We start from the raw sequence: 57,000 nt of genomic DNA on the forward strand, positions 1-57,000 counted from the left end.
CAGCCTTCCCATCTATTCCCAATCCCCCCGCCCTTGCCTTGCAAGGGTGCCTCGCTTTCATGCCAGAAAGCGAGAGAGGCAATAATCGAAGCCCCGTTCCATGATGGAAACGGGGCTGTCGATTGATGACAGGACTGCAGATCAGCGGCTGCGGCAGGCGCGGTCCACCAGGTACATCAGGTTCTGGTAGGGAATGCCGGAGTTGGCCGACAGGCCGATCTCGCAGGTAACACTATTGGAGAAGCCGCTGCCGCAGTCCTTCACCTGGGCTTTCAAGCCGGTCAGGGCACTGGTATTCAGCTCGGGATGGCTGAAGCCCTTGTCACCGGCAAAGCCGCAACAGGTAATGCCTTGCGGCTCGATTACCGTGCTGGCGCAGCGTTTGGCCAGGGCATTGAGCATGGCGGCCTGGCCGGTCTTGCGCATCGAGCACACCACGTGCAAGGCCACCGACTCTGGCTGCGGGGTGAAGGCCAGATGCTCGGCGGCCACCTCCTGCACGAAGCGGGTGACGTCATACACTTGCAGACGCTTGTCCTGCAGCCCTTCCAGCATGCTGGCGGTACACACGCCATTGTCGACAATCACCGGCCAGCGGCCATTGTCACTGGCCTGCAGCAAGGCAGCTTCCAGTTCGGCCAGCTTGCTGGCAGCAGCATCGGCCGCGCCCTTGGACTTGAACGGCGTGCCGCAGCACAGGCCATCCATCTGCTGCGGGTAGAGAATCTGGTAACCCGCCTTGCCCAGCACAGACGCCACCACCTCGTTCAGCGGGCGCTGGTCGGGCAGCGCGGCTGCCGGGGCAAAGGTGCGGGTGAGGCAGGATGGCAGGTACACCGCCTTGCGCTCGCCCTGTTTGCCACTATCCAGCCGCAGCTTGCTGGCTGCGCGCGGGAAGTATGGTGTCCAGTAGGGAATACGCCGCCCCACCACCCGGCGCAGGCTGCGCATCAACACGCCGGTAGCGGCATTGCCGGCCACGCTTTGCACGGTTTGCAGTGCGCGCAGACCAAGCCGCGCCCCGGCGGTGGCGCTGCCGTAGTGGCTGGCCAGGGTGTTGGCCAGGGCCCAGCCGGTATCGCTCAGACTCTGCTGGCGCAACTGGCTGGTAAGCGCACCGGTGTTGATGCCGACCGGGCAGGCAGATTCGCACAGCCCGCAGGTGGTACAGGTTTCATCACCGGCAAACTGGTAGCGCTCGCGCAAATCCTCCAGCCGCGCTGCATCCTGGCCGCTCTGGCTGAGGGCTGCCATTTCCCGATTGGCCACGATGCGCTGGCGCGGGCTCAGGGTAATGGCGCGGCTGGGGCACATCACCTCGCAGAAACCACACTCGATGCACTTGTCGATCAGGCTGTTGGCAGTGGGAATCGGTTTGAGATTGCGGATATGCAGCAGCTTGTCGTGGGTGATGATCACATCCGGATTGAGAATGCCGGCCGGATCAAACAGCGCCTTGATCTCCTGCATGATGCGATAAGCCGCCGGGCCCCACTCCATTTCCACAAAGGGCGCCATATTGCGGCCGGTGCCGTGCTCGGCCTTGACCGCGCCTTCGTAATCCACCGCCACCAGCTTGCACACCGCCTCGATGAAGGCTTCGTAGCGCTTGATTTCGGCCTCGCCAGAAAAATTGGGGGTAAACACGAAGTGCAGATTGCCCTCCAGCGCGTGGCCGAAGATGATGGCTTCGTCGTAATGGTATTGGCGGAACAGGGCCTGCAGCTTGAGCGTGCCCTCGGCCAGATGTTCGATGGGGAAGACCACGTCTTCGATGATGACGGTGGTTTCCGCCGCCCGCATCGCGCCCACACTGGGGAACATGCCCTTGCGGATATTCCACAAGCGGGTGTACTGCTCGGCCACATCGGTGAAATGAATGCCGGACAGATTGGGAATGGCCGCGATATAGCCGCAGATGGCATTGATCTGCCCGGTCAGCGCCAGCGCATCGCGGGCACGGGTTTCGATCAGGATGGCGGCCGCTTCGTCGCCCAGGGTTTTCAGCTCAGCCGGCACCCCCGCCTTGTTTTCCACCGAGCGCAGGCTGGCGCGGTCCAGCAGTTCGGCCGAGGACACCACGTCCTTGTGCTGCGCCAGCAGCTGGATGGCATCGCAGGCGTCCTTGATGGTGGGAAACAGCACCAATGCCGATGCCTTGTGCGGCAGCTCTTCCACCGTGTGGTAAGTCACTTCCGATACAAAAGCCAGCGTACCCTCGCTGCCCACGATCAGGTGCAACAGCATGTCCAGCGGGTCGGCAAAATCCACCAGCGCATTCAGGCTGTAGCCGGTGGTGTTCTTCATCTTGTATTTGCGGCGGATGCGCGCTTCCAGCTCGCCATCGGAGCGAATACGCGCCGCCAGCGCGGCGATGCCGTCCAGCAGACCGGCATGCGACTGACGGAAGGCGGCCACACTGGCCGCATCGCCGGTATCCAGCACCGCGCCATCAGCCAGCACCAGCCGCAGGCTCTTGATGGTCTGGTAGGTATTCTGCGCGGTTCCGCAGCACATGCCGCTGGAGTTGTTGCTGACAATGCCGCCTATCATGGCGGAGTTGATGGTGGCCGGATCGGGACCGATCTTGCGTCCGAACGGCAGCAGGGCCGCATTGGCGGCGGCACCGATCACCCCCGGCTGCAAGCGGATGGCACGGCCATCATCCAGCACTTGCAGGGCTTTCCAGCCGTGGCTGGCCACCACCAGGATGGAATCGCTCACCGCCTGGCCGGACAGCGAAGTCCCGGCGGCACGGAAAGTCACCGGCAGGCTGTGTGCGGCGGCCTGGGCCAGTACGGCTTGCACCTCGGCTTCGTCATGGGTCTGGATGACGATCTTCGGCACCAGCCGGTAACAGGAAGCATCCGTCCCGTAAGCCAGGGTGGATAGCGGATCAGTGAACACCCGCTTGGGGTCGATCACTTCGACAATGGCCTGATGAAACAGCCGGTAAGCACCTTGCAGCATGAAGTCTCTCCACGGCGCAGGCAGCGGTTCTGTGTCGGCTTGCCACGCCAGTTGCACCATCCCTGCCTGCGCTGAACTCCAGCACCGCGCGGATGGTCCCAAGAATGTTGAAGCGGCATAGTGCCACATCTGGCTTTTTCGCCCATCAAGGGATTACCCTGTCAAGCAGACAATTCATGCCTGGCAAGCGTCGCCAGCCAAACCCGACTGCGCCATTACAACTGCTGGCCCTGCCCTGGCCCAGCGACACAACGCTATTTTGTTAGCGGCTCCAAATTACAGAGAGGGAGACACAGACATGCTGATGCAGATCGATCAGGCCACCCTGCTGGTGGTGGATATCCAGGACAAGCTGCTACCGGCAGTAGACCAGGCCGACGCCATGCTGGCTGCCAGCCTGTGGCTGGTGGGGGTGGCCCACGATACCGGCCTGCCGGTGGTGTTTTCCGAACAATACCCGCGTGGTCTGGGCCATACCGAGGCCAGCCTGCTGGCCAGCGCACCACAGGCCACGGTGGTGGAGAAGCTGCACTTCTCCTGCGTGGCAGCAGAATGTCTCCCCGACAGCCTGCTGGCACGCAAGCAGGTGATTGTCTGCGGCATGGAAACCCATGTCTGTGTATTGCAGACCGTGCTGCAACTGCTGGCCTTGGGCAAGCAGGTGTTCGTGGTGGCCGATGCCGTGGCCAGCCGCCGCAACAGCGACAAGAAATTGGGGCTGCAGCGCATGCAGGCTGCGGGAGCGGTATTGGTCAGCCGGGAAATGGTGCTATTCGAAATGCTGGGAGTGGCCGGCAGCGAGCTGTTCAAGGCCATGAGCAGAAAATATCTGATGGGTGTGCAGCCGGCCTGATGGCCGCAGCCTGAGGTTGGTCGTCTGGCCGAAGGGTGGTCCCTTCGGCCAGACCGGCCGGTGGCGGCTATGCCGCTCTGTTTTCTCCTTTGCAGACTGGCGCAGGACGGTGATGTTCAGCCGAAGCCACCATCACCCGTCGCCAGCTACTGCCATTCCTATAGCAAACAGCGTGCCACACATACTAAGCAGCTGATATCAAATAAATTATTTGATATCAGCTGCGTACAGACTCCGCCAGCGATGAGCGACAGCCTGGCGCATGCACCAATACAGTGCCTTGCTGCACCAGCAGCAGCCCACCCATGGGCAATGCACGGCAACAGGCCGTGGCATCACTCCTGTGCTAGCATCTGCGGCTATCTTCCACCTTTTGCCAGCACTACGCAGGAACACCAAGCCATGACCACACCCACCTTCAAGGACATTCTGGACACCCTCCCCGCCACCACCGGCATTGCCGCCATCGTGCTATTGGACGCGGCGGGCGAGCCGGTCACCCGCCTGGAAAACCAGCCTGGCACCGCCGGCTCGGTACGGGTCTATCACGCACTGATCAAGCAGCATGGTCATCTCGACCGCGCAGCGGCACAGCAAGGCCTGGCGCTTTATGCCGAACATACCGCCGATGCCCGCCTGCATCCGGGCAAACACCCCAATATCGACCGTCTGCTGGCCATTGCCGAAGCAGATGCACCGGGCTTGCGTGCCCGCATCGTGTTGCAGGACGACTAAGCCCCCCGGGCGACAGCCGGCCCGGCACTTGGCCGGCTATCGCCATCAGACTTACCAGCTTTCCGGCAACACGCCAAACAGCGACACCACCGCATACACGCCGCTAAGGAAAAAGGTGGCCATGATCAGCCACTGCACACTGCGGTGGGCATACCAGCCGCAGACAAACTCGCTGCCGGCATCACCGCGGCGACGTGCCGCATTCAGCAACAAGACCGGAATGATGCCCATCAGCACCCCACCGAAAGTACCGGCGAAATACAGCGCATTGACGAAGCTGGCAATGCCCGAGTAGGCCAGCAGAAAAGGCGGCAGCGCCACCACCACCAGCACCAGCAACCGTTTTGACTTCTGGGTTTCGCTACCCAGGCGGAAGTGGTCGAAGATATTGGTGAACAGGCAGCCCCCCAGCCCCCAGTAGGAAGTCAGCATGGCCAGCAAGGCAAAGATATTGGCGGTGTAATAAGCCCACTGCCCCAGCGCCCGGCCCCAGCTCAGCGTGGCCACCTGGGTGAGATTGTCGGTGCCCACCAGCGCGATCACCGACGCGGGAATCAGCGCGACGAAGACAAAGGTCAGCGCCATGCCACACATGATCAACCGTGGCAGCTTGCGCGGGGCAGACAGATTGCCACGCACCAGTTCGGGCACCAGGAACTGCGCACCAAATACGAATACCGCCAGATTGAACACCGGCACCACATACTGCCAGCGACTGAGCCACAGATTGCTCAGGCGCGCATCCTGACTGACGATGGAAGCCATGATCAGCGCCAGGATGATGACAATCATGCTCATGCTGATGACCTTGTTGCCCGCCCCCAGCACCTTCAGGCCCAGATACAGCACCGCCACCGACGGCACGATGAACAGGATGCTGCCCAGCTCCTTGCTCATGCCATACCCGCCCAGCAAATCCAGCAAGATGCTGCCACTACCTGCCATATAGGCGGTCAGCGCGCCAAAACTATTCGCCGCCACCGCCAGAAACAGCAGCCAGCCCCCCAGGCCGCCCAGATAGCGGCTCGCCAGGCCACTAAGCTGGCGGTTGCCACGGGTACGCAGCGCCACCTCGGTCAGGTAGAGCATGGTGATGGTGCACAGCACACAGGTAATGGCCAGACACAGCAAGAGCGGGACATAGCCGGTCTTGCGCGCGGCAAAGGCCATGCCCAGCACGCCGGCTCCGATATTGGTACCAAAAATGATGCCTATGGTTTCCAGCCCGCTAATGGGCTGGACCAGCAGGCCGGAGTCTTCATGAGGCGGCGCCGCTGGCGCAAGTTCGCTTGAATGCATGGGAGTACCCCGGTAATTGATCAACAAGGCAGCAATGAGCAGTCAGCACACAGACTGGAATGGCAACAGGGCTCACTGCGGATGCGAGTACAGCTTGAAAGCGATGCGCCAGCGCCCCTGGCGCTTGAACAGCGAGACGTAATCGGTAAATACCCGACCGGCCAGCGGCGTTTGCAATTCGGCCATGGCGGCGTTGCCACAGAGGCGGATTTCACCAATCTGCAGCCCGTAGGGCGCACCCTGCGCATGTGGCGAGGGCCGGCTTTGCAGCAGGCTGCGGTATTGCGCCTGATCCAGCCGTGACTCGGCCCCTGCCACATCGCCCAGCAGCAGGGCATCGGGACGGAAAGCCTCTTCCAGTTTCTCCGGGCGGCCGTAATACAGGGCCTCGTAATAGGCGGTCAGCGCCTGACGGATCTGTCCCAGATCGGATGAGCAGGACATACGGTTCTCCAGATGAGGTCTAGCGGGAATGGGAGGTGGCCGCCTTGGTGGGCGACAGGCCGGAAGGGGCCAGCTTGCACAGCTGCTGCATCAGCCAGGACGGCTGGCGGTTTTCATCGGCAGCCAGATCGACCTGCCCGACCGCATGACGGACCAGCCGGCCACCCAGATAGCGGAAGGGTTCAGGCGGGAAATCACGTTGCAGGCCATGCACCAGGCCACAGCGCGACCATTCGTTGTCCAGCTGCAAGGCCAGCGCGGCCAGAATCTTTCCCCCCAGCATGGAGGGGCCGACGCCGTTGCCGGAGTAGCCGATGGCATAGAACACATTGGCCTGAGCGGGCAAGGCACCAAAATGTGGCAGGCCATTACGGGTACGATCAATGGGCCCGGTCCAGTTGCCGACGATGTCCGCGGACTGCACCCCTGGATAAGCGCGGCGCAAATGGCCAGCCACGGTGGCGGCAATGGCGGATGCGCCATCCAGCTTGCCGGCCAGCTTCGCGCCGTACACCAGTTGCTCGCTGCCGCCCCCCTTGCCGAACACGATGCGGCCATCCGGCGTGGTGCGGTAGTAGTGCACCAGCATGCGGCTATCGGAAATGGTCATGCCGTTGCTCCAGCCGCTGGACTGCAGCAGCTCGGGCAGCGGGCGGGTAATGACGACATCGCTGGACACCACGACAAAGGCCTTGCGAATGTCGGCAAACTGCGCGGCCCAGGCATTCATGGCCAGAATCACCCTGTCGGCACGCACGCTGCCATGAGTGCATTGCACCCGTGCCGGAGTACCACTTTCCAGCCTTTCCATCGGCGAAGACTCGTACACCTTGACCCCGAGTTGGCGTGCATGGCGCAACAGACCACGCGCCAGCATGGCCGGCTGGATGGACGCCGATACCGGCTCAAACACCCCGTCCAGATGCAGGCTGGAACCACTCAGCTGCGCGGCCTGCCCAGCGGCCAGCTGCTGGTAGGGATGCTGACCCAGCTGTTCCAGCTGGCTGACGGTACTGTCCCAGGTGCCGAGCTGGGCGGTGGTGGTGGCCGCCCACAGCCAGCCGTCCAGCCGCAACTGGGCATCGATGTCGTGTTGCTGGCAGAAGGCCTGCAAATCGACGATGGCTTGCGATGACTGCTGGCACAGGCGCAGCGCTTCGGCCTCGCCACACATCTTGGCCAGCGACTGGTACTTGGCCCACAGGCTGAGCACAAAGCCGCCATTGCGGCCGCTGGCCCCGCTGCCGCACAGTCTGGCCTCGACCATGACCACCTCGGCGTCCGGCTTGGCCTGCTTGATTTCGATGGCAGTCCACAAGCCGGTAAAACCACCGCCCACAATGCAGACATCGGCGCGGATATCCTGCCGCAGCACTTCCGGGGAAGCAGGCCCCTCCGCCGCCAGTGCCTCGGAAAGCCAGCTACTGAAAGCACTACAGCGGGATGCAGCAGAGGACATGCGGTAATACTCCTTGTGTCAGGACAGGCCACTGCAGTTGAAATGAGGCCGCCCATGACAGGGCCTGCCTTCAGTGCAGGGCAAAGCTGTTGGAAAGATCAGCAGGGAGCTTATTTGAATTAGCCGGACAGATTGATGGGAAAGGACTGAAACAGCAGCATGAAAGGAGTTGAGCCTTGCCGGTAAAGTCTGCGGCAGGAGAATGCAGGGAAATGCGGCGCAGTACCGGGAGAGCAAGACATGAAAAAAGCCCGCCGAAGCGGGCTTTTTCCTGAAGCTGGATTCCGGATCAGGGAATCAGGCTTGACCGACCACAACAACCTTGATCGGGGATACTACGTCGTGGTGCAGAGCGATTTCGATGTCGTACTCACCGATGGCCTTGAACGGGCCGTTCGGCAGGCGAACTTCGAAACGCTTGATTTCCACGCCGAATGCGGTCACGGCTTCAGCCACGTCCACATTGGTCACAGAACCGAACAGACGGCCATCAACACCGGCTTTTTGCGCGATGGTGATAACAGCGTCAACCAGCTTTTCAGCACGGACCTTGGCATCGGCCAGGATCTCGGCTTGCTTGGCTTCCAGTTCGGCGCGACGAGCTTCGAACTCTTTCAGGTTGTTTTCGGTGGCGCGCTTGGCTTTGCCTTGCGGGATCAGGAAGTTACGGGCGTAACCGTTCTTGACCTTTACCACGTCACCCAGTTGACCCAGGTTGGCAACTTTTTCGAGCAGAATGATTTGCATCTTAAGTCCTTTCCCGGCTTAGTGTTGGTCGGTGTAAGGCAGGAATGCCAGGAAGCGAGCACGCTTGATAGCAGTGGTCAGCTGACGCTGGTAGCGAGCCTTGGTACCGGTAATGCGAGCCGGGATGATTTTGCCGTTTTCGGCGATGAAGTCTTTCAGCAGATCAACGGATTTGTAGTCGATATCCTTGATGCCTTCTGCCGTGAAGCGGCAGAACTTCTTGCGCTTGAAGAGTTGACGAGCCATTTTGACTAACCTTTTACAAATTCAACATATTCGATATTGAGTACCAACCGCGGATTCTTCAGACTGCGCTGGGACAGGAATCCGGTGAATGTCACCGCGTTTCCTGCCAGTTTCCCGGCATGTTTCCGGGCGTCTTCTCCAATCAGCACGGCCTGGATTTCACAGGCCACATCGCGTTCGAACCCGCCGGCAGTCTGTCTAGACTGGTGCCTGATCCACATTTCCACCACCGGAATACCGGCAGGGGTGTAACGCAGGGCTTCTTCGCGTTCGACCGTCGCGGTCAATACCAGACGGTTCTGCAAGTCCTTGTCTCCTGCCAATTAGGCAGCAGCTTCGGCCTCGGCTGCCGGCTGCTGGGAATCCAGCAGGTTCTTGGCCTTTTCGTCCTTCATCATCGGGGACGCTTCGGTAACGGCGCGATCCAGCTTGATGGTGAGGTGACGCAGAACAGCGTCGTTGAACTTGAAGGCGTGCTCGATCTCGGCCAGGGTTTCGGACTGGCACTCAACGTTCATCAGAACGTAGTGGGCTTTGTGCAGCTTCTGGATCGGGTAAGCCAGTTGACGACGGCCCCAATCTTCCAGACGGTGAATCTTGCCTTCAGCGGCCAGAACCATGCCCTTGTAGCGCTCGATCATGGCCGGAACCTGTTCGCTCTGGTCCGGATGGACGATGAACACGATTTCGTAATGACGCATGTTAACTCCTTATGGCTATTTAGCTTTTTGCCATGCGGTTGCAAAAAGCAAGGTAGTGAAACCGCAGCATTCTACGCACTTAATCCTGCTGCGGCAAACAAAATCGGCCAGTGGCTGCGGCACAATACGGCAAGCGTGGCAAAAGCAGCAAGGCTGCTGGTGGCTTACAGCCGTTTTTCGCGCCGGATATCGCTGACCAGGCCGTTGTGCAGAATCACCAGCGTGGTGTAGGGCAGATCGGCATCGCCCAGCCAGAACAACTGCCGGTCGCCATTGGCGGCGGGGTCGGCACGCACATAATCCGGCTTGCCGGCCGCTTGCAGCAGCTCGGCTTCACTCATGTCGCGGTGCAAATGCATGAACTGCTCGAAAGGCAGCGGGTCGGCTAGCGACCACGACGACAGCAGCAGGCCGGCCAGCACGGACAATACGGTTTTCATCTCGGTGATTTCCTGAAAAGGGCGGGAAACGGAATGCGGCAACGCCGAATGAAAGACTAAAGCAAGTGTTGCGCCTGCGCGCGGCCGCTATTGTTAATACCCGTTAACAGACCTCGCCCTGCCTTGCGCCGCCTTACCGTACGACGAGTACTGTCAGCGGCAGCGCTCCTTGGCCCAGGTCCTCTGCGAGGTTTTGTCAGCGGCGCGGTAATGGTTAGCGGACTTTCTTCACCACCTCGATCAGCTCGGTCACCATGCCGGTGGCGTCGCCCTCCTGCAAGGCCTTGCTGACACAGCCTTTCATGTGGTTTTCCAGCAACTGCATGGATACCGCATCCAGCGCCGACTTCACCGCCGCCACCTGGGTCAGCACATCGACGCAGTAGCGATCGGCTTCCACCATGCCGCTGATGCCGCGCACCTGGCCCTCGATGCGCGCCAGCCGCTTGAGCAGCGCCGATTTGTTCGGCTGTACCACGCTCTTGCCGGCAACATCGGGCGGCGTGTGACAGCAGGCATCGGTTTTGGGGGCAAGACTCATGCGAACTCCGGCAGCGGTTGGACAACAGGAGTGTCAGTGTAGCATCGCCCGCTGCCCTGCGCCGCGTGGCGGCTTTAGCTGCGGACGTCCAGCGTGGCCATCATGCCGGCGTCTTCATGCTCCAGAATGTGGCAGTGGAACATGCGCAAGCCTGGCCGCTGCTGGACAAAGCGCAGCCGCACCGTTTCGCCTGCCGGAATGTTGACGACATCGCGCCAGGCCAGGAAGGCTTCGTCCTGCCACACCCCGTCATCGGTACGGGCCAGCACCTGGAACTGGGTGCCGTGAATATGGAAGGGATGATCCATATGCGCCTGGCTGACGATATCCCACTCTTCGACCTGGCCCACCTTGCCGCTGAAATCCACCCGATTCATGTCGAACTTCTTGCCATTGATCAGGAACATGGCGCTTGGGTCGGCCATGTTTTCGCTGAAGTTGACCACCCGCTTGACGGCAGGCGCGCCCAGCGCCGCAATCGGGCGCAGCGTTGCTGGCAGCTCGGCCGTTGCCTTGCTACCGCTGCGCTTGATTGTGGCCAGGGTGAGGATGTCGCCCTGCTCCTTGCCCATGGCCTTGCCACGCTGGTAGGGCAAGGCCTGCAAGGCAGATGCTTTACCAGCGGCAAAGCGCCCGGTGATGACGATTTCGGCCCGCTCACCCGGTGACAGCAGCAGGGTGTCGATGCGCCGTGGCACCGCGATCAGCCCGCCATCCGTCCCCACCAGATCGACCTCGTGCGCCGGCAAGGCCAGCTTGAGGATGCGCGCGCTGCTGGCGTTCCAGATACGCCAGCGCTGCCGTTCGCCCTCGGCCAAGGCAATCACCGGCTGCCAGCCGCCATTGACCAGCACGAACTGGCCTTCACGCCCATCGTGTTGGTCAGCCGCGCTATTGGCGGCAATCTGCCCCTGCGCGTCCAGCTTGAGGTCGGACAGCACCAGCCATTGCTCGGGCAAATGCGCCAGCGGATCGTGGCGGCTTTTCACCACGAACACCCCGGCCAGGCCCATATAGGCTTGCTGAGCGGTATGACCATGCGGGTGCGGGTGATACCAGTAGCTGGCCGCGCTGCCCGCAGCTAGCTCGAAATGATAAGTACGCTGCTGGCCGGGCAGGACCGGATCATGCGGATTGCCATCCTGCTCTGCCGGCACCGGCATGCCATGCCAGTGGATGGTGCTGGGCTGGCTTAACTGGTTGGTAAACTGCAGGCGGACTTCATCGCCCTCCCAGGCAACGATGGCCGGGCCGGGAATCTGGCCGTTATAGGCCCAGAAGGTGGTAGCCGGCTTGCCCGGCAGCAGGGGAAGCTGGACCGGTGCGGCGGCCAGCTGGCCCACCAGATGACCGGCCCCGCCGTGATTTTGCAGCCGGGACAGCGATGACAATGGCAGGCCACGCGCCAGGCCCAGGCTGTCGGCAGCAGGCAGTGCCGCATCGCTGGCAGTGCCATGCCCCATGGCGGCGTGATCCATGCCCGGCATGCTGCCCATGCCATCAGCCCAGGCCTGGCGTAGCAGCACAGGGGTCAGGGCCAGCGCGCTGCTCAATTGCAGAAAATGTCTTCTGTCCATGTATTGGCTCCGTCAGCAGGGGGCGGTGAACACGCTGCGGCCTGACAAGACAGCCGCCTTTTCACATACCCCCCAAGGGTATAAAAACCGTAGAGCAGAGTATAGCGAGCAAGGTTCCGCAATGAATCAGCAAGCTGGCAAAAAGCTGTCCTGCATCAAAAAACCCCATGCCGGGGCATGGGGTTGTTGGTGTGGCGCGGCGACGCTGCTTCAGCTGGCCTTTTCAGCGGCCAGCACTCGCTGACGGCGGCTTTCAGCCAGCACCATGCCGGAGGACACCGACACATTGAGGCTTTCCACCGTGCCAAACATGGGGATGGACACCAGCACATCGCAGTGTTCGCGCGTCAGGCGGCGCATGCCCTCGCCTTCCGAGCCCATTACCCAGGCCAGCGGGCCGGCGGCGTCGACATGGAACAGATCGGTATCGGCTTCCATGGTGGTACCGGCGATCCATACCCCGGCGTCTTTCAGGTCACGCAGGGTGCGCGCCAGATTGGTAACGGTGATATAGGGAATCACCTCCGCTGCGCCGCAGGCTACCTTGGATACGGTGGCATTCAGCCCGGCCGAGCGGTCTTTGGGGGCGATGACGGCATGCGCGCCCATGGCATCGGCCACGCGCAGGCAGGCACCCAGATTATGCGGATCGGTGACACCGTCCAGAATCAGCAGCAGCGGCGGCTCGGCCAGGTTTTCCAGCACGTCGTCCAGGTCTACGTGATTACGGCTGGCATCGATCATCGCCACCACGCCCTGATGGCGGGCATTGCCGCTCATGCTGTCCAGCCTTGCCTTGTCGACGATGTGCAGCTTGATGTTTTCTTCGCCAGCTTTTTCCAGCACCGCTTTGGCCCGTTCGTCGTGGCGGCCGCCGGCCAGCCAGATTTCGAGCAGGCTCTTCGGGTTCTGCCACAAGCGGGCGTTAATGGCATGAAAGCCGTGAATGAGTCGCTTGTTGCTCATGCGCTTGAAGCCTTGTAAACGGGGAATGGCCGCTATTGTAGCCGCAAAGCCGGCCAGGCGGCGGCCAAACTGCGCGCGTCCCCGCTACAGATCGCCCTGCCAGTCGGCCATGGTCGCCAGCCGCGCCGACTGGCTGAGCTGTGCCGCCAGCGCCGGAAATTCGGTCGCTGGCACCGGCTTGCCAAAGTGATAGCCCTGCAACAGCGTGCAGCCTTTGAGTTCGAGAAAGTCCGCCTGGGCGGCGTTTTCCACCCCTTCGGCCACCACGCTGAACTTGAGCTTCCTGGACATGGCCAGAATGGCTTCGGCAATGGCCACGCTGTCTTCATCGCCGGGCAGGCCGTCGACAAAGGAACGGTCGATTTTCAGTGTATCCAGCGGGAAGCGCTTCAGATGCGACAGCGAGGAATAGCCCGTGCCGAAGTCATCGATGGACAGCCAGACGCCCAGTGCCTTGAGTTCGCCCAGCTGGTGCACGGTTTCCACCGGGTTCTGCATGATCATGCTCTCGGTAATTTCCAGTTCCAGCCGGCTGGCTTCCAGTCCGGCGGTCTGCAAGGCGCGAGCCACATTGTCTACCAGCGTGCTCTGCTCGAACTGGCGCGCCGACAGATTGACCGCCACTCGCGGCACATACAGGCCGGCCTGATCCCAGGCTTTCAGTTGACGGCAGGCTTCCTGCAATACCCAGTCGCCAATCGGCTTGATCAGCCCGGTTTCCTCGGCCAGCGGAATAAAGCGCAAGGGCGGGATCAAGCCCAGTTGCGGGTGACGCCAGCGTATCAGCACTTCCACCCCGGACATGTCGCGGCTGGCGGCATTGAGCTGTGGCTGGTAGTGCAATTCGAATTCGCCCCGCTCCAGCGCCTGGCGCATGCCGTTTTCCAGCAGCAGCCGCTCGAAAGTCTGGGTATTCATCTCGGCATCAAAAAACTGATAAGTGTTCTTGCCGGCATCCTTGGCGCGGTACATGGCGACATCGGCATTTTTCAGCAGGCTGCGCGCATCGGTGCCGTCATTGGGAAACACGCTGATACCGATGCTGCCGGTGACACACACCTCATGCTCTTCCAGCCGCAGGCCACGGCCAAGCACCGCGAGGATTTCCTCAGCCAGACCAGCCAATTCCGACTGATCGGCAAAACGGGTCAGCAGCAGGGTGAATTCGTCGCCGCCCTGGCGGGCCAGGAGGCCGCGCTCGCCCACCGAGTTAGACAGACGGATGGCAATTTCACGCAGCAGTTCATCACCGGACTGGTGACCGAATGAGTCGTTGATCAGCTTGAAACGGTCCAGATCGATAAACATCACCGCCAGCGGGCCGGGTTCGCCACTCATCTCGACAATGGCCTGTTCCAGCCGGCTGATCAGGCTGCTGCGGTTGGGCAGGCGGGTGAGCGGATCGTGATTGGCCAAAAACTGCAGGCGCTCTTCGGCCTGCTTGCGCACGGTAATGTCGGAAAACACCGCGACGTAATTGCTGTGAAAACCAGCATCATCGCGTACCAGCGAGATGGACAGCTCGGCCGGATACCAGTCGCCATTCTTGCGCCGGTCGCGCATTTCACCCTGCCATTGGCCGTGCAGGGCCAGCGCCTGCTGCATGTGCTGGCTGGCCACATCGTCGCTATCGGCAAAAATACGCGACAACTTGCCCAGCGCCTCGCCTTCCTCGTAGCCGGTAATGCGGGTAAAGGCATGGTTGACCGCGATGATGCGCGCATCGGCGTCCAGGATGAGGATGCCCTCGGCCGAATTCTCGAATACCTTGGCCGCCAGCTTGAGGTTGGTATCTGCCGCAATACGGTCCGAAATATCCACCACCACGCCAATCAGCGCCGGCTTGCCCTCGTACTCCACCAGCCGGCTGTGTACTTCCAGGTTAACCAGATGGCCATCGCGGCTGATGGCGCGGGTGGTGTAGTGCATGATCGGGATATTGTCGCGCAGCCGGCGCTTGATCTGCAGCCGGATGCGAGCGGCTTCGCTGGCGGGCAGCAGCCGCTCCAGCGCCATGTTCTGTATCTCCTGCGGCGGGTAGCCGACGATATCAGCCAGCTTGGGATTCACATACACCAGCTTCTCGTCCTGCATGATGTAAATGCCCACCAGGGTCTGCTCCACCAGCGCCCAGTATTTGTCTTCGGCCTCTTTCTTGGCCTGCTGCTCTTCGCGGCTGCGGGTGATGTCGGTGTCCACGCTGCCTACCCCGGCCGGCCGGCCCTGGCTGTCGAACAGCGGAAATTTGCTGACTAGCATGGTGAAGCTGCTGCCGCCCACGCTGAAGCTTTCCTCGAACTGGCGCGCCTCCAGGCAATTGAGCACCACCGCATCCTGTTGCTTGATACGGCTGGCGTCATCGGCAGTGAAATAGTCTTCCAGCGAGCGGCCTACCATGGCGTGCTCGCTGACGCCCAGCATGCGGCTGTACGCACGATTGGCCAGCAGGAAGCGGCCATCCAGCCCCTTGAGCGACATCATGTTGGGGCTGTTGTTGACCAGCGACTCCACCCGCGAACGGAATTCGTTCAGCTCGTCTTCCTTGCGCCGCTGCACATCACTGAGCGTGGCCACCAGCAAGGCCGCCACAATGAAGGTGAGGCAGAGCACGGTGTCGTTCATCAGCTCGGCCACGCCGGCATGCAGATACAGGCCGGGCAGAAAACACGGCAGCGACAGCAGCAGGCAGAGCAGCGAGCCAGACAGGCAAGCCCCCAGCAAGCGGCCACGGAAAGCGGCCCAGATCAGCAGCGGGAAGAATAATACCGGGCGGGGAAAAGGCAGGCTTTGCGCATTGCTGACCATGGAGGCCCACACCACCAGCATCACCAGCAGAATCACCAGCAATTCCAGCAGGCGACGCCGGTCGGGCCAGCCGGGCATGCGCAGCAGTGGCAGCCAGCAGGTCATGGCCAGCATGGCGCAACCGGCAGCCAGCGCCGTCCATTGCAATACCTGCGGCAAATTGCCGTACCACAGCGAAAAGATGCCCAGCAAGGCCACTGGCGGGGCGAGCAGATAGGCGGAAACTTCCAGCAGTCGCCACAGCAACTGGGCAATGGCCGAGCCATCCTCCGCGCCGGTGTCCCCCTGCAGCAAGCGTGCACCTGGCAGCATCAGCAGCAGCGACGCAGACAGCGCCAGCGCCCATGGCCATGCCAGCCACTGCATGCTGATCAGCCATGCCGCCACCGGCCAGCGCCAGGCCACACCGGCACCACGCCATAGCAGCCAGCCGGCGAACAGGCCGTGTGGCAGGAAACCATATAAAGGAATTTCACCCAGCACCTGTCTGGGCCATAACAACAAGCTGGCGGCAAACAGCGCAAAGGCCGCCCAGCTTGCAAACATCCCCTTTGTATTCACTCTCCCAGTCCTTTGCAGCCATGCATTGACCCTGCCCGCTCATGCTCGGGGGCAGTGATTATTTGAAGTGTGGTTCAGATGCCTGGCGGATTGCGGGCCTTGTGGCCTCTTGTAAATGGATGGCAAACACACCTTTGGTATGAAATGCCCGCTGGTATAATACCCGCAGATCCACGAATGTGAAGAAGAATGTTGGACACTCTGCCCCGCATTGCCCCGGCCGGTCAAAAGACCCGCTGCCCCGCCCTGCCGGATGGTCTGGACGCGGCCGTACTGGCTGGTCTGGCCCAGGCTGGCCACACCCTGCTCATCCTCACTGCCGATGCCCAGGCCGCCCAGCGGCTGAAGGCCGAGCTGCCGTGGTTTGCGCCCGACATCAAGGCCGCCTTGCTGCCGGACTGGGAAACCCTGCCCTACGACCATTTTTCGCCACACGGCGAACTGGTGAGCGAGCGGCTGGCCACGCTGTGGCAAATCCATCGCGGCGAATGCCAGGTGGTGATTGCCCCGGTCAGCACCGCCATGACGCGGCTGGCCCCGGTCAGCTATCTGCTGGGTCGCACCTTCTTGTTGCAAAGCAAACAGCAACTGGATGTGGAGCAATTGCGCGCCGACATGGTGATGGCAGGCTACAACCACGTCACCCAGGTGATGGCCCCGGGTGAGTTTTCCATTCGTGGCGGGCTGGTGGACCTGTTCCCCATGGGCAGCACCCTGCCCTACCGCATCGACCTGTTCGACAAGGAAATCGACAGCCTGCGCACCTTCGATCCGGACAGCCAGCGCACGCTGTACCCGGTGCCGGGAATCCGCATGCTGCCGGCACGGGAATACCCGGCCGACGAAAGCGGCGTCACCGCCTTCCGCCAGCACTACCGCGAGCGGGTCGAGGGCGATCCGTCCAAAAGCCGCATTTATAAAGAGGTATCGGCCAATCTGTTCCCGGCCGGCATCGAGTACTACCTGCCGCTGTTCTTCGACGAAACCGCCACCCTGTTCGACTACGTGGGTGAATCCGCGCTGGTGGTGTTGCACCGCGACGTGGCCGGGGCTGCCGACACCTTCTGGAAAGATGTGCAGAACCGCTACCACATGGCGCAGGGCGATCCGGAACGTCCGGTACTGCCGCCGGCCGATGTGTTTTTGCGCCAGGACGAGTTCCTCGGCCGCATCAAGCCCTATTCGCGCATTGAAATTCCCGCCAGTGGCGAGCCGGATGACCTCAGCCTGGCCCTGCCCGACCTGGCGGTGGAACGCCGCGCCGACAACCCGCTGCACAAGCTGGCGCACTATCTGCAAAGCAGCGGCCAGCGCGTGCTGCTGACAGCAGAAAGCCTGGGCCGGCGCGAAACCATGGTGCAGTTCCTGCAGGAACACGGCATCAAGCCGCAACTGATCGACCACTGGCAGGAATTTGCCAGCGGCAGCATGCCGCTGGCGCTGGTGGTGGCCCCGCTATATTCCGGCTTTGCCCAGCAGCAACCGCCGTTGTCCATCATTACCGAGAGCGAGCTGTACCAGCACATCGCACGCAGCCATACCCGCCGCCGCCATGTGAAGATGAGTTCGGACTCCATGCTGCGCGACCTGGCCGAGGTGAAATCCGGCGACCCGGTGGTGCACGAGCAGCACGGTATTGGCCGCTATATCGGCCTGGTATCGATGGACCTGGGCGAAGGCGAAACCGAGCTGATGCAGCTGGAATACGCCGACAATGCCACCCTGTATGTGCCGGTAAGCCAGCTGCACCTGATTTCGCGCTATGCCGGCGGCCCGTCCGAGCAGGCCCCACTGCACAAGCTGGGCAACCCGGCCTGGGAAAAGGCCAAGAAGCGCGCCGCGGAAAAAGCCCGCGACACCGCCGCCGAACTGCTCAATCTCTATGCCCAGCGTGCCGCACGCGAAGGACACAGCTTTACCCTGTCCCACCATGATTACGACGCCTTTGCCGCCGGCTTCGGTTTCGAGGAAACCATCGACCAGGCCAATGCCATCGAAGCCGTCATCCACGATATGTGCAGCGGCAAGCCGATGGACCGCCTGGTGTGCGGCGATGTGGGCTTTGGCAAGACCGAAGTCGCACTGCGCGCGGCTTTTGTGGCGGTGATGGGTGGCAAGCAGGTGGCGCTGCTGGTGCCCACCACCCTGCTGGCCGAGCAGCATTTCCAGAATTTCTCCGACCGCTTCAACGACTGGCCGATCAAGATTGCCGAGCTGTCGCGCTTTCGCAGCGCCAAGGAAAGCAAGGCGGCGCTGGCCGGGCTGGCCGAGGGCACGGTGGACATCGTCATCGGCACCCACAAGCTGGTGCAGCCGGACGTACAGTTCAAGAACCTGGGGCTGGTGATCATCGACGAAGAACACCGCTTTGGCGTGCGCCAGAAGGAACAGCTCAAGCGCCTGCGCGCCAATGTCGACGTGCTCACCCTCACCGCCACGCCGATTCCACGCACGCTGTCGATGGCGCTGGAAGGGCTGCGTGACTTCTCGGTCATCGCCACCGCGCCCAACCGCCGGCTGGCAGTGAAAACCTTCATCAGCCCGGCCAGCAATGGGGTGATCCGCGAAGCGGTGCTGCGCGAACTCAAGCGCGGCGGCCAGGTATTCTTCCTGCACAATGAAGTCGACACCATCGAGAACATGCGGGAAAAACTGGCCGAACTGGTGCCGGAAGCGCGCATCGGCGTGGCCCATGGCCAGTTGCGCGAACGCGAGCTGGAACAGGTGATGCGCGACTTCCTGCAGCAGCGCTTCAATGTACTGCTGTGCTCCACCATCATCGAAACCGGCATCGATATTCCCAATGCCAACACCATCCTGATCAACCGCGCCGACAAGTTCGGCCTGGCCCAGCTGCACCAGCTGCGTGGCCGGGTGGGCCGCAGCCATCACCAGGCTTATGCCTATCTGCTGACGCCGGATGGCATGACCAAGGATGCCGGCAAGCGGCTGGAAGCCATCCAGCTATCCGGCGAGCTGGGCGCCGGTTTCTATCTGGCCATGCACGATATGGAAATCCGTGGTGCCGGCGAAGTGCTGGGCGAGGGCCAGTCGGGCGAGATGCAGGAAGTGGGCTTCTCCTTGTTTACCGAGATGCTGAAACAGGCGGTGCGCGACCTGAAAAAAGGCCGCGAACCCGACCTGGACGCGCCGCTGGGCGTCACCACCGAAATCAATATGCACAGCCCGGCGCTGCTGCCGGATGCCTATTGCCCGGACGTGCATGAACGGCTGGTGCTGTACAAGCGCCTGGCCACCTGCGACAGCGAACAGGAGATCGACGCCATCCACGAGGAGCTGATCGACCGCTTCGGCCTGCCGCCGCAAACGGTGAAAACGCTGATCGAAAGCCACCGCCTGCGCCTGCTGGCCAAGCCGCTGGGCGTGGCCAAGCTGGACGCCAGCGAAGTGGCCATCCAGCTACAGTTCATCAAGAATCCGCCGATCGACCCGATGAAGATCATCCAGCTGATCCAGAGCAAGAAGAACTACAAGCTGGCCGGCCAGGACAAGCTGCGGGTGGAAACCCACATCGAAGAAGTCGGCCTGCGCCTGGTACGGGTGAAAGAGCTGCTGAAAGAATTGAGCTGAGTCTGCACTCCTGACTTAGCCACAACGCCTGCCGCCCTGTGCCGCAGGCGTTTTTTCTGGCAGCCGGTTTGTCATTTGCCATTTGCCCAAGCGCAAAACGCAGCAGAAACACGCTGGCCGCCACCGCGCTGGCGGGACTACACTGCAAGGGCAAGACCGCAGAATTCCCCTCCAGAAAGCAAAAAGGAAACGCGATGTCCCAGCCCCGCTACCCAGCACCGCTACATGGTGGCAGTGACGATGACGACGATGATGCAGTCAAACTGCCCGCCTTCCGCCGCTACGAATCACAAGGTGTGATCCGGCAGATTTCCTACTATCTGTCCGGCGAAATCGTCGACCCCATCCAGTACACCGACCTGCTGTACACCCTGCGCACCGCCAGTGCCACCGACCTGATCTTCCTGCACCTCAACACCCCGGGTGGCAATTTCGATACCGGCTTGCAGATCATCAACAACATCGCCGCCAGCGAGGCGCACGTCATCACCATTCTGGAAGCCCGTGCCTACTCGATGGGCGCGCTGATCTTCCTGGCTGGGGACGAGCTGATCGTGCACGACACCTGCCAGCTGATGTTCCACAACTACTCCTCCGCCTCCATTGGCAAAGGGAACGAGCAGGCAGCGCAGGTGATGGCCAGCCGCAAGTGGTTCGACAAGGTGATGCGCAATGTCTGCCGCCCCTTCCTCAGCGATCAGGAGCTGGAGCGCATCAGCAAGGGCGAGGATATCTGGCTGGATACCGACGACATCCGCCGCCGCCTGCTGCATATCCAGAAGGGCGAACCGGCGGTGAAACCCAAAGCAGCCAGCGCCAAGGTCAAACCGGTGGCCATCAGTGCCGACGACAGTGCGGCCACCAGCAAAGCGGCCGGCAAACCACGCAAGAGCAGCAAGCCGGCCTGAACACACCACGCGGCCCGGCCCAAGCCGGCTTACAGCCGGAACTTGGCCACGCTTTGCTGCAGGGTTTGCGAAGTCGCCGCCATGCGGCTGGCCGCACCGGCCACCGAGCCGATGGCGGCGGCATTCTCTTCCGACATCTGGGCAATGGCCTCCACGCTGCGCGACAGGCTGCTGGCTGCCGTGCGCTGCTCGCCCAGCGCATCGGATATTTCATTCATCGCCACGGTCACCTCGGCCGAGCGGTCGCAGATGGCATGCATGGATTGCCGTGCCAGGCTGGCGGTATCCGCCACCCTGGCCACATCCTGACTGGCTTGCTGCATGCGCTCGGCCGCCATCGCCGTTTCGTGGTCGATGCTGCCGGTAATGCTGGCGATCTCCTGCACCGAGCGTGAAGTGCGCTCTGCCAGCTTGCGCACCTCGTCGGCCACCACGGCAAAACCACGCCCCTGCTCGCCGGCACGCGCCGCTTCGATGGCCGCATTCAGTGCCAGCAGATTGGTCTGATCCGCCACATCCTTGATCACGGTGGCGATATTACCGATGCCCTTTACCTGCTCGGACAGATTGATGATGTCACCGGCAGCCTCGCGGATATCACCAGCAGCGGTCTGGATGTCTTCGGTGGCCGCAGCGACATGGGTACCGCCGGTATCGGAAGCGGCACCGGCATCACTGGCCTTGTCTGCCGCACTACGCGCATTGCCGGAAACATGCTCGATGCTCACCGTCAGCTGCTCCACCGCCGCAGCCGCCGATGAAGTCGATGCCGACTGGGTGTGCACGCTGGAGGAAACCTGGCTGCTGGCGGTGGACACCTGCTGTGCGGTCTGCGCCACCTCCTGCGCCCCCTGCACCACCTGGCGGATGATGCCGGCCAGCTCCTGGCGCATTTGCAATAGCGAGTGCATCAGCTTGCCCAGTTCATCCTGCGGGCCGGCCTTCCTGTCGTCAGGTTGCAGATTCCCGGCGGCCACCTGCTCCGCCAATTGCTGAGCCATGCCGATACGCCGGGCAATATTAGCCGACATGATGATGGCCAGCCCGATGCCCAGCAGCATGGCAACACTGGCCACGATCATGACGATGGTGCCGGTGTCATGAGCCTGTTCCCGTATATTGCCGACCGCCGTATTCATTTTCTGGTCCTGATGATGCGACAGCTCATTTACCGCATCCTGAAAACCTTTCAAGGAAGGACTGAATTCGGTTTTGACAAAATCCAGTGACTTGCTGCTGTTGTTCTCTTTCAACAAGGCAAATAGCGTGTCGTATTTGCTGCGGATGGCGGCACGGGCATTCTGGATATTATCAAACAAACGTTTGCCTTCAGGCGATTTAACCAGCAGCGATAATCTTTCCATATCGTCGCTATTTGCCTTGGCATTGAGCTTGATACTGTCAACCAGCTTATCAAGCTGGCTGGAATTAGTTTCCAGTGCTGCCTGATAACACAGATCTTCAGCAAGAATGGCCCGCTTGACCAGATTATTCGCCAGCTGCGCCTTGGGATAGATGTCGTTTTCAATCTGATTGGCCTGCTCGGCCAGCGCAGACACGCCAAGCCCGGCATTGATACCAATTATCAACATCAAGGCCAAAATCAAGCCAAATCCGGCAAAAAACTTGCTGCGGATACTCATATTGCTGATAAGCATTACTTGTGCTCTCTCTGTATTTGTTAGGTCACCACAAACTAGCTAAATAATTGATGTTATTGTATTTGTCGCGCGCCTCTGCCTACAGCCCCAACGCGATTGCCAATCATTATGTAGGAGTAATACTACAGGCTTGTGTTGATTCGAGCATAAGCCAAATCAAACTTGCATTAAGAACCCGATGACCAGCGATGCAATATCAGCATCATGGGCTGGCCTGTTTACTCTTTCGATATGAAGCAATGGCCAATAAGAAAATCACCAAAAAATAAACGGCATTGGCAATAAAAGTAATGAGGGAAAGCGGCAATGACAAACAGGTAGGCAGGAAGGAATGGCGTCAGACAGAGCGGCAGGAGAAGACAAGGAAGGGAAAAGCAGGCTCGGCAGCACGGCGCGTGGCCAGGCCATGCTGCGTGAGCGGGACCACGTTCAATCAACAATAAACAGCCGCGCCCCCGTTCTGGTAGACGAGCGGTGCGGCTCGGCATCGTCGCTTACCTGATAGCTCAGACCAGGGGTCAGCATGAAGCGGCGGCCATCGGCCAGCTCGGTCAGCAATTCGCCTTCCAGACAGAGCAGGATATGGCCTTTGCGACACCAGTGATCCGCCAGATAACCTGGGCTGTACTCCACCATGCGCACGCGGATGCTGCCGAACTGGCAGGTGCGCCACAGCGCCATGCCGCTTTCGCCGGGATGCTCGGTAGCGGTGATGGCCGACCAGTCGGTCACACCAAAGGGAAAGTCGCTCAGCTGCATGATCTGCTCCAGTGCTTGAAGTGGTCACCATTTATGACAGAATCTTTGACCTGTTAGCAAGCATGCTCGGCATGCGCAGCTTGCCGCTTACTCCGCTTGCCCTGCACCTGTGGCAGCTGGCGGCACGGAACGCCGCATTGCAGGCAAGAACTGCAATAACAAGGCTGCCAGCACGCAGGCCATGCCGGCCAGCTGGGCGCGACGGATTTCCTCCTGCAATAACGCAGCGGCAAACACGAGCGCCGACACCGGCAACACCGCCGTAAACAATGCCGCCTCGCTGGCCGCCACCCGCGCAGCCCCGGCATACCACAGCACAAAGCCCAGCACGGTTGGCACCGCCGCATAATAGGCCAGGCCCAGCAGCGCAGCCGCAGACACCTGCCAGTTGCCCCGCCACTCCAGCGCTGCGGCCGGCAAGGCCAGCAACAAGCCCAGCGCGCACAGATAGCAAGACAAGGCCAGCGGCGGCAATGGCTGATGCAAACGCCGGTTCAGCAGGATGAACAGCGCTTCGCAGGCCACCGCCAGCAGGATCAGCCCATTGCCGGCCAGCTCGCCGGCACTGCCGAATGACAGTGCCGCACCGCTGCGCAAGGACACCATTACCGCCCCCACACTGCACAGCAGCAGGGCCAGCCCTTGCCGCCAGTGCATGCTTTCGCGAAACAGCAGCCACGCCAGCAGACTGGACACGGCCGGTAGCGTGCCCATCATCACACTGGCACTGGCGGCGGTGCTCAAACGCACGCCCGCCAGCAGCAACACGGTATAGCCGACACTGCCGGCCCCCGCCTGCAGGATCAGCATGATCCAGTCATGCCGGCAGAGCCTGGGCCACTCCGCACGCCGCCAGCCCATCAGCAGCAAGAACAAGGGCAAGGCCATGCCGAAACGGATGGCGGTGGCGGTAAAGGGCGGCAGGCTGGCGGACACCAGCTTGCTGACCACCACGGTACTGCCGGCGCCGAGCATGGCCAGCAGCAGATAGAGATAGGCAATCCAGCGGGAGGACATCGGCGGCTCCAGTCACAGCTGATGAAACCGTTAGCTAAACCGATGCCGGCCTGTTCCGGCTTGGATGTTATTGCAGCAGGGGATGAACAGCTTCTTAGCACAGCGCCCGGACATAACGACCGGGAGTAATGCCCAGCCGCTGCAGGAACACCCGGTTCATATGGCTTTGATCGGCAAAGCCAACAGCCGCCGCCACATCAGCCAGCGGCCTGCCCTGCGCCATCAGGCCACGCGCCAGGTTCAGGCGCCGCTGTTGCAGGTAGTCATGCGGGCTGCAACCCAACTGCTGGCTAAAGCTGCGCAGCAGGCGAAAACGGCTGATGCCAGCCAGCTCTGCCAGCGCGGACAGGCTGTGTGGCTGAGTGGGTGCATCATCCAGCAGCGCCCGCACCCGGGCAATGGTGGCGGAGCAGGCCGATGCGGCCTGGCGATAGCCATGCGCGGGCAACAGCCGCGCCAACAGCTGCAGCATGGCCTGTTCTGCCGGCAGCCCGGCCACCGCCTCCCCACGCAACAAGGCAAACACCTGGACAAACTGCTGCCGCAGGCCGGCATCACTCAGCTGCGGCAACAGCAGGGGCTGCGGGCTGCCTTCTTGCTCGGCCAGTTCCTCAGCCAGTTGCTGCCACAGTGCTGGCTGGATATACAGCATGCGCCAGGCGCGGCCGTCCTCCTGCAAGGGCTGGCCATCGTGCACCTCGCCGGGATTGACCATGATGATGTCCCCCGGCCCGGCATCCACCATGCCGCGACCACTGAAAGAACGCTGCGCCCCGCGCACGATCAGCCCGATGCCGTATTCCTCGTGGCAATGGCGGGCAAATGCGCGGCAGCTGTCCGCCTGCATGGTGTGAATGCCATGCAGGGCGCTACGGTGATATGCGATGCGTTCGGCCATCCGCCCTCCTCCTGATGCGGCAAAGCAGTCTGCATGCTACTGCGCCAGCCGGCACGGCGACCAGCATCCGCAGCGGTGTCGGACGCAAAAAAACCCGGAGCGTGCTCCGGGACTCAGCTGATTGGCAATCTCTCTCGCTTTCTGAAAAGAAAGCGAGACTCCCTTACAGGGTAAGGGCGGGAGGATGGGGAATAGATGGCAAGGCTGCGGAAGCAATCAGTAAGTCGAAAGGCCCGGCTTTGCCGGGCCCGGTGCCATCGCAGCAAATCACTTGGTCAGCAGGCTGCAGCCCGGAGCGTGCTCCGGGCCTGTGCTGTGCCAAGGTTTATACCGCCTTGAGCTTGCCCTTGGACTTGGCGCTCACCACTGGTGCAGCATCCGCAGTGGCGGCCTCGCGCAGATGGGCTTCGCACCAGGCGTGGCCATAGTAGCTGTCCAGCAGCAGTTGCTTCAGTTCGCTGATCAGCGGATAGCGCGGGTTGGCGCCGGTGCACTGGTCATCAAAAGCCGCCTCGGCCAGCTTGTCCACCTTGGCCAGGAAATCCGCCTCGCCCACCCCGGCAGCCTGAATCGACATGGGGATGTTCAGGCTCTGCTTCAGCTCGTCCACCCACTGCACCAGTTTTTCCACCCGCTCGTGATCACGGCTGGCTTCCAGCCCCAGGTAACGGGCGATTTCGGCATAGCGGGCCACGCTCTTGGGCCGGTCGTACTGGCTGAAGGCGGTTTGCTTGGTCGGGATGTCGGCCGCGTTGTAGCGGATGACATTGCTGATCAGCAAGGCATTGGCCAGGCCGTGTGCCAGGCCGAACTCCGCTCCCAGCTTGTGCGCCATGGAGTGGCAGACGCCGAGGAAGGCATTGGCAAAGGCGATGCCAGCGATGGTGGCGGCGTTGTGCACCTGTTCGCGCGCCTTGGGGTCGCCAGCGCCCTTGGCATAGGCCGAAGGCAGGTAGTCCTTCAGCAGCTTCAGCGCCTGCAAGGCTTGCGGGTCGGAATACTCGTTGGCCATCACCGAGACATAGGCTTCCAGCGCGTGCGTCACCGCGTCGATGCCGCCAAAGGCGGTGAGCGACTTGGGCATGTCCATCACCAGATTGGCATCGATGATGGCCATATGCGGCGTCAGCTCGTAGTCGGCAATCGGGTATTTCACCCCGGTCACTTCGTCGGTCACCACGGCAAACGGCGTCACTTCCGAGCCGGTGCCGGATGTGGTGGGCACGGCCACCAGCATGGCTTTGCCACCCAGCTTGGGGAATTGGTAAATGCGTTTGCGAATGTCCATGAAGCGCAATGCCAGGTCGGCGAAATGCACTTCCGGGTGTTCGTACATCACCCACATGATCTTGGCGGCATCCATCGGCGAGCCACCACCCAGCGCCATGATCACATCGGGCTGGAAGGCATGGGCCAGATCAGCCCCCTTGCGCACGATGGCCAGCGTGGGGTCGGCCGGCACTTCGAAGAACACTTCCACTTCCAGCCCCATCTTTTTCAGCAGGCGGATGGGCTCGTCGACAAAGCCGTGTTCGAACAGGTATTGCCCGGTCACGATCAGGCAACGCTTTTTGCCGGCCAGGTCTTCCAGTGCCACCGGCAGGCAGCCGCGACGGAAATAAATCGACTTGGGCAGTTTGTGCCACAGCATGTTTTCCGCCCTCTTGGCCACGGTTTTCTTGTTGATCAGATGCTTGGGGCCGACGTTTTCCGAGATCGAGTTGCCGCCCCAGGAACCGCAACCCAGCGTCAGCGACGGGGCCAGGCTGAAGTTGTACAAGTCGCCAATGCCACCATGCGAGGACGGGGTATTGATCAGGATGCGCGCGGTTTTCATCTTGTCGCCAAAGTAGCGGATGCGCTCGCCCTGCAAGTCCTGATCGGTATACAGCGCCGAGGTATGACCAATGCCGCCCAGTGCCACCAGCGCCGCCGCCTTGTCGCAGGCATCGACAAAATCGCGGGCGCGGTACATGGCCAGCGTGGGCGACAGTTTTTCGTGGGCGAAGGCTTCGTCGTTGGTCAGATCGCTCACTTCGCCAATCAGCACCTTGGTATCGGCCGGCACCGTGATGCCGGCCATGGCGGCAATCTTCACCGCGCTCTGGCCGACGATGGCGGCATTCAGATTGCCACGGTTGAGGATGACCCCAGCCACCGCAGCGGTTTCCTGCGCGCTGAGAAGGTAACCGCCATGGCGCGAAAAGCGCTCACGCACGGCCGCGTAAATGCTGTCCACCACGATGACCGACTGCTCGGAAGCGCATACCACGCCGTTGTCGAAGGTCTTGGACATCAGGATGGAGGCCACGGCGCGCTTGATGTCGGCGGTTTCGTCGATCACCGCCGGGGTATTGCCGGCACCCACGCCAATGGCCGGTTTGCCGGAAGAATAAGCAGCCCGCACCATGCCGGGGCCGCCGGTGGCCAGGATCAGGTTGATGTCCGGGTGCTGCATCAGCGCATTGGACAGCTCCACACTGGGCTCGTCGATCCAGCCGATGATGTCCTTGGGTGCGCCGGCGGCCACGGCGGCGTCCAGCACCAGCCGTGCCGCTTCGCAGGTGGAACGACGGGCACGCGGATGCGGCGAGAAGATGATGGCATTACGGGTTTTCAGGGCGATCAGCGCCTTGAAAATAGCGGTGGAAGTGGGGTTGGTGGTGGGCACGATGCCGCACAGGATGCCAATGGGCTCGGCAATGGTGATGGTGCCGAAGCTGTCGTCTTCCGACAGCACACCGCAGGTTTTTTCATCCTTGTACTTGTTGTAGATGTACTCGGAGGCAAAGTGATTCTTGATCACCTTGTCTTCCATCACCCCCATGCCGGTTTCTTCCACCGCCATGCGTGCCAGCGGAATGCGGGCATCGGCCGCGGCCAGCGCGGCACTGCGGAAGATGGCATCGACCTGCTGCTGGGAAAACTCGGCAAAAACCGCCTGGGCCTGTTTGACACGCGCTACCAGCGCATCGAGTTGTTCAAGAGTGGAAACCGACATGATGCTACTCCAATAAGGAAAGAAATCTGTCAGAGCGGATAAATGGCCAGCCGACTATTCCATTTACATGGATAAATAATCGCGGCATCTGTTTATCCGGCTCACCGCGCCATTTTTGTAATTAAGCCACTACAAAAACGTCAATTAATCTGTACGGTAAAATTGTCAGACAGCCTTTGTTTTCAAGGCGTCTTCTTAATTAAAGCCAGATTACTCCCTTTATTGAGCCAGCGTTTTGCGCCAGGCCAAATCTGCGCAGCAATTTCATCGCCCAATTGAATAAACCGAGCGCCCACATGGAAAAGCCATGCCAAGGATTTGTAGCGACCGGCTTACAACCAGCCAGGCAACATGCCACAAAACAAAACCGCCACGGCGCAATGGCGCGGTGGCGGTCGGTCGTGACAGGGGATGGCTGGGCGTCAGTGCATGAAGCTGTACTTGAAATACTGACCTTGCTTCATCAGCTGCCGGATCCTGGCCGGGTCGGTTTCGCCGTTCAGATTGGTGATGATCAGCTTGCCGCTGCCCCGCTTCAGATCATTGCGCCAGTCGAAATAGCCGCCCAGAATCGCCAGCCGGCCGGCTTCCACTTCACCAGAGAAGGTCAGAATGGCACCTTCCACCTGATTATTGATATTGAGCAGCGCACCATTGGTACTGTCTATCCCCTGAGGCAAACCCATATGGTGCACCACGGTCGCCATATCCGGGCTGGATGGCTCCTCTTCCCCAGCGGCGGCCTTGATTGATGCGCAGGCCGCATGGCTGGCAAAAATCAGCACCGGCGTATGCAGCTGGCGGATGCCGTATTCGATGGTGCCCACCATGGGCTGCAACTGGTTGCCGACATCGCGCACCAGATACAGGCCATCCACCGCGCCCTTGGCCGGGATATCGGTCGGCACACTGGAGTCGGCGCAGCTGACCACCGTGGCACGGGCGGCTTGCGGCTCACTGAGCGAGCGGAAATAGCCACGATCCTGTCCGTTGAAATGGCGGCTGCTGGCCGCCATGATGTGCGCCACTTGCTGACGGATCTGCTGCAACTGCGAGGCATAGGGCGAGCTGGTGCTTGGCCGGCGGGGCTTTTGCTGTCTGGCAGGCTTTTTATGCGTCAGCGCCTTGGCATGCGGCTTGCTGCCCGGGGCGTGGACTTCCGGGCTAGGGCCCTGCGGAGCCTTGATTTCAGGAGCGGCTGCCTGTTTTACCTCGGGCGCCATGACCTCCGGCTCCTTGGGTTTGGCACGGGCCGCTGCCATCGAAGCGGCCAGCTTGGTTGGCAGGATAATGGTCTTGTGGCTGGCGAGCGGTGCCGATGCTGCTTCGGCAGCCGCCGGCTTGGCCGCGCTCGCGCTCGGGCTTTGCTTGCCCGGCAATACGATGGGAGCCCCCACCTTGTCTTCCGCCATCGCCTGCTGAGCCAGCATTCCCAGCCCGAGCCAGAGAAAAACCATATTGCTGCCGGCATTTCGCCCTTGTCTGTTCATCACCGCCATCCATTCTGTTGTTGTGCTTGGCTGACGCCCGCCACGCCAGTGACGCCTGCTCATGCCAAGTGGCAATCTGCGCGCGCTGCCTTCACTATCGGCCAGTCTGGCCAAAACTGAAGCCACGACATCGCACCTGCCTACTCCCTTGATGCAAAACCAGCTGGATCGCCGCTGGACCGGCGGCCCGGCACGGGGCACCCTGCCCCTGCCGTATCAATGACTGCCAGCACGCTCCTGCCCCAGCACCACCCCGCCCAGCACCAGCAGGCAGGCCAGCCACTGGCTGCCCACCAGCGTTTCACCCAGCAACAGCCAGGCCAGCAGCACGGTAAACAAGGGAATCAGATTGATGAAGGCCGAGGCGTGCGCCACCGGCATCTTGCTGACCGCCCAGGTATACAGGCCGTAAGCCCCCAGGGTGACGCAGGCCCCCAGGTAGAGCACCAGCAGGCTGGGCAGCAATGGAAAGTGCGTGGGCCACTGCGCCCACGGCGTCAGCAAGGCCGCGCCGAACCAGATGCTGCCCAGCACGGTCTGCATGCCGGTGATGGCCAGGGCCGAATAGCGGCGCGACAGCCGCTTGGCAATCAGCACATAGCAGGTGGCGCACAGCATGGCGCAGAACTCCAGCAGATTGCCCAAGGCCGGGTGCGGCGCATGGGCCGAAGCCTGGCCGTCCAGCGTCAGCCACAGCACACCGACAAACGACACCACCAGCCCCAGCCAGCTGCGTGGCGTCATCTTTTCGCGCAGGAACAACATGGCTCCCACGCCACTGAGCAGCGGCAAGGTAGCGGTAATCACCGAGGCCTGTGAGGCCGAAGTATTCACCAGCGCCTGCGCCTCGAACAGAAAATACAGACAGGGTTCGGCCAGGCCCATGGCCAGCATCCAGCGCCAGTCACCGCGCTGGTAACGCCAGCGCTCGCCACGCTGCCACAGCATGGGCAACAGGCAGCAGCTGGCGATGATCATGCGGGCAAACAGCACCGCCAGCGGGTCGAATACGGCAAACACGATCTTGAGCGCGATAAAGGCGCTGGCCCACAACAACATGGCAGTACTAAGCGCAAAGGCGGGCAACATGGGTCATCCATCGCAAAAGAAAAAGCCGCCGGCGGCCATCGCCAGCGGCGGTCATTCTCCCATATCCCGTCCTAGCGCGTGACTTCAGCAAAGACTTCCAGCACCTTGCCGCTCAAGGGCTGGCTCAGGGCACGCAGATAACTCTGGGCAATCTGTTCGCTGCTGATCGACATGAAACCGGCAAAGGCCTCGGCACCGCGTTCATCCCCCGCCACCGGGCCGGGGCTGACCAGATTCACCCGCGCCTGGCCCCACAGCTCCTGCGCGGCCGAGCGCACAAAAGCAGCCAGGCCGGCATTGACCAGGCTGGCGCAACTACCGCCGCGGATATGTTCACGCTCCAGCAGGCCGGAAGTCAGCACAAACACCGCACCGGCTTTAAGATGACGTGCACCGCTCTGCACCAGCCGCACCTGCCCCATCAGTTTGTCATTCAGCCCGTCCTGCCAGTCTGCCTCACTCAGTTGCGACAGCGGCTTGAACGGCACATGGCCGGCAGTCACCACCACGGCATCCAGATCAGGATGCGCCTGATACATCGCCTCGATGCTGGCCGGGTCGGTCATGTCCACCGCTACATCACCACTGCTGCGCCCGCCCACCAGCACCTGATGCGTTGCCGACAGCAGCGCCACCACGGCGCTACCGATCACACCGCGCCCACCAATAACCAGTACTTTCATTGTCTTGCCTTTCATGACTTGCCCATCGTTCTAAAAAACATGCCAATCAATCATACGCAGGACAAATATCTTGAATAAGCCCAATATAAAATCTTCAATGTTCAACAAAAAGAACAATAATGCCAATGACAGCCCTGGGCGTTTGCTGGCATGGCCTTGGGAAAACTCTTATCACTGTTCAAAAAACAGGGCTATTCCTATGCTATCATCGTGAAAAAATAGCTAAATAAGCCGGCTCACTCACTTACTGTTCTGCCATGAAAACAAGCCTGACTCCCTCGCCCGATGCCTTGCTGGCCTTTGATGCCCTGGCCCGCAAAGGCAGTTTTACCGCCGCAGCCGATGACATCGGCTGCGCCAAAAGCCGCATCAGCCAGCTGGTAAAAGAGCTGGAGCAAGGACTGGGTACGGTGCTGGTGCTGCGCAATACCCGGCGGGTAGCGCTGACCGAAACCGGCCGGCGGCTGGCCGAGCATGCCCGCCAGCTGCGCGAAATGCTGGAGCAGGTGGGGCCGGATATCGAACAGGCCCAGGGCTTGATCGAAGGGCCGCTGCGCATCAGCGCCACCGCCTCGTTTGCCCAGTACCTGCTGGCCCCCATGCTGTCCGAGCTGGCGGCCTGTCATCCGGATCTGGAACTGGAGCTGCGCGCGGAAAACCGCCTGCAAGACCCGATCAACGATGGTGTGGACTTTTGCATCCGCTCGCGTAATGTGCACGACGACCGGCTGGTGGCCAAGCCACTGGGCTTTGTCTGGGAAGCGCCCTATGCCTCACCCGACTACCTGGCCAAGGCTCCACCGCTCAACAGCCCGGACGACCTGTGCCGCCACCGCATCCTGCTCAACAGCCACCATGTCTACGGGCGGGAATGGCGGCTGGAAAAAGACGGCGAGCTCAAATCCATCACCACTCGCCCCATGCTGGTATGCGACCAGTACGCCTCGCTGATTTCCGGGCTGATTGCCGGCCACGGCGTGGCCCTGCTGCCGCACTATGTGGCCAGCCATTATCTGGAGAGCGGCCATCTGGTACCGGTATTGCCCGGCTGGCAGGGCGGCAGCTGGCCGGTGTATCTGGTGTTTCCCTATCGCCAGCCCTTGCCGAAAAAATACGAAGCCTTCATCCAGCATGTCACCCCGCGCCTGCGCGCCGTACTGGAAGAGCGCCCGCTGTATTCCGGCGAAAAACCCTGAAACAGTCCCCGCCGGCTGGCGCAGCCTTGATCCAGACCAAAGCGGCCGGCGACGGGCTTTGCCACAATCGCGCGTCATCAGTGCAACGAGAATCAGGCGCAAATGCGCCCAATGAGGCTGGCAATGGAATACGTGGATATTTTGATCGTGGGTGGTGGCATGGTGGGCAGCGCCCTGGCCTCTGCCCTTAGCGGCAAGGGTTTGAGCATCACCGTACTGGAACAGGCCGCGCCGCAGCCTTTTGATAGCGCCCAGCCACCCGACTTGCGGGTGTCGGCCATCAGCCCGGCTTCGGCCAGCCTGCTGGACGGGCTGGGAGCCTGGCAAGACATCCTCGCCATGCGCGCCGCCCCCTACCGCCGCATGCAGGTGTGGGAAGACCAGGAAAGCAACGGCACGCTGTTCGATGCCGCCGAAGCCGGCGTGGAGGCTCTGGGCCACATCGTGGAAAACCGCATCGTGCAACTGGCCACCACCGCCTGCCTGCAGCAAAAAAGCGATATCCGCTACCTGTGCCCGGCGCGCATCACCGCTATTGTTTACGAGCCCAAGGCCTCGCGCGTCACGCTGGAAGATGGCAGCGTGCTGGTGGCCCGCCTGCTGGTTGCCGCCGATGGTGCGCGCTCGCAGGTGCGCGATGCAGCCGGCATCGGCATTACCAGCTGGGACTACCCCATGCATGCGCTGGTGGCCAGCTGCGAAATGGATTACGGCCAGCAGGACATCACCTGGCAGCGTTTCACCGCCAGCGGTCCGCAGGCCTTCCTGCCGCTCACCGGCAGCCACGCCTCACTGGTGTGGTACAACACGCCAACCGAGGTCAAGCGACTGCTGGCGCTGTCGGATGAAGCACTGGTGTCGGCCTTTTGCGCCAACTTCCCGCAGAAACTGGGCGGCATCCGCCAGCTGCTGGCGCGTGGTTCCTTCGCCCTCACCCGTCGCCATGCCGCCTGCTATGTGAAAGACGGTGTGGTACTGGCCGGTGATGCTGCCCACACCATCCACCCGCTGGCCGGCCAAGGGGTGAATCTGGGCTTTCAGGATGTGGCGGTACTGGCCGAGGTCATCGGCGATGCCGTCAGTGAAGGCCGCGACTTCGCCGACGCCAGCGTGCTCAAGCGCTACGAACGCCGCCGCAAACCGGCCAATCTGGCGATGCAGACCGGCATGGACGCCTTCTGCTATGGCTTTGCCAACAATATCGGCCCGCTCAAGGCCGCCCGCAAGCTGGGACTGAAGCTGGCCGACAAGGCCGGCCCGCTCAAGCGCGAAGTCATCCGCTACGCGCTGGGGCTGCCGCGCGGAGCCTGACAGCACCCACGGCCAGCAAAACAAAAACCGGACAATCGTCCGGTTTTTTCATGCTCGTGCGGCCCCAGTCGGGCTATTTGAGAATTTCCACTTTTTTGACATCAATCTTGCTGCCAGAAAATTCCTTGTCTACCTTGCCCTGCAAACGGACTTTGCTCTGCGCGGTAAATTTTTCAGCCGGCAGATACTTGCTGTCAATTTCCACTTTTGCCGTACCGCTGGCATCCTTGAACTCATAATGCTTGTTATCGATCTGGCGGACGATATTGCCCTCCAGCATGACGCGGCTGTCGTCAGCGGCCTGCAGTGCCTTGGCAACGGTGGTGAGTGCCGGGGTGCTGCCTTCGCCAACAAATTCGGCATGGGCACTCAACGGCAGCAGGGCGGCGATACTCAGCATGGCAAGAATTTTTTTCATGATCTGTCCTTGTATGGATGGAAAGTGCCCCACCATTTAAGCTGGGCGAGCTTAAGCCATGCTTAAAGCAGTCATCAGCCAACCCCGTCCTTTAGACCAGCCATGCCCAGACTGAGCACCCATAAAAAAACCGCCCTCGAGAGGGCGGTTCTTGTCTAGCCTGCAGTTGCAGGCTTAGGCGTTCAGTTCACGGGCCAGGTACAGCCAGGTTTCCACCACGGTGTCCGGGTTGAGGGACACGGTTTCGATGCCCTCTTCCACCAGCCACTTGGCAAAGTCCGGATGATCCGACGGGCCCTGACCACAGATGCCGACATACTTGTCGGCCTTGCGGCAAGCCTGGATCGCCATGTGCAGCATGGCTTTCACGGCTTCGTTACGCTCGTCGAAGGTGGCGGCAATCGGGCCACCGGAATCGCGGTCCACGCCCAGGGTAAGCTGGGTCATGTCGTTGGAACCGATAGAGAAACCGTCGAAGAACTGCAGGAACTTGTCGGCCAGCACAGCGTTGGTCGGCAGTTCGCACATCATGATCAGACGCAGGCCGTTTTCGCCACGCTTCAGACCATTGGCAGCCAGGATTTCCACAACCTTCTCGGCTTCAGCCAGGGTACGCACAAACGGGATCATCACTTCCACGTTGACCAGACCCATCTCGTCGCGCACCTTCTTGATGGCGCGGCATTCCAGGTCGAAACAGTCACGGAAGGATTCAGCCACGTAGCGTGCAGCACCACGGAAACCGATCATCGGGTTTTCTTCGTGCGGTTCGTACAGCTGACCGCCGATCAGGTTGGCGTACTCGTTCGACTTGAAGTCGGACATGCGCACGATGACCTTTTTCGGGGTGAAGGCTGCGGCCAGGGTAGCAACACCCTCGGCAATCTTGTCCACGTAGAAGTCAACCGGGCTGGCGTAGCCGGAAATGCGATCGCTGATGGTCGCCTTCAGGTCGGCCGGCAGGGTGTCGAATTCCAGCAGGGCTTTGGGGTGAATACCGATCTGGCGGTTGATCACGAATTCCATGCGCGCCAGACCCACACCTTCGTTCGGCAGCTGCGCGAAGTCGAAGGCCAGTTCCGGATTACCCACGTTCATCATGATCTTGACCGGAGCGGCCGGCATCTTGTCCAGCTCGAGGTCGATGATTTCGACATCCAGCAGGCCGTCATAGATGTTACCGGTATCGCCTTCGGCGCAGGATACAGTCACCTGCATGCCTTCACGCAGGATGTCGGTGGCGTCACCACAACCCACCACGGCCGGGATACCCAGTTCGCGGGCGATAATCGCCGCGTGACAGGTACGACCACCACGGTTGGTCACGATGGCGGCGGCACGCTTCATCACCGGTTCCCAGTCCGGGTCGGTCATGTCGGTCACCAGTACATCACCAGCCTTGACGCGATCCATTTCGGAAGCGTCCTTGATGGTGCGCACGGTGCCCTGGCCAATCTTCTGACCAATGGCGCGGCCTTCGCACAGCACGGTGGACTTGCTGTTCAGGCGGTAGCGACGCAGGGTGTCCTTGCGGTCTTCCTGCGACTTAACGGTTTCTGGACGGGCTTGCAGGATGTACAGCTTGCCGTCTTCGCCGTCACGGCCCCATTCGATATCCATCGGACGGGCGTAGTGCTTCTCGATGATCAGCGCGTATTCAGCCAGTTCCGCCACTTCCGCGTCGGTAATGGAGAATTGCTTGCGCTGTTCAGCCGGCACATCCACGGTCTTGACCGAGCGGCCAGCCTGGGAAGCATCGGTGAATTCCATCTTGATCAGCTTGGAACCCATGTTCTTGCGCAGCACAGCCGGACGACCTGCCTTCAGGGTCGGCTTGTGTACGTAGAACTCGTCGGGGTTCACTGCACCTTGCACCACGGTTTCGCCCAAACCATAAGAAGCGGTGATGAACACCACGTCTTCGAAGCCGGATTCGGTGTCGATGGTAAACATCACACCGGCGGCGCCGAGGTCGGAACGCACCATGCGCTGTACACCAGCAGACAGAGCCACCACATCGTGGGCAAAGCCTTTGTGTACGCGGTAGGAGATGGCGCGATCGTTATACAGAGAAGCAAAAACGTGCTTCATCGCATCCTTGACGTTTTCAAGGCCACGAATGTTCAGGAAGGTTTCTTGCTGGCCTGCGAACGAGGCATCGGGGAGATCTTCTGCGGTTGCAGAAGAACGGACTGCTACGGAAATATCAGCACCACCGGCATCGGCGACCATCTTGTCCCAGGCAGTCTTGATATCTTCATCAAGCTTGGCCGGGAAAGGGGTATCGATGATCCACTGGCGAATTTCCTTGCCGACTCGCGCCAACTCGGTCACGTCGTCGATGTCCAGATTGGACAGCGCGGCGCTGATCTTGTCAGCCAAGCCATTGTGCTGGAGGAAATCTCGGTAGGCATCCGCGGTAGTAGCAAAACCACCGGGGACTCGGACGCCCGAGCCTGCCAGCTGACTGATCATTTCACCCAGGGAGGCGTTCTTGCCGCCTACCTGTTCAACGTCAGTCATGCGCAGCTTCTCGAACCAGATGACGTAGTTCTCTGCCATCACTTCACTTCCTGTGTTGGATTGGACGGATAGAAAACCCGCATTCTAGCCGAATACCACAGGACTTGCGTAGCCCATTTTGCAGCGCACAACATCAGGGTTTGCCCCATATCAATGCAAACCACGCCCGAGAATGGTGAGTGTAAGGGCGTTTCTTTGCCGATTTGTGACCGCAATGTAGTGTGGCAACTACAACAAAAGCCATAGCCAGGGCGGATCATGGCCAATTCATGCCAGCACCCTCACCGCTGCCGTACAGTCGGCGGGCAGGGGTATAATCCCTCACAACTATTTTCTTATCGATTCCGAAACAGGTGCATCCATGCCACACCGCCGCTCCGCCTTTTTCATCTCCGACCGCACCGGCATCACTGCCGAATCGCTGGGTAATACCCTGCTGACCCAGTTTGATACCCTGGAATTCAAGCGCGAGGCCATCCCCTTCATCGATACCGTGGAAAAGGCCCAGGTGGTGGTACACCACATCCGAGCCGTGGCCGAAGCCGATCACCTGAAGCCACTGGTGTTCACCAGCATCGTCAACCCGGAAGTACGCCAGGTACTGCATATCGAAAATGCCCTGGTGGTGGATTTCTTCGATACCTTCATCGGCGAACTGGAAGCCGAACTGGGGCAGAAGGCCTCGCTGACGCTGGGCAAAGCCCATGGTGTGGGCAGCGAGGAGAAATACGACCACCGCATCGAAGCGGTCAATTTCTCGCTCAATCACGATGACGGCGTAAAACTGAAAGACCTGGCCGAGGCCGACGTCATCCTGGTGGGCGTATCACGCTCGGGCAAAACCCCCACCTGCCTGTATCTGGCGCTGCAATACGGCATCAAGGCTGCCAACTACCCGCTCACCCCGGAAGACCTGGACAGCCCCACCCTGCCCAAGATGCTGCTGCCCTACCGCAACAAGATGTTCGGCCTGACCATCGATCCGGCGCGCCTGCACCATATTCGCCAGGAACGCCGCCCGGACTCCAAATACGCCAGCCTGGACAACTGCCATTTCGAGGTAAACGAAGCAGAATCGATGTTCCGCTTCCACGGCGTGCCCTTCATCAGCACCACCCACAAGTCCATCGAAGAAATCGCCACCACCATCATGCACAAGGCCACCTTGTCACGTCGTTTCTAAGAGCCGCGAACAAAAACCCTGCTGCTGCGTGGCGCCTCCTTGCTACAGGGCCGCTACGCTATGTTGTTAGCCGCTCTAGGCCGCGCCACCGGCCGGCAAGCGAAAAAGGAAGGCTGTCACGCCTTCCTTTTTTTACGCCCCTGCCGGACCAACATGGCCTCACAGGCAATATCCCATTGTTTTATATCGACTTTTAAATAAAGAAGAGGAACTGTCGTTAGCAAAAGCGGCTCCAAACACCATCACTCCACCGGAGCTGCCCATGTTCATCCTCCCGATTACCAGCTGGCAAAGCTATGCGCCCGGCAGTTGGCGCCAGGGCGCGCAGCTGGCCGGTGTCAGCGGCAAACCAGACACGCCGGTACTCTCCGGCGAACAGCGCAAGGAAATGGCGGAAGCCAGCAACGATCAGCAGCAGGAACAGCAATCTGCCGCCCAGCAGCAACAGCCGGACCATCCCCTGCCCGGCAGAGCGGCCCATGGCTACCAGCCTGCCTATCAGGCGTTGGGCAGCGTGATCGATAGCAGCGCCTGATACTGTTCAGAACAATCCTGTCCCCGGCATGTCATTTTCTCTGGATATTTTTGCAACAGCCGCCGCTTGACGGCGGCAAGCCCGCCGTGTTGTGATAGAAAACATGAACTCCCGCAACGCATTCGCATCCTTTAGCTGGTGGTGGCGCCTCTTCTGAGGTAGCACCGGCGACTGCGCACGCATACAACCCGGAGGCTGCCGACAAGGCGGATCCGGGTTTTGTTTTGTCTACGTTCCTCCTTGTCGATGGTTTCCGTTAATCACTGAAGATCGGAACCCGACATGAAACTGAGCGACATCACCTCCCAGGACATCATTCTCACCGGCGACCGCACCACCGGCTCGCTGCACCTTGGCCATTACGTGGGCTCGCTGCGCAACCGCGTGCTGCTGCAGGACCGCTGCCAGCAATTCCTGCTGCTGGCCGATGCCCAGGCGCTGACCGACAATATGGGCAATTACCTGAAAGTGCGCGACAACGTGCTGCAGGTAGCGCTGGATTATCTGGCGGTGGGCATAGATCCGGACAAGAGCACCATCTTCATCCAGAGCCTGGTACCGGAGCTGACCGAGCTGGCGTCCTACTACCTCAATCTGGTGACGGTATCGCGGCTGGAACGCAATCCCACCATCAAGGATGAAATAAAACAACGCGGCTACGAGCGCGACATTCCGGCGGGCTTTCTTACCTATCCGGCGGCGCAGGCGGCCGACATCACCGCTTTCAAGGCTACCGTGGTACCGGTGGGCGAAGACCAGATCCCGATGATCGAGCAGACCAACGAGATCGTGCGTCGCTTTAACAGCAGCGTGGAAACCCCGGTGCTGGTGGAGGCCCGTGCCATGGTGCCGGAAGTGGGCGCCCGCCTGCCCGGCATCGACGGCAAGGCCAAGATGTCCAAATCGCTGGGCAACACCCTCACCCTGTCGGCCAGTGCCGATGAAATCCGCCAGGCGGTGAAGATGATGTACACCGACCCCAATCACCTGCGCGTGTCCGACCCCGGCCAGGTGGAAGGCAATGTGGTGTTCAGCTATCTGGATGCCTTCCACCCCAATATCGAACTGGTGAAACGCCTGAAGGAACACTACCAGCAAGGCGGGCTGGGCGATGCCGTCATCAAGCAGCATCTGGAAGAATGCCTGCAGGAACTGCTGGCCCCCATCCGCCAGCGCCGTGAACAATACGCCCGCGACCCGGCGGCCATTCTGGCCATGCTGAAACAAGGCACCGCCCGCGCCCGTCAGGTAGCCGCTGTAACCCTGTCTGAAGTCAAAGCTGCCATGGGGCTGAACTACTACTAAGCGCCGCTGACACACTCCCTGCTGCTGCGTGCATCCCGGCTGGCGATGCACGCAGTTTTATTCGCCGCAATCCGTAATTTTTGTTACAAACAATCAATTAAAACCATTTTGTTGATAAAATTTAACCAGCAAAAGGACTGCCCATGACCCGTATCGCACTGGTAGGCGACTTTGATCCCGGCGTGGCCGCTCACCAGGCCATTCCACTGGCGCTGCAACTGGCCGCGACTGAACTTGATGTGACTACCCAATCCGTATGGCTGGCCACCGACAGCATCCACAGCACGGCAGATCTGGCAGGCTTTGCCGCCATCTGGTGCGTACCGGCCAGCCCCTATCGCAGCATGGACGGCGCCCTGACGGCCATTCGCCACGCCCGCGAACAGGGCCTGCCCTTTCTGGGTAGCTGCGGCGGCTTTCAGCACGCCATCCTCGAATACGCCCGCCATGTGCTGGGCTGGCAGGATGCCGAGCATGGCGAAACCGCCCCCGCAGCCGCGCGCGCCGTCATCGCCCCGCTCAGCTGCGCCCTGGTGGAAACCCGTGCCGAAGTACGCTTTGCCGCCGGCTCGCAATTGGCCGCCATTTATGGGCAGGCTTCCGCCATGGAAGGCTATCGCTGCCGCTACGGGCTGAACCCGGCCTTTGCCAGCGAACTGACCAGCGGACCCTTGCAAGCCACCGCCTTTGATGAAGATGGCGAAGTGCGTGCAGTCGAGCTGAACGACCATCCCTTCTTTATTGCCACCCTGTTTCAATCCGAGCGCGCTGCCCTGCAAGGGCAATGCCCGCCGCTGGCCCGCGCCCTGCTACAAGCAGCCCGCCACCACTGAGGACACCACCATGGAATTTGTTTACCAGTGCCAGAATCTGCCAGAAGTGCGCACGCAGATAGACCGTATCGACCGCGAGCTGGTCGCCCTGCTGGCCGAGCGCGGCCTGTATGTGAAACAGGCGGCAGCCTTCAAGCAGAGCAGCGACGAGGTGGAAGGTGGCAAACGGGTGGATCAGGTCATGCGCCGGGTGGAAAAGCTGGCCGGCGAACTGGGTGCCGATCCGCAACTGACCGCCGAGGTCTACCGCACCATGATCAGCCACTTCATCGCCAGTGAAATGCACGAATTCGAGCGCCAGCAAGCGGCAATGGGCAAAACCGCGCCGTCGGCTTAGACTGCAGTTTCTCACTCCCTGAACAAGGCATTGCCGTGAAAAAACTCTGTGCCACCCTGCTGCTGGCCGGCCTGTGCAGCCTGCCCAGCGCCCATGCCGAAGAAGTCGGCAAGATCTCCACCACTTTCCGTCTGCTCAGCCCCAATGACAAGGTGGTGGTGGACGCCTTCGACGACCCGGCAGTCAGCGGTGTGGCCTGCTACGTGTCGCGCGCCCAGACCGGCGGCTACAGCGGGGCAGTCGGCCTGGCCAAAGACCCGTCGCGCTTTTCGGTAGCCTGTCGCCAGATCGGCACTATCAGCTTTGCCAAACCGCTGCCGAAGCAGGAAGAAGTGTTCAAGGAAAGTGCTTCCTTTGTGTTCAAGCACGTGCGGGTGGTGCGTATCGTCGATGCCAAGCGCAATACCCTGGTCTACCTCACTTACTCCGACAAACTGATCGACGGCAGCCCGGACAATGCAGTCACCGCCGTACCGGTCAGCGGCCAGAGCATTCCGCAGAAATAGCCGCGCATGTCCTGCCCGCCCACGCCTACCCTGCAACACGCCAGCCAGCTGTGGGACTTCCTGAGTGCCGGCCGCAGCCATCAAGCCTGTGATGTACTGGTGGTCTGCGGCTCTTATGATCTGCGCGTGGTCGATCACGCAGTAGCATTGCTGCAGCGGGGTATTGCCCCGCGCATGCTGATCAGCGGCAATACCGGCAACTGGACCCGTGATTTGTGGAGCAGACCGGAAGCCGAGGTCTTTGCCGAACGCGCCCTCGCACTGGGAGTGCCTGCGTCACAACTACTGCTGGAACCGCAGGCGCGCAATTTTGCCGAGAACCTGAGCTTGTCGCGCGAACTGTGCCCGGCCGCCCGCAGCGTCACCTTTGTCACCAAGCCCAACTCCATCCGCCGCGTCATGCAGACCCAGCCAGTGCAATGGCCGGGCATCAGCTGCTGCGTGGACGCACCCGAGTTTGCCTTCCCCTGGGAGGTATCGAATATGGTGGGCGTATTCGGGCTGATCGAAGAAATGGTGGGCGATATCCACCGCCTGCTGCGCTATCCGCGACTGGGCTTTCAGCAAGCACTGCAGATACCTCCAGCCGTACTGGAGGCATGGCAACAACTGATTGCCCAGGGCTACAACCGTCATCTGCTGCGGGGTAGCGCGCTGGATGACTTGCCACCAGATCTGACCACCTGAAAACAGCAAACCCTACAGTTATTGCGGCCGGCAAACACGCCAGAGAAGGTGCTACACCCGCACCCGCAAGCCGTCATACCCCACCTCCACCCCCGGCGGGCACAGCGCCGACAGCGTGTGGTATTCCAGGCGGTGAATCATGTGGATCAGCATGGTGCGACGGGCGCCGATGCGTGCCGCCCATTGCAATGACTGATGGAAACCCAGATGCGAGGGGTAGCCGTCCATATTCAGGCAATCCAGAAACAGCACATCCAACCCTTGCAACAAGGCCAGGCTGTCATCCGGGATATGCGACAGGTCGGTCAGCCAGGCGGCATTGCCGATGCGCCAGCCCAGGCAGGGCCAGCTGCCGTGTTGCAGCGGAATGGGGGTAATGGACAGGCCGGCATGCTGGAACGGGCCGCTGACCACTTCTGGCAGCAACACCGGCTTGTCCCACACCTTGGAGGGTGGCTGCAGCGCATAGCCAAAGCGGCTGGTGATGTTGTCCATGGTGAAGGCATTGCCATACAGCACCACCGCGCCTTGCCGGACATAGCAGAAGGCCCGCAGATCATCGATACCATTGAGGTGGTCGGCATGCGGGTGGGTATACAGCACCGCATCCACCTGGCGGATGCCTTCGCGCAGCGCTTGCTGGCGCAGGTCGGGCCCGGTGTCGATCAGCAAGCCCAGTTCGCCGCAGCGCACATAGGCCGAGCAGCGGGTGCGGTGATTGCGCGGGTCGCTTGAGGTACACGTGGCACACTGACAGCCAATAGCCGGGGTGCCCGAGCTGGAACCACAACCGAGAATGGTGATTTCAAGTTGACCCGGTTGCAGTGCGCTCATGGCATCAGCCTTGCTGCCCGGCTTGCGGGCGCTGGATTTTACTGAAGAGACGATAGAAGTTGTCGCTGGTGGCTGCGGCAACTTCCTCGAAACTGATGCCGCGCAGTTCGGCAATATGCTCGGCCACATGGCGCACATAGGCCGGCTCGTTCAGCTTGCCGCGATAGGGAATCGGTGCCAGATAGGGCGAATCGGTTTCCACCAGCATGCGTTCCAGCGGCATTTTTTGCGCCACTTCCTTGATCTGGGCGGCGTTCTTGAAGGTGACGATGCCGGAGAAGGAAATATAAAAGCCAATCTCCAATGCAGCCTGCGCCACTTCCCAGTTTTCGGTAAAGCAGTGCATCACGCCGCCGCATTGATCGGCACCCTCTTCGCGCAGGATGCGGATGGTGTCGGCGGCTGATTCGCGGGTGTGGATGATCAGCGGCAGCCCGGCGCGTTTCGCAGCGCGGATATGGGTGCGGAAACGCTGGTGCTGCCATTCCAGGTCGCCCTTGCACCAGTGGTAGTCCAGCCCGGTTTCACCGATGCCCACCACGCGCGGATGGGCGGCATGGGCCAGCAGTTCGTCTTCGCTGAATTCTTCCGCATCCGGGTCGTCCGGGTGAATGCCGACGGTGGCGTACAGATTGCCGTGGTTTTCCGCCAGCGCCAGTACCTCGGGATATTTGGGGCGGGAAACGCCAATCACCAGCGCCAGCTCGACACCGTTGTGCTGCATATTGGCCAGCACCTCGGGCAGACGGCTGGAGAGGTCGGGGAAATTGATATGGCAGTGCGAATCGACAAGCATGGTGTGGTATCTGGCTGGCAATGTGCCCGGCCGAGGCCGGGCAACGGGATTACATGGTATGGGTGGGGCGGCTGGAGTTGAGCACGCCGCCCAGCAGGGTTTCAATCTTGGCCTTGGCCTGGTTGCCGGCATCGCCAGCGGAAAACTCCACGCCTATGCCCTGTACCCGGCTGTTATTGGCACCGGCCGGGGTGATCCATACCACCTTGGCCTGCACGGCGATTTTCTGCGGCTCGTCCATCAGGGTCAGCAACAGGAAGACCTCTTCGCCCAGCTTCATGTCCTTGTTGGTGGGGATGAAGATGCCGCCGTTTTTCAGGAAGGGCATATAGGCGGCAAACAGGGCGCTGCGCTCCTTGATATGCAGCGACAGCACGCCAGGACGGGTGAGATCGGGACGGGTGGTATTTTCCATATGCGCGTTTTCCGCTTTCCTTGTCATGCTGCCAAGAGCCGCCATCCACATGGCTCCTGCATTATAGATAGCCGCTGCAGCAGGTGTACTGCAGTCGATCAGCCCTGGCGGCCTCCGGCGAAAATCTTCAGATAATCCATCAGCAGCGCTTCCAGCTGCAGCCGCGTATTAAGGGTGTGCTGGCCAAAGGGGGCCAGCTGTTGCAGGGCATCCTGGCAACGCATCAGCGCCACGGGGTCGCAGCGCAACACCAGCTGCTGCAATACCGCTTGCTGCTCGGGATGATAGCGGACAATCCCTGCCAGACTCAAACCAGCCAGGTCGTGCAGCCATTTGCCCAGCCAGCCCAGCGGAATGGCCAGCGGCAGCTTCTGTTTGTCCACCAGCTCCGCCAGATTGAGGATGCTGGCGAAAGTAGGCTGGCCCAGGCCATCGATAAACTGGCTGCGCAGCTTGGCCAGCACCGGATCATGGTCGAACAGCGGGGCGCCGCCGTTGTGGGCCAGCTCGGCCTCGGCATTGCTCACCCCCTGCTGGCGCAACCAGTCCAGCGCCTGGGCCGGGCTGGGGGCCGACAAGGGAAACTGGCGGCAGCGGCTGCGGATGGTGGGCAGCAGGCGCTGTGCCGCCTGGGCCACCAGCAGGAACAATACGTCTTGCGGCGGTTCCTCGAGGATTTTCAGCAAGGCATTGGCGGCGGCCGGGTTGAGGTTTTCCGCTGGCTCCACCACCACGATGCGCTGCCCGGCACGGTGGGCGGTGAGATGGGCAAATTCGATCACCTGGCGCACCGCCTCGATCTTGATCAGCGGCAGCTTGCGGCCAGGCTTGGCCTCCTTGCCTTCCTCCTCGTCATCGGTCTGCGGTGACAGGCGGCGGAAATCGGGGTGAGTGCCGTGTTCGAACCAGCGGCAGCCTTTGCAGTGGCCACATGGCTGGTAATCGGCCTGCAATTGTTCACACAGCAGCGATTGCGCCAGATGCAGGGCGAATTCCAGCTTGCCGGTGCCGGCCGGGCCGATGAACAGCCAGGCATTGGGCAGGCGGGCGCGCTCGGCGTTCAGCCGTTGCCAGTCTTGCAGTTGCCAGGGAAACAGCATCAGCTTCGCTCCAGCAAGGCCGCCAGATGGCCAGCGATATCCTGTTGCAGCTGGGCAATGCTGCGAGTGGCATCCAGCACCCGGAAACGTGGGTCCTGGGCCGCACGTTGCAGATAGGCATCGCGCACGCGCTGATGGAAATCAGCCTTTTCCTGCTCGAAACGGTCCAGCTGGCGGCTGCCGGCCATGCGCTGGCTGGCCACATCCAGCGGTACATCAAACAGCAGGGTCAGGTCCGGCTGCAGGCCTTGCTGCACCCAGTCTTCCAGCACGGCAATGCGCTCGGCGGCCACGCCGCGCCCACCACCCTGAAAGGCGAAAGTGGAATCGGTAAAGCGGTCGGACACCACCCAGCGTCCGTCTTGCAGTGCCGGGCGGATCAGACTGGACAGCAGCTGCTGGCGCGAGGCGAACATCAGCAGGGTTTCCGCTTCCAGCGAGACCTGGGTATCCACCGCCAGCAACAGGGCGCGCACCTGCTCGCCCAGTGGAGTGCCGCCCGGTTCGCGGGTGAATTCAGCCGCAATGTCATGCGCGGTTAGCCAGTCGCGGATAAAGCCCAGATGCGTGCTCTTGCCAGCGCCATCGATGCCTTCCAGCGTGATGAAACGGCCAGTGTGCTCAGCCATTGGAGCCTTTCTTCAGAATATATTTGCGCACCGCCTGATTGTGCTGCTCCAGCGTTTCCGAGAAATAGGAGCTGCCATCGCCCTTGGCCACGAAATACAGGGCGCTGGAGTTGGCCGGATTGGCGGCAGCTTCCAGCGCGGCCTTGCCGGGCAAGGAGATGGGCGTCGGCGTCAGGCCGTTGCGGGTATAGGTATTGTAAGGGGTGTCGCGGCGCAGGTCGGCTTTGCTGATATTGCCCTGATAAGCCGTACCCATGCCGTAGATGACCGAGGGGTCGGTCTGCAGGCGCATGCCCTTGTTGAGACGATTGACGAACACGGCGGCCACCAGCGGGCGGTCGGCATCCAGCGAGGTTTCCTTTTCCACCAGGCTGGCCATGATCAGCAACTCATACGGCGTGTGATAGGGCAGATCCGGCTTGCGCGCGGCCCAGGCGGCTTCCAGCTTTTGCTGCATGGTGGCGTAAGCGCGGCGGTACAGATCCAGATCGCTGCTGCCGGGCGTAAACAGATAAGTGCTGGGGAAAAACAGCCCTTCCGGCTTGATATCGTTCAGCCCCAGCTGCTGCAGCAACTGGGCATCGCTCAGTTCACGCGCTTCATGCACGATGTCCGGATTGCGGTCGACTGCCTGCCGCAGCTGGCGGAAGCTCCAGCCCTCGATCACGGTCAGGCTGGCCTCGTCGGGATGGCCATCCGCCAACCGCTGCAGGATGTTCCACATCGATACCGATTCATTGAACTGGTAGAGGCCGGCCTTGATCTTGCGATCCATGCCCTGCGCCCGCCCCAGCAACATCATGATATTACGGTTGCGGATGACCCCTTCATCTGCCAAAGCCCGCGCCACCTGCCCCAGTGTGCGGTTGGGGCCGATAGTCAGTTTGTAAGGCGATTGCGGCAGGTCGACCGGAATGAGCACCACCCAGCTCAGCCAGGCGGCAACGGTGAGCACGGCCAGCAACAGGATGCGAGGCCACAAGGCAGGAGATTTTCGTCTGGGTTTGGCAGGCACGGCGGGTATCGGCGACAGGGTGATTGGGCAAGGGAGTGATGATACCAGCAAGGGCCGCACCTGGCATGCCGCTTGGGACGGTGCAGCGCGCTCCGCCCTGCGCACCCTCCGCTTGAATGCGGACAAGCATCACAATGTCATGGCAGCTATAGTAAGCTCTGCGCCGAGCGGCCCGCGTGAGGGAACTCCTGGCCAGCGGCCTTCTCCCATGCTGCACACCCCATACCGGAGACACCTGCAATGAAACCGTTTTTCCGCCTTGCCTGCGCCATGGTCGCCATGAGCGCGCTCAGCCACACAGCCATCGCCGAGGAAAACCAGCAACACTTGTTCAATCTGCCGCCGGAAGCCTTCCAGCCCAATCCCAAAGTGCCCGGCCAGATGCTTTATCTCAAGCCAGGCGCAGATCTCAAGCAGTACCACGCCATCATTCTCGAGCCCCTGTCATTTCTGGAGCGCCAACCCGACGGCAACTGGCAGCTGCTGGTCGCCGCCGAAAAAAACAAGATCGACCACTACTACCGCATGAGCATGGAAACCGCGCTGCGCAAGGAACACATCAAGGTGGTCACCGAGCCCGGGCCGGGCGTGGCCCGCCTGCGCGTGGCAGTAACCGGCTTCCAGCAGGACAAACCCGGCCTGGCCGTCAGCGACATCCTGCCGATCAAGGCCGCCTTCAACCTGGCGCGCTTCGCGACCGGCACCGATCCCTATCTGCTGAAAGTGTCTACCATGGGCCAGCTTGACGACTCGCAGGATCACACCTTGCTGGCTGGTGGCGTCAACCTGCTGGAAAACCCGGGCAGCAAGACCAAGGACGAAGCCATCACTGCCGAGCTGCTGAAAAAGATGATCAACAACTGGACCGCCAAGAACGCGCGCCAGCTGGCCCACGCGCTGTCACCGGCCAAGTGATCGCATCAGGAACAAACTTTGACAAGCGCTGTAACAATCCGTAATGGATAATTTTTGTCATGTGTTTTATGGTAGTTTGCCTGAGGCCGGTTTTTCACCCTCAACGCCGGCCGGCAAGCCGGGAATATCTCCCGCCCAACATAAAAGGAACCTGCAATGCGCAAATTCGTGATGATGGCACTGTTGACCCTGGCCACTGCCAATGTCGCTCTGGCTGCAGACGCCAGCTGTGATGCCAAGGCGGCCGAGAAAAAACTGGCTGGCGCCGCCAAGACCAGCTTCCTGAAGAAATGTGAAAAAGACAGCAAGGCTGCCGCACCGCAAGCCATGTGTGAAGGCAAGGCCGCCGACAAGAAACTGGCTGGCGCTGCCAAGAACAGCTTTGTGAAGAAATGCGTGAAGGATTCCGCTTCCGCAGCCAAATAAGCAGTCAGGCGGGCTGTTCCAGCCCGCCACTCCTACTCACGTCCCCGCAGCCCGCCACTCCACACTCTCCCAGTCTCCCGCTTGCCTCCTGTGCCAACACACGGCAAAATACATCGGATGATTGGATGAATAACCATGACCATGACAAAACTGACACAAAGCAAGCGTTCACTGGTTGATCTGGCGCTGGAGGAACTGGGCCAGCGGCTGACCAGCGGCATATGGGCCGTGGGCAGCCGTATTCCCACCGAGCCGGAGCTGGCCGAGCAACTGGGCATCAGCCGCAATACCGTGCGCGAAGCGGTCCGGGTCTTGCTGTATGCCGGCCTGCTGGAAGTCCGCCAGGGCGACGGCACCTATGTCCGTGCCATCACCAGCCCGGCCGAGGCCATGCGCAGCATCAGCCGGGCCAGCCTGCGCGAGCAGCTGGAAGTACGGGCGGTGCTGGAGGAAAGCACCGCCAGGCTGGCAGCCCTGCGCGCCGATGAGCAGGACATTGCCCAGATTGAACGCTGCCTGGCGGTACGCGGCGAACAGCAGCAGTACCAAAACGCCGACGACTTCATTGCCCGCGATCTGGACTTTCATCTGGCCATTGCCGATGCCTGCGGCAACGCGGCACTGGCCGAGCTGTACCGCTATTTCTCGCGCACGGTGCAACTGGGCATCCAGTTCTCCATTCAGGACGAGGCGCTGCCCGATCCCGACCTGGCCTCGCATCAGGCCATTGTCACCGCCATTCGCAATCGCGATGCAGCCGCTGCCGCCCAGGCTGCCGCCGCAGTTACCGGCCCGCTATTGCAGGCACTGGATACCTTGCTGCCACCCAGTGCAGGCTGATTGCCACACACTCAACTCCAATAAAAGAACATCATGTCCCGCACTACTCACTCTGCGCCGCCCAGTCTGGCGGACGAACTGCTGATCGACGCCGAAATCGATGATGATGGTGTACAGCAGGCCCCCGTACCCACGACCCCACGCTGGCTGCTGGTGCTGGGCCTGGTGCTGATCGGCATCAATCTGCGCCCCGCCCTGTCCAGCCTGGCCCCGGTATTGGGGCAGATCAAAACCGAAATCGGCATTTCCGCCACCATGGCCGGCCTGCTCACCACGCTGCCGGTACTGTGCCTGGGGCTGTTTGGCCCGCTGGCACCGCAACTGGCGCGCCGCTTTGGCAGCGAGCGCAGCATTGCCGCCGTGCTATTGCTGCTGGCGGCCGGCATCGCCCTGCGCAGCCAGCTTGGCCTGCACGGCCTGCTGCTGGGCTCGTTGCTGTCCGGTGCCGCCATCGGCATGATCGGCGTGCTGCTGCCAGGCATCGTCAAACGCGACTTTCCGCAGCAGGCCGGCCTGATGACCGGCGTTTACACCATGGCCCTCTGCCTGGGTGCGGCGCTGGCCGCCGGCGCCACCGTGCCGCTGGATCACCTGTTTGGTCAACGCTGGCAGGCGGCCTTGGCCTTCTGGGCCATCCCGGCCCTGCTGGCTTTCGCGGTGTGGTGGCCACAACTGGGCCAGGGGCAGCAGCAACATGCCGGCCACTGGCAGGTCAGCGGCCTGTGGCGTGAAGCACTGGCCTGGCAGGTCACCGCCTATATGGGCCTGCAGTCTTCGCTGTCCTACATCGTATTTGGCTGGATGCCGTCGATTCTGATCGAACGCGGGCTGTCGCCGCTGGATGCCGGCCTGATGATGTCGCTGTCCATCATGGTGCAGGTGATTGCCTCGCTGGGCGTGCCATTGCTGGCGCAGCGCTGCCCGGATCAACGCCTGCCCATCGCCTGCGTGATGACGCTGACGCTGGCCGGCCTGCTGGGCATGCTGTATGCCCCGCCAAGCCAGCTATGGCTGTGGGCGGTGCTGCTGGGCATAGGTCAGGGTGGTGCATTCAGCATGGCGCTCAGCCTGCTGGTACTGCGCTCACCGGACAGCCACGTAGCGGCTCACCTCTCGGGCATGGCCCAGGGGGTGGGCTATACCATTGCTGCCTGCGGCCCGCTGGCGGCCGGCATCATCCATGATGTGGCCGGCAACTGGGCTCCGGTGGGCTGGCTGTTTGGTGGCATTGCCGGCGCAGCCTTGTGCTTCGGCCTGCTGGCAGGCCGCCAGCGTCTGGTCAGGGCCAGGGCGGTACGGCTGGACTGAGGCCGGGCAGGCTACTAGGCCTGCGGCCGGGCCACTACGCCATAACGCTGCCACAAGGCCGGCAGGGTGTGCAGGCTGAGCGGCAGCGGATGGCTGTCCAGTTGCAAGGTGGCGGGCAGCCGTGCGGTATCGCCATCCCATTCTGCGAGGCCGGCAGCGGCCACCGCAGCCAGATCGCGGTCGTCCACTACCGCCAGTTCGCCGGCAATCTCGATGAACAGCTGGCCTTCGGGTGTCATGAAAGCGGCACGGGCCTGCACATCGTCATCGCAGGGCAGTGTCTGCCATGCACCATCGACCAGCCGCGCAACCAGCGGTGCGGCATCCAGGCTGACAAACACCTTTTGCGGGCCGTTCTGCACATAGTAGCGGCCCTGTGCATCGCGGCTGTAGTTGCGGTTGAAGAAGGCCACCATGCCTTCGTGGCTCAGCCGCTCATCACGTATCCACCACTGCCCGCGTCCATCCAGCCGCAACCAGCCAAACACTGCCGGCACATTCGGCCACTTGGCCATGGCGGCCAAAACTTGCGTATCCATCTCTCCACACTCCTTGCGGGCTATCCTGCCCGCCTTGTTATGGGCTTGCTAACCGGCGCGCAAGATCGCCAGCGGCGAAGCGCGTGTTACCCGGCCAACCAGCGGCCAGCCCGCCAGTGTCACCACCACCACACCGCAAGTCATGCCGATGGGCAGCAGCCAGAAATTCATGCTCCAGGGCAGATTGAACAGCTTGCTGGCGGCAATGCCGCCAATGCCCATGGCCCCCAGCGCCGCCAGCAGGCCGGTGAATGCACCCAGCCAGGCCAGCTCGGCCACCACCACGGCCCGCAACTGCGCGCGTGAGGCCCCCAAGGCACGCATCAGCGCGATATCGGACAGCCGCTCGTCACGGGTGGCGGCCAGCGCCGCCCACAACACCAGCACACCGGCTGCCAGTGCCAGCACGAACATGGCTTCGATGGCGCGGGTGAGCTTGTCCACCATGGCGCGCACCTCGGCCAGAATAGCGCTAACGTCAATGATGGTGATATTGGGGAAGGCCGCTACCAGGCGATTGGCAAACTCCTCTTGCGCAGCGTCCAGCCGGAAACTGCTGATCCAGCTAGCCGGCTGCTGCTGTAACAGCGAAGGCGGTGCCAGCACGAAGAAATTCACCCGGAAGCTGTCCCAGGCCACGGCGCGCAAGCTGGTGACGCGGGCGCGATAAGTGCTGCCGCCGATATCAAAGGCCAGCGTATCCCCCAGCCGGATACCCAGCGTGCCGGCCAGCCCCTGCTCCACCGAAAACTGCGGCTTGGCCTTGCCCTGCCACCAGCTGCCCGCAACCAGCTGGTTGCCCTGCGGTAAATCATCACGCCATGACAGATTGAACTCGCGCTCGGCCAGGCGGCGGGCGCGCTCGTCTTGCAGCGCAGAGGGACGCAGCGGCTTGTCGTTGATGGCAATCAGCCGGCCACGGATCATCGGTGACAGCTCTGGCTGCGGCAGCCCGGCCACGGCAAAGCGGTCGAGCAATGCCGCGCGCTGATTCTGCTGGATATTGATAACGAACTTGTTGGGTGCATCCGGCGGAATGCTGTGTTGCCAGGCGGCGATCAAATCGTCCCGCACCACAGTCAGTGTCAGCAAGGCCATGATGCCCACCGCCAGCGCCACGATCTGCACGATGGCCAGCCAGGGGCGGCGCGCCAGATTGGCCACGCCGTAGCGCCAGCCCGTGCGCGGCGCAGACGGCAGCCGCCGCAACAGCCACAGCATGCCCCAGGCCAGCGCCGCCACCCCGGAGAAAAAGCCGGCCATGCCGGCCAGCAACCAGGCCGCCAGCCTGGCATCGTCCATTTGCCAGGCGGCCAGCGCCAACAAGGCCAGCACTGCAGCCAGTGGCGCCAGCAGATTGCTGCGCAACAACACCACATCGTTGCGCAGTACCGCCAGTGGCGAGACATTGCGAATGGCCAGCAGCGGCGGCAAGGCCAGGCCGGCCAGCAATAGCAAGGAAGAGGCCGGACCCAGCAGCCAGCTATGCCAGCCGGGGTCAGGCAGGACTTCACCGACAAAACGGCTGCTCAGCTGCATCAGCCCCAGCTGCACGGCATAACCGGCCAGCGCCCCCAGTGCGCCGCTGAGCAAGCCCAGCAGCAAGAACAGGCAGACAAACAGCCCCAATACCTCGGACGAGGTCAGCCCCATGCAGCGCAACACCGCCACCGGTTGCCAGTGGCGCGCCAGATAGCGCCGTACCGCCAGCGCCACGGCAGCGGCCGCCAGCGCCACGGTCAGCATGGCGGTCAGACCAAGGAAACGGCGTGCCCGCTCCAGCGCCGTGCGGATTTCCGGGCGGGCTTCTTCCACATTCTCCAGCCGGCTACCAGCAGGCAGATGCTGGCCCAGCCACTGGCGAAAGGCGCTGACCTGCCGGTCGTCCCCGGCCAGCATCAAGCGCCAGCGGGCACGGCTGCCTTCCTGGATCAAGCCGGTGGCGGCCAGGTCGGCACTATTGAACATCAGCCGTGGCACAAAGTTGTACAGGTCCATCGCCCCGTCCGGCTCACGCAGGATTTCCCCGCTGAGCAGCAGCGAAGTATTGCCGACACTGATGCGATCACCCAGCTTCAGCCCCAGCTTGCGCAGCAGGCGGGCATCGGCCCATGCCGTGCCGGCCGCCGGGTGCAGCACGCCTGTGCTTGGCTGTCCGTCCACACCACGCAGGGTAATTTCACCGCGTAGCGGATAACTGTTGCTGACCGCCTTGTAGGTGGCCAGCGTGGCCTGGCCCTGGGCAAACACCATGGAGGGGAAACTGATATTGTCGGCCAGTTGCAGCCCACGCCGCTGGGCCTCCTGGCGAATGGCCGCCGGCGCCGGCTGGTTGCCATTGAGCACCAGATCAGCCGCCAGCAACTGGGTGGCCTGGGTGGTTAGCGCGCGTTCGACCCGGTCGGAAAAAAAGCTCACGCTGGTCAGCGCCGTCACCGCCACCAGCAGCGCCAGCGCCAGAATGGTCAGTTCGCCCGAAACGATTTCGCGCCGCACAAAGCGTGCGGCCAGCAGCAGACGGCTCCACCAGCTCATGCCCGCGCTCCGTTCAGGCGGCCATCCACCAGGCGGTAAATGGCATCGCAGCGGCTGGCCAGCTCGTTATCGTGGGTCACCAACACCAGCGAGGTGTGTTGTTCGCTATTGAGCTGGAACAGCAGATCGATGATCTGGCGGCCGGTGGCCGCATCCAGATTGCCGGTTGGCTCATCGGCAAACAGGATGCCCGGATGGATGGCAAAAGCCCGCGCCAGTGCCACGCGCTGCTGCTCGCCGCCGGACAGGTGGCGCGGATAGTGCCGCAAGCGCTGCCCCAGGCCGACATGCGACAACATCTGGCTGGCGCTGTCGCGTGCGTCCTTGCGCCCGGCCAGTTCCAGCGGCAGCATGACGTTTTCCAATGCCGTCAGTTGCGGCATCAGCTGGAAATTCTGGAAGACAAACCCCACCTTGTCTCTGCGCAGCAACGCCCTGCCGTCTTCATTGAGCCCAGCCAGCGACTGGCCGAACAAGGCCACTTCGCCGCTGCTGGGCTGATCCAGCCCGGCCAGCAAGGACAGCAGGGTCGATTTGCCAGAGCCGGAAGCCCCGACGATTGCCACACTCTCGCCCGGGCCTACGCTCAGGCTGGCCGCCTGCAGAATATTCAGCGGCTCGCCGTTAAACACCACCTGTTTGGCCAGATTCTGCGCCGACAGCACTGCCTTGTTATCGATTGGAGTCATATGCCTTCTGCAATGGTCTACATTGTTCGCGTTCTGTGTGCCGCCCTGCTGGCGCTGCCGGCCTCTGCCGCCACCATTCTGGTGATGGGGGACAGCCTGTCGGCAGGCTACGGACTGGCACCGGGCCAAGGCTGGGTCAGCCTGCTACAACAGGATCTGGAGCCACGACACCGGATTATCAATGCCAGCATCTCCGGCGAAACCAGCGATGGCGGCCTGACACGCCTGCCGGAGGCGCTGCGCCGCCACAAGCCGGATATCGTGATTCTGGAGCTGGGTGCCAATGACGGCCTGCGCGGCCTGCCCCTGTCCCGGCTGCAGGACAATCTGCAACAGATGGTCAATCTGTCGCGCCGGGCAGCAGCGCGGGTAGTGCTGGTCGGCATGGCGCTGCCCAGCAACTATGGCCCCCGCTACACTGCGGAGTTCCGCGCGGTATACGACAGCATCGCCAAACGCAACCAGCTGCCCTATGTGCCGCTGCTGGTGGCCGGCTTTGCCACGGACATCAGCAAGTTCCAGCCGGACGGCCTGCACCCGGTGGCCAGCGTGCAAGCCACCATGATGCACACGGTCAAGGCCAAACTGCCACTGAAATAACGCGTCTAGCTGCTGCGGCTGAACCGCTCCAGCGCCGGCGCAGCCAGCATGCTGGCCAGACAGACCCGGTTGCGCCCCTGATGCTTGGCCGCATACAGGGCCATGTCGGCCAATTGCAGGCTGTGATTGACCGGGTCTGATGGCTGGCAGGCCACCACCCCGGCCGACATGGTCTGTTGCCAGCTGGCGGGCAACGCTTCCCAGCGTGCCGTGGCCAACCTGGCGCGGATGTCATCCAGCATGACGGCCAGCTCAGCCTCGGCCAGCCCGCCCGCCAGGATGACAAACTCCTCGCCACCGTAACGGAACAGCTCCAGCCCCGGTGGCAGCAGGCTGGATAACTGCTGCACCAGTTGCTGCAATACCGCATCGCCCGCCTGATGGCCAAAGCTGTCATTCACCTGCTTGAAATGATCCAGATCCAGCATGGCCAGGGCCCACGTGCGGCCGCTGGCCATGCTGTCTGCCGCATGCGCATCCAGCTGACGGCGCAGGGCGCGCTGGTTGTAGCAGCCGGTCAGGGCATCGCACTCCAGCAAGCGCTGGCGTTCGGCAATCGCCTCGGTCAGTTCCCTTTGCTGTTGCTGCAGTTGTTCGCGCTTGACCGCAGATTGAACATGCAGCTCGACCAGACTTTCCATCATGCTCTGATTGGCATGTCGCAATTTGACAGTATCGAACAGTGTGCTGCGAAAACGACCGAGAAAACGCCACTGCACCAGCAGATAGAGCAGCAGGCCGGCTAGCACCATCTGCTCCAGCCGCTGGCCATGGACCAGCAGACTGCATAGCGGATAAGCCCAGAAGGTGGCAAAAAACAGGGCGTGGATATCCCGGCAAGCGGCCACCATGATGCATAACAAGGCGAAAATGCCCGTCAGCCACAGCAGCAGCAACAGGTGATAGGGATTGTCCAGCTGATGGGAGTCCATTACCCAGACAGTAGCGCCCCACAGCAGGCAATCGGCCAGCACGCAATCACGCACCGCCGTGTAGTGCTGGAACACGCTGCCCGGATGCAGGTCGGCACGGCGAAAGCGGCGGATCACCCACCACAGCCGCCACTCGACCAGGCCAAACAGCAGCAACCACACCGCCAGATGCAGGGGCTGGGCATGCTGGTACATGATGGCAACCAGCATGGCCACGCCCCCGATCACCGCAGGAATCGAGCGATAGGCGATGTCGATGAAGTAGCGCAGCAGATCGGCCTCTTCGCGCCAACCGGCCTGCTCTTGCAGTAAAGGGAGTGCCGGTTTCATGCACGGCCTTTCTCGGCCAGTGCAGCCGTCTGTTCCACCATCACCCGGTTGCGCCCTGCGCGCTTGGCCGCGTAGAGCAAATCGTCGGCACGACGGATCAACTGCGCCAGATCCAGCCCCGGCTGCCAGGCCACCAGGCCGATGGACAGCGTCACCGGCCGCTGGCGGGTCAAGTCCGACCAGTCATGCTGCTGCAACCGCAGCCGCATCTGCTCCAGTCGTGGCTGGGCCTGCTCCAGCTCTGCACCGCTGAGCAGCAACATGAATTCCTCACCGCCATAGCGGCCCAGGCTATCACTGCCGCGCAGCTCGGCACCCAGCAGCAGGCAGGTCTGGCGTAGCACCTCATCGCCCACCAGATGGCCGAAACCATCATTGATGGCCTTGAAATGATCCAGGTCGAGCATGGCCAGACAAAATGGCTGCCCCGACACACTGGCATGCTCGAGCAGCCGCTCGCCCTGCAGCATGATGGCGCGCCGGCTGAGCACGCCAGTCAGCGGATCATGAGCCACCAGTTCCTCCACCTTGACCAGGGCCTCATCCAGCAAGCGGCCCTGCTCTTCCAGCTGCAGGTTTACCGCTTGCAATTGCTGCTGCTGCGCCCCCAGCTCGCTCAGCAACTCGCCGTTTTCATCGCGTGCCACAAAGCTGTCGCGGATGATGCGGTGCAAGGGCCAGATCACCACCACCAGTGCCACGCCATACAACAGGCAGGACAGCGCGGCCAGATAGAGCACTGGCACACCGCTGAGCAGCAGTTTGAGCATGGCACCGAACACCAGCACCAGCAGCGACAGGTAAAACAGGGAGCGTACGCTG

52 protein-coding genes (1 of these 52 only partly in view) are annotated in these 57,000 nt (G+C 61.7%); 18 read left to right on the forward strand and 34 right to left on the reverse strand.

Annotated elements, in window-relative coordinates; all coding sequences use genetic code 11:
• Positions 1 to 141: 141 nt before the first annotated feature.
• Positions 142 to 2,970, reverse strand: coding sequence for an FAD-binding and (Fe-S)-binding domain-containing protein (locus EAY64_RS06830; protein WP_103524095.1), 2,829 nt, complete (start codon positions 2,968 to 2,970; stop codon positions 142 to 144).
• A gap of 298 nt (positions 2,971 to 3,268) precedes the next feature.
• Here EAY64_RS06830 and EAY64_RS06835 point away from each other — a divergent pair, with 298 nt between their 5' ends.
• Both EAY64_RS06835 and EAY64_RS06840 read left to right on the forward strand, forming a co-directional pair.
• On the forward strand, positions 3,269 to 3,823 hold the full coding sequence (locus EAY64_RS06835; protein ID WP_103524034.1) for a hydrolase: 555 nt from the start codon (positions 3,269 to 3,271) through the stop codon (positions 3,821 to 3,823).
• 402 nt (positions 3,824 to 4,225) lie between these two features.
• The gene (locus tag EAY64_RS06840; protein WP_103524035.1) at positions 4,226 to 4,558 is read left to right on the forward strand and encodes a DUF2322 family protein; all 333 of its coding nucleotides are present in this window, start codon (positions 4,226 to 4,228) and stop codon (positions 4,556 to 4,558) included.
• Positions 4,559 to 4,609: 51 nt separating this feature from the next.
• Here the strand turns inward: EAY64_RS06840 and EAY64_RS06845 are convergent, their stop codons facing one another.
• The 12 genes from EAY64_RS06845 to EAY64_RS06900 form a co-directional block, all read right to left on the reverse strand.
• A complete protein-coding gene (locus tag EAY64_RS06845; RefSeq protein ID WP_103524036.1) occupies positions 4,610 to 5,857 on the reverse strand; it encodes an aromatic amino acid transport family protein in 1,248 nt (415 codons plus the stop codon).
• Positions 5,858 to 5,929: 72 nt separating this feature from the next.
• Positions 5,930 to 6,301 carry a nuclear transport factor 2 family protein gene (locus EAY64_RS06850; protein WP_103524037.1) on the reverse strand — a complete coding sequence of 124 codons (372 nt, stop codon included), beginning with the start codon at positions 6,299 to 6,301 and terminating at the stop codon, positions 5,930 to 5,932.
• A gap of 19 nt (positions 6,302 to 6,320) precedes the next feature.
• Positions 6,321 to 7,760, reverse strand: a complete 1,440-nt coding sequence (locus tag EAY64_RS06855) for an FAD-dependent oxidoreductase (RefSeq protein WP_103524038.1) — start codon at positions 7,758 to 7,760, stop codon at positions 6,321 to 6,323.
• Between the two features lie 297 nt (positions 7,761 to 8,057).
• Complete coding sequence (gene rplI, locus EAY64_RS06860; RefSeq protein ID WP_103524039.1) at positions 8,058 to 8,507, reverse strand: 50S ribosomal protein L9; 450 nt, start codon at positions 8,505 to 8,507, stop codon at positions 8,058 to 8,060.
• Between the two features lie 18 nt (positions 8,508 to 8,525).
• Entirely contained in the window at positions 8,526 to 8,753 is a 228-nt protein-coding gene (rpsR, locus tag EAY64_RS06865; RefSeq protein WP_028535202.1) for a 30S ribosomal protein S18, read from the reverse strand.
• Between the two features lie 5 nt (positions 8,754 to 8,758).
• A complete protein-coding gene (gene priB / locus EAY64_RS06870; protein ID WP_059287688.1) occupies positions 8,759 to 9,058 on the reverse strand; it encodes a primosomal replication protein N in 300 nt (99 codons plus the stop codon).
• An 18-nt stretch (positions 9,059 to 9,076) separates the two neighbouring features.
• Positions 9,077 to 9,454, reverse strand: coding sequence for a 30S ribosomal protein S6 (gene rpsF, locus EAY64_RS06875; protein ID WP_103524040.1), 378 nt, complete (start codon positions 9,452 to 9,454; stop codon positions 9,077 to 9,079).
• Between the two features lie 164 nt (positions 9,455 to 9,618).
• Positions 9,619 to 9,894, reverse strand: coding sequence for a hypothetical protein (locus EAY64_RS06880; protein ID WP_103524041.1), 276 nt, complete (start codon positions 9,892 to 9,894; stop codon positions 9,619 to 9,621).
• Between the two features lie 214 nt (positions 9,895 to 10,108).
• The gene (locus tag EAY64_RS06885) at positions 10,109 to 10,435 is read right to left on the reverse strand and encodes a metal-sensitive transcriptional regulator (RefSeq protein WP_103524042.1); all 327 of its coding nucleotides are present in this window, start codon (positions 10,433 to 10,435) and stop codon (positions 10,109 to 10,111) included.
• Positions 10,436 to 10,509: 74 nt separating this feature from the next.
• Positions 10,510 to 12,012, reverse strand: a complete 1,503-nt coding sequence (locus tag EAY64_RS06890) for a multicopper oxidase family protein (protein ID WP_103524043.1) — start codon at positions 12,010 to 12,012, stop codon at positions 10,510 to 10,512.
• Between the two features lie 210 nt (positions 12,013 to 12,222).
• On the reverse strand, positions 12,223 to 12,978 hold the full coding sequence (gene rlmB, locus EAY64_RS06895; protein WP_103524044.1) for a 23S rRNA (guanosine(2251)-2'-O)-methyltransferase RlmB: 756 nt from the start codon (positions 12,976 to 12,978) through the stop codon (positions 12,223 to 12,225).
• 84 nt (positions 12,979 to 13,062) lie between these two features.
• Positions 13,063 to 16,329, reverse strand: a complete 3,267-nt coding sequence (locus tag EAY64_RS06900) for a sensor domain-containing protein (protein ID WP_226034236.1) — start codon at positions 16,327 to 16,329, stop codon at positions 13,063 to 13,065.
• A 204-nt stretch (positions 16,330 to 16,533) separates the two neighbouring features.
• Between EAY64_RS06900 and mfd the strand changes: the two genes are divergently transcribed.
• Complete coding sequence (mfd, locus tag EAY64_RS06905; protein WP_103524045.1) at positions 16,534 to 19,935, forward strand: transcription-repair coupling factor; 3,402 nt, start codon at positions 16,534 to 16,536, stop codon at positions 19,933 to 19,935.
• A 194-nt stretch (positions 19,936 to 20,129) separates the two neighbouring features.
• Positions 20,130 to 20,843, forward strand: coding sequence for a Clp protease ClpP (locus EAY64_RS06910; protein WP_103524046.1), 714 nt, complete (start codon positions 20,130 to 20,132; stop codon positions 20,841 to 20,843).
• Positions 20,844 to 20,872: 29 nt separating this feature from the next.
• Here the strand turns inward: EAY64_RS06910 and EAY64_RS06915 are convergent, their stop codons facing one another.
• From EAY64_RS06915 to EAY64_RS06950, 8 genes are all read right to left on the reverse strand, one after another.
• Complete coding sequence (locus tag EAY64_RS06915; protein WP_103524047.1) at positions 20,873 to 22,501, reverse strand: methyl-accepting chemotaxis protein; 1,629 nt, start codon at positions 22,499 to 22,501, stop codon at positions 20,873 to 20,875.
• Between the two features lie 432 nt (positions 22,502 to 22,933).
• Entirely contained in the window at positions 22,934 to 23,263 is a 330-nt protein-coding gene (locus tag EAY64_RS06920) for a DHCW motif cupin fold protein (RefSeq protein ID WP_103524048.1), read from the reverse strand.
• Between the two features lie 87 nt (positions 23,264 to 23,350).
• The gene (locus tag EAY64_RS06925; protein ID WP_103524049.1) at positions 23,351 to 24,280 is read right to left on the reverse strand and encodes a DMT family transporter; all 930 of its coding nucleotides are present in this window, start codon (positions 24,278 to 24,280) and stop codon (positions 23,351 to 23,353) included.
• A gap of 94 nt (positions 24,281 to 24,374) precedes the next feature.
• The gene (locus EAY64_RS06930; RefSeq protein WP_103524050.1) at positions 24,375 to 25,178 is read right to left on the reverse strand and encodes an AraC family transcriptional regulator; all 804 of its coding nucleotides are present in this window, start codon (positions 25,176 to 25,178) and stop codon (positions 24,375 to 24,377) included.
• A gap of 325 nt (positions 25,179 to 25,503) precedes the next feature.
• Entirely contained in the window at positions 25,504 to 28,179 is a 2,676-nt protein-coding gene (adhE, locus tag EAY64_RS06935; protein ID WP_103524051.1) for a bifunctional acetaldehyde-CoA/alcohol dehydrogenase, read from the reverse strand.
• Positions 28,180 to 28,601: 422 nt separating this feature from the next.
• A complete protein-coding gene (locus tag EAY64_RS06940; protein WP_158604629.1) occupies positions 28,602 to 29,636 on the reverse strand; it encodes a carbonic anhydrase in 1,035 nt (344 codons plus the stop codon).
• Positions 29,637 to 29,885: 249 nt separating this feature from the next.
• Positions 29,886 to 30,758: a DMT family transporter gene (locus EAY64_RS06945; protein WP_103524053.1), complete on the reverse strand. Its 873-nt coding sequence runs from the start codon at positions 30,756 to 30,758 to the stop codon at positions 29,886 to 29,888.
• Positions 30,759 to 30,829: 71 nt separating this feature from the next.
• Complete coding sequence (locus EAY64_RS06950) at positions 30,830 to 31,441, reverse strand: short chain dehydrogenase (RefSeq protein WP_158604630.1); 612 nt, start codon at positions 31,439 to 31,441, stop codon at positions 30,830 to 30,832.
• Positions 31,442 to 31,698: 257 nt separating this feature from the next.
• Between EAY64_RS06950 and EAY64_RS06955 the strand changes: the two genes are divergently transcribed.
• A complete protein-coding gene (locus tag EAY64_RS06955; protein ID WP_103524055.1) occupies positions 31,699 to 32,637 on the forward strand; it encodes a LysR family transcriptional regulator in 939 nt (312 codons plus the stop codon).
• 123 nt (positions 32,638 to 32,760) lie between these two features.
• Complete coding sequence (locus tag EAY64_RS06960) at positions 32,761 to 33,948, forward strand: FAD-dependent monooxygenase (protein ID WP_103524056.1); 1,188 nt, start codon at positions 32,761 to 32,763, stop codon at positions 33,946 to 33,948.
• A 73-nt stretch (positions 33,949 to 34,021) separates the two neighbouring features.
• Here the strand turns inward: EAY64_RS06960 and EAY64_RS06965 are convergent, their stop codons facing one another.
• A complete protein-coding gene (locus EAY64_RS06965; protein ID WP_158604631.1) occupies positions 34,022 to 34,366 on the reverse strand; it encodes a YgiW/YdeI family stress tolerance OB fold protein in 345 nt (114 codons plus the stop codon).
• Positions 34,367 to 34,540: 174 nt separating this feature from the next.
• The gene (ppsA, locus tag EAY64_RS06970; protein WP_103524058.1) at positions 34,541 to 36,928 is read right to left on the reverse strand and encodes a phosphoenolpyruvate synthase; all 2,388 of its coding nucleotides are present in this window, start codon (positions 36,926 to 36,928) and stop codon (positions 34,541 to 34,543) included.
• A 322-nt stretch (positions 36,929 to 37,250) separates the two neighbouring features.
• Between ppsA and ppsR the strand changes: the two genes are divergently transcribed.
• The 7 genes from ppsR (at position 37,251) to EAY64_RS07005 (ending at position 42,275) form a co-directional block, all read left to right on the forward strand.
• Positions 37,251 to 38,072 (forward strand): posphoenolpyruvate synthetase regulatory kinase/phosphorylase PpsR, encoded by an 822-nt coding sequence (gene ppsR, locus EAY64_RS06975; protein WP_103524059.1) that lies wholly within the window; start codon positions 37,251 to 37,253, stop codon positions 38,070 to 38,072.
• A 262-nt stretch (positions 38,073 to 38,334) separates the two neighbouring features.
• Positions 38,335 to 38,607: a hypothetical protein gene (locus EAY64_RS06980; protein WP_103524060.1), complete on the forward strand. Its 273-nt coding sequence runs from the start codon at positions 38,335 to 38,337 to the stop codon at positions 38,605 to 38,607.
• A 282-nt stretch (positions 38,608 to 38,889) separates the two neighbouring features.
• Positions 38,890 to 39,912, forward strand: coding sequence for a tryptophan--tRNA ligase (gene trpS, locus EAY64_RS06985; RefSeq protein WP_103524061.1), 1,023 nt, complete (start codon positions 38,890 to 38,892; stop codon positions 39,910 to 39,912).
• A 143-nt stretch (positions 39,913 to 40,055) separates the two neighbouring features.
• Positions 40,056 to 40,745: a CTP synthase C-terminal region-related (seleno)protein gene (locus EAY64_RS06990; protein WP_103524062.1), complete on the forward strand. Its 690-nt coding sequence runs from the start codon at positions 40,056 to 40,058 to the stop codon at positions 40,743 to 40,745.
• A gap of 10 nt (positions 40,746 to 40,755) precedes the next feature.
• Entirely contained in the window at positions 40,756 to 41,082 is a 327-nt protein-coding gene (locus EAY64_RS06995) for a chorismate mutase (RefSeq protein WP_103524063.1), read from the forward strand.
• A gap of 35 nt (positions 41,083 to 41,117) precedes the next feature.
• On the forward strand, positions 41,118 to 41,588 hold the full coding sequence (locus tag EAY64_RS07000; RefSeq protein ID WP_103524064.1) for a CreA family protein: 471 nt from the start codon (positions 41,118 to 41,120) through the stop codon (positions 41,586 to 41,588).
• A 6-nt stretch (positions 41,589 to 41,594) separates the two neighbouring features.
• Entirely contained in the window at positions 41,595 to 42,275 is a 681-nt protein-coding gene (locus EAY64_RS07005) for a YdcF family protein (protein ID WP_103524065.1), read from the forward strand.
• A gap of 51 nt (positions 42,276 to 42,326) precedes the next feature.
• Here EAY64_RS07005 and EAY64_RS07010 read toward each other — a convergent pair whose 3' ends face one another.
• The 6 genes from EAY64_RS07010 to mltG form a co-directional block, all read right to left on the reverse strand.
• Positions 42,327 to 43,109: an MBL fold metallo-hydrolase gene (locus EAY64_RS07010; protein WP_103524066.1), complete on the reverse strand. Its 783-nt coding sequence runs from the start codon at positions 43,107 to 43,109 to the stop codon at positions 42,327 to 42,329.
• 4 nt (positions 43,110 to 43,113) lie between these two features.
• The gene (locus tag EAY64_RS07015) at positions 43,114 to 43,905 is read right to left on the reverse strand and encodes a TatD family hydrolase (protein WP_103524067.1); all 792 of its coding nucleotides are present in this window, start codon (positions 43,903 to 43,905) and stop codon (positions 43,114 to 43,116) included.
• A 49-nt stretch (positions 43,906 to 43,954) separates the two neighbouring features.
• Positions 43,955 to 44,320 (reverse strand): PilZ domain-containing protein, encoded by a 366-nt coding sequence (locus EAY64_RS07020; RefSeq protein WP_103524068.1) that lies wholly within the window; start codon positions 44,318 to 44,320, stop codon positions 43,955 to 43,957.
• Positions 44,321 to 44,418: 98 nt separating this feature from the next.
• Positions 44,419 to 45,420 (reverse strand): DNA polymerase III subunit delta', encoded by a 1,002-nt coding sequence (locus EAY64_RS07025; RefSeq protein ID WP_103524069.1) that lies wholly within the window; start codon positions 45,418 to 45,420, stop codon positions 44,419 to 44,421.
• Positions 45,420 to 46,049 (reverse strand): dTMP kinase, encoded by a 630-nt coding sequence (gene tmk, locus EAY64_RS07030; RefSeq protein WP_103524070.1) that lies wholly within the window; start codon positions 46,047 to 46,049, stop codon positions 45,420 to 45,422. Before tmk ends, EAY64_RS07025 begins: the two co-directional genes overlap by 1 nt.
• Positions 46,042 to 47,031, reverse strand: a complete 990-nt coding sequence (mltG, locus tag EAY64_RS07035; protein WP_199734403.1) for an endolytic transglycosylase MltG — start codon at positions 47,029 to 47,031, stop codon at positions 46,042 to 46,044. Before mltG ends, tmk begins: the two co-directional genes overlap by 8 nt.
• Positions 47,032 to 47,304: 273 nt before the next feature.
• Between mltG and EAY64_RS07040 the strand changes: the two genes are divergently transcribed.
• From EAY64_RS07040 to EAY64_RS07055, 4 genes are all read left to right on the forward strand, one after another.
• Positions 47,305 to 47,979, forward strand: coding sequence for a DUF3313 domain-containing protein (locus EAY64_RS07040; protein WP_103524071.1), 675 nt, complete (start codon positions 47,305 to 47,307; stop codon positions 47,977 to 47,979).
• A 156-nt stretch (positions 47,980 to 48,135) separates the two neighbouring features.
• Positions 48,136 to 48,405 carry a hypothetical protein gene (locus tag EAY64_RS07045; RefSeq protein WP_103524072.1) on the forward strand — a complete coding sequence of 90 codons (270 nt, stop codon included), beginning with the start codon at positions 48,136 to 48,138 and terminating at the stop codon, positions 48,403 to 48,405.
• Between the two features lie 135 nt (positions 48,406 to 48,540).
• Positions 48,541 to 49,245: a FadR/GntR family transcriptional regulator gene (locus EAY64_RS07050; RefSeq protein ID WP_226034235.1), complete on the forward strand. Its 705-nt coding sequence runs from the start codon at positions 48,541 to 48,543 to the stop codon at positions 49,243 to 49,245.
• 33 nt (positions 49,246 to 49,278) lie between these two features.
• Complete coding sequence (locus EAY64_RS07055) at positions 49,279 to 50,553, forward strand: CynX/NimT family MFS transporter (protein WP_103524073.1); 1,275 nt, start codon at positions 49,279 to 49,281, stop codon at positions 50,551 to 50,553.
• Positions 50,554 to 50,567: 14 nt separating this feature from the next.
• On the opposite strand, the gene EAY64_RS07060 is transcribed toward EAY64_RS07055, so the two are convergent.
• The 3 genes from EAY64_RS07060 to EAY64_RS07070 are packed head-to-tail and all read right to left on the reverse strand — an operon-like array spanning position 50,568 to position 54,316.
• Positions 50,568 to 51,092 carry a DUF2946 family protein gene (locus EAY64_RS07060; RefSeq protein ID WP_103524074.1) on the reverse strand — a complete coding sequence of 175 codons (525 nt, stop codon included), beginning with the start codon at positions 51,090 to 51,092 and terminating at the stop codon, positions 50,568 to 50,570.
• Positions 51,093 to 51,140: 48 nt separating this feature from the next.
• The gene (locus tag EAY64_RS07065) at positions 51,141 to 53,627 is read right to left on the reverse strand and encodes an ABC transporter permease (protein ID WP_103524075.1); all 2,487 of its coding nucleotides are present in this window, start codon (positions 53,625 to 53,627) and stop codon (positions 51,141 to 51,143) included.
• On the reverse strand, positions 53,624 to 54,316 hold the full coding sequence (locus tag EAY64_RS07070; RefSeq protein ID WP_103524076.1) for an ABC transporter ATP-binding protein: 693 nt from the start codon (positions 54,314 to 54,316) through the stop codon (positions 53,624 to 53,626). The genes EAY64_RS07065 and EAY64_RS07070 overlap by 4 nt, the downstream gene beginning before the upstream one ends.
• Before the next feature lie 12 nt (positions 54,317 to 54,328).
• Here EAY64_RS07070 and EAY64_RS07075 point away from each other — a divergent pair, with 12 nt between their 5' ends.
• Positions 54,329 to 54,916: an arylesterase gene (locus tag EAY64_RS07075; protein WP_103524077.1), complete on the forward strand. Its 588-nt coding sequence runs from the start codon at positions 54,329 to 54,331 to the stop codon at positions 54,914 to 54,916.
• A gap of 5 nt (positions 54,917 to 54,921) precedes the next feature.
• Here the strand turns inward: EAY64_RS07075 and EAY64_RS07080 are convergent, their stop codons facing one another.
• Together EAY64_RS07080 and EAY64_RS07085 are read right to left on the reverse strand one after the other, a co-directional pair.
• Positions 54,922 to 56,178, reverse strand: coding sequence for a GGDEF domain-containing protein (locus tag EAY64_RS07080; RefSeq protein WP_103524078.1), 1,257 nt, complete (start codon positions 56,176 to 56,178; stop codon positions 54,922 to 54,924).
• Positions 56,175 to 57,000, reverse strand: the 3' portion of a protein-coding gene (locus tag EAY64_RS07085) for a GGDEF domain-containing protein (protein ID WP_103524079.1). Its footprint extends 356 nt past the window's final position; the window shows 826 of its 1,182 coding nt (coding positions 357–1,182); its start codon lies off the right edge, out of view; its stop codon occupies positions 56,175 to 56,177. Before EAY64_RS07085 ends, EAY64_RS07080 begins: the two co-directional genes overlap by 4 nt.

The organism is Aquitalea palustris (assembly GCF_003693445.1).
In the GTDB taxonomy this organism is placed as follows: Bacteria; Pseudomonadota; Gammaproteobacteria; order Burkholderiales; family Chromobacteriaceae; genus Aquitalea; species Aquitalea palustris.

Bases quoted from the DNA above. Each gene is read 5' to 3' on its own strand.
- EAY64_RS06830 (WP_103524095.1), bottom strand. From the start codon at position 2,970: ATGCTGCAAGGTGCTTACCGGCTGTTTCATCAGGCCATTGTCGAAGTG.
- EAY64_RS06835 (WP_103524034.1), top strand. From the start codon at position 3,269: ATGCTGATGCAGATCGATCAGGCCACCCTGCTGGTGGTGGATATCCAG.
- EAY64_RS06840 (WP_103524035.1), top strand. From the start codon at position 4,226: ATGACCACACCCACCTTCAAGGACATTCTGGACACCCTCCCCGCCACC.
- EAY64_RS06845 (WP_103524036.1), bottom strand. From the start codon at position 5,857: ATGCATTCAAGCGAACTTGCGCCAGCGGCGCCGCCTCATGAAGACTCC.
- EAY64_RS06850 (WP_103524037.1), bottom strand. From the start codon at position 6,301: ATGTCCTGCTCATCCGATCTGGGACAGATCCGTCAGGCGCTGACCGCC.
- EAY64_RS06855 (WP_103524038.1), bottom strand. From the start codon at position 7,760: ATGTCCTCTGCTGCATCCCGCTGTAGTGCTTTCAGTAGCTGGCTTTCC.
- rplI (WP_103524039.1), bottom strand. From the start codon at position 8,507: ATGCAAATCATTCTGCTCGAAAAAGTTGCCAACCTGGGTCAACTGGGT.
- rpsR (WP_028535202.1), bottom strand. From the start codon at position 8,753: ATGGCTCGTCAACTCTTCAAGCGCAAGAAGTTCTGCCGCTTCACGGCA.
- rpsF (WP_103524040.1), bottom strand. From the start codon at position 9,454: ATGCGTCATTACGAAATCGTGTTCATCGTCCATCCGGACCAGAGCGAA.
- EAY64_RS06880 (WP_103524041.1), bottom strand. From the start codon at position 9,894: ATGAAAACCGTATTGTCCGTGCTGGCCGGCCTGCTGCTGTCGTCGTGG.
- EAY64_RS06885 (WP_103524042.1), bottom strand. From the start codon at position 10,435: ATGAGTCTTGCCCCCAAAACCGATGCCTGCTGTCACACGCCGCCCGAT.
- EAY64_RS06890 (WP_103524043.1), bottom strand. From the start codon at position 12,012: ATGGACAGAAGACATTTTCTGCAATTGAGCAGCGCGCTGGCCCTGACC.
- rlmB (WP_103524044.1), bottom strand. From the start codon at position 12,978: ATGAGCAACAAGCGACTCATTCACGGCTTTCATGCCATTAACGCCCGC.
- EAY64_RS06900 (WP_226034236.1), bottom strand. From the start codon at position 16,329: ATGTTTGCAAGCTGGGCGGCCTTTGCGCTGTTTGCCGCCAGCTTGTTG.
- mfd (WP_103524045.1), top strand. From the start codon at position 16,534: ATGTTGGACACTCTGCCCCGCATTGCCCCGGCCGGTCAAAAGACCCGC.
- EAY64_RS06910 (WP_103524046.1), top strand. From the start codon at position 20,130: ATGTCCCAGCCCCGCTACCCAGCACCGCTACATGGTGGCAGTGACGAT.
- EAY64_RS06915 (WP_103524047.1), bottom strand. From the start codon at position 22,501: ATGCTTATCAGCAATATGAGTATCCGCAGCAAGTTTTTTGCCGGATTT.
- EAY64_RS06920 (WP_103524048.1), bottom strand. From the start codon at position 23,263: ATGCAGCTGAGCGACTTTCCCTTTGGTGTGACCGACTGGTCGGCCATC.
- EAY64_RS06925 (WP_103524049.1), bottom strand. From the start codon at position 24,280: ATGTCCTCCCGCTGGATTGCCTATCTCTATCTGCTGCTGGCCATGCTC.
- EAY64_RS06930 (WP_103524050.1), bottom strand. From the start codon at position 25,178: ATGGCCGAACGCATCGCATATCACCGTAGCGCCCTGCATGGCATTCAC.
- adhE (WP_103524051.1), bottom strand. From the start codon at position 28,179: ATGTCGGTTTCCACTCTTGAACAACTCGATGCGCTGGTAGCGCGTGTC.
- EAY64_RS06940 (WP_158604629.1), bottom strand. From the start codon at position 29,636: ATGGTTTTTCTCTGGCTCGGGCTGGGAATGCTGGCTCAGCAGGCGATG.
- EAY64_RS06945 (WP_103524053.1), bottom strand. From the start codon at position 30,758: ATGTTGCCCGCCTTTGCGCTTAGTACTGCCATGTTGTTGTGGGCCAGC.
- EAY64_RS06950 (WP_158604630.1), bottom strand. From the start codon at position 31,441: ATGAAAGTACTGGTTATTGGTGGGCGCGGTGTGATCGGTAGCGCCGTG.
- EAY64_RS06955 (WP_103524055.1), top strand. From the start codon at position 31,699: ATGAAAACAAGCCTGACTCCCTCGCCCGATGCCTTGCTGGCCTTTGAT.
- EAY64_RS06960 (WP_103524056.1), top strand. From the start codon at position 32,761: ATGGAATACGTGGATATTTTGATCGTGGGTGGTGGCATGGTGGGCAGC.
- EAY64_RS06965 (WP_158604631.1), bottom strand. From the start codon at position 34,366: ATGAAAAAAATTCTTGCCATGCTGAGTATCGCCGCCCTGCTGCCGTTG.
- ppsA (WP_103524058.1), bottom strand. From the start codon at position 36,928: ATGGCAGAGAACTACGTCATCTGGTTCGAGAAGCTGCGCATGACTGAC.
- ppsR (WP_103524059.1), top strand. From the start codon at position 37,251: ATGCCACACCGCCGCTCCGCCTTTTTCATCTCCGACCGCACCGGCATC.
- EAY64_RS06980 (WP_103524060.1), top strand. From the start codon at position 38,335: ATGTTCATCCTCCCGATTACCAGCTGGCAAAGCTATGCGCCCGGCAGT.
- trpS (WP_103524061.1), top strand. From the start codon at position 38,890: ATGAAACTGAGCGACATCACCTCCCAGGACATCATTCTCACCGGCGAC.
- EAY64_RS06990 (WP_103524062.1), top strand. From the start codon at position 40,056: ATGACCCGTATCGCACTGGTAGGCGACTTTGATCCCGGCGTGGCCGCT.
- EAY64_RS06995 (WP_103524063.1), top strand. From the start codon at position 40,756: ATGGAATTTGTTTACCAGTGCCAGAATCTGCCAGAAGTGCGCACGCAG.
- EAY64_RS07005 (WP_103524065.1), top strand. From the start codon at position 41,595: ATGTCCTGCCCGCCCACGCCTACCCTGCAACACGCCAGCCAGCTGTGG.
- EAY64_RS07010 (WP_103524066.1), bottom strand. From the start codon at position 43,109: ATGAGCGCACTGCAACCGGGTCAACTTGAAATCACCATTCTCGGTTGT.
- EAY64_RS07015 (WP_103524067.1), bottom strand. From the start codon at position 43,905: ATGCTTGTCGATTCGCACTGCCATATCAATTTCCCCGACCTCTCCAGC.
- EAY64_RS07020 (WP_103524068.1), bottom strand. From the start codon at position 44,320: ATGGAAAATACCACCCGTCCCGATCTCACCCGTCCTGGCGTGCTGTCG.
- EAY64_RS07025 (WP_103524069.1), bottom strand. From the start codon at position 45,420: ATGCTGTTTCCCTGGCAACTGCAAGACTGGCAACGGCTGAACGCCGAG.
- tmk (WP_103524070.1), bottom strand. From the start codon at position 46,049: ATGGCTGAGCACACTGGCCGTTTCATCACGCTGGAAGGCATCGATGGC.
- EAY64_RS07040 (WP_103524071.1), top strand. From the start codon at position 47,305: ATGAAACCGTTTTTCCGCCTTGCCTGCGCCATGGTCGCCATGAGCGCG.
- EAY64_RS07045 (WP_103524072.1), top strand. From the start codon at position 48,136: ATGCGCAAATTCGTGATGATGGCACTGTTGACCCTGGCCACTGCCAAT.
- EAY64_RS07050 (WP_226034235.1), top strand. From the start codon at position 48,541: ATGACCATGACAAAACTGACACAAAGCAAGCGTTCACTGGTTGATCTG.
- EAY64_RS07055 (WP_103524073.1), top strand. From the start codon at position 49,279: ATGTCCCGCACTACTCACTCTGCGCCGCCCAGTCTGGCGGACGAACTG.
- EAY64_RS07060 (WP_103524074.1), bottom strand. From the start codon at position 51,092: ATGGATACGCAAGTTTTGGCCGCCATGGCCAAGTGGCCGAATGTGCCG.
- EAY64_RS07065 (WP_103524075.1), bottom strand. From the start codon at position 53,627: ATGAGCTGGTGGAGCCGTCTGCTGCTGGCCGCACGCTTTGTGCGGCGC.
- EAY64_RS07070 (WP_103524076.1), bottom strand. From the start codon at position 54,316: ATGACTCCAATCGATAACAAGGCAGTGCTGTCGGCGCAGAATCTGGCC.
- EAY64_RS07075 (WP_103524077.1), top strand. From the start codon at position 54,329: ATGGTCTACATTGTTCGCGTTCTGTGTGCCGCCCTGCTGGCGCTGCCG.
- EAY64_RS07080 (WP_103524078.1), bottom strand. From the start codon at position 56,178: ATGAAACCGGCACTCCCTTTACTGCAAGAGCAGGCCGGTTGGCGCGAA.